Here is a 56,598-nt window from a genome sequence, read left to right as displayed (position 1 = left end):
CCTCCCGTCCGGCCTCGGGGACCCCTGCCACGAACCGGTCCCACGCCTCGGGGAAGAACCGCGCCACGCCACGGTAGAGCCAGTCGATCTCCGAACGCCGGGTCGTCGTCACCCCGTTGACGACGATCTCCGACACCCGCTCCGGATGACGCTGGGCGTACGCGAGCAGCAGCGTCGACCCCCAGGACCCCCCGTACAGCAGCCAGCGGTCGACGCCCAGCAGTTCCCGCAGTCGCTCCATGTCGGTCAGCAGATGCTCGGTCGTGTTGGCCGTCAGGTCGGCGCCGGGGTCGCTCGCGTGCGGGGTGCTGCGGCCGCAGCCGCGCTGGTCGAACAGGACGACCCGGTAGCGGTCCGGATCGAACCGGCGTCGGGAGCCCGGCCCGCAACCCGACCCCGGTCCGCCGTGCACCACGAGGGCGGGCTTGCCGTCGGGATTGCCGCAGACCTCCCAGTACACATGGTGGCCGTCACCGGTGTCGAGCACGCCCTGCTCGTACGGTTCGATCGGCGGATAGAGCAGGGGCATGACGGCTCCTCAGGCGGTGTGGGACGGCGGGGCCCCGACCGGTCGCGCGGGCGGGCCGGGGCGCGAACGGCGCCGGCGGGCGGCGGAACGGATGCGCTCCCGGACGAACCGGTCACGGTAGCGCCTCGGTACGGCCGCGTCCCACCGTGTTTCAGCCGCGGCCCGGGGTCGGAGTGGGGAGCGCCGAGCGGGTCGCGCCGTGTCGATCGGCCGCGGTGCCCTCGGTGCCGAGGAGGACGACCGTGGTGCCGGGACCCGCCGCCAGCACCGCGCGGCGCCCCGCCGCACCGACTCCTCCGCCTTCTCGGGCTCGTTCGCCTCGGGGGCGCTTGGGTGTGCGTCGGCGGTCGGTCGTGCTCCGTCCCTCGTGCCTCGGGGCCTCCGCGCGTTCTCCCTTTCGACGCCCATGCGCCCCGCAGGGACCAGCGGACACCCCGTGGGCGGCCAGGTCGCGCGCGGCACGGGCCGCGTCCTCGGCCCCGATGGCCGCCACGGCGCCGGGGTGCACCCCCTCAGCGGCGAAGACCCGTGCCCGTACACCGCGCCGGCGGGCGGTACGCGCCACCGCCCGTCCGTGGTTGCCGTCGGTCGCCGTGACGAGCCACGACGGCGCCCCGGCCGCGGGCGGTTCGCGGTAGGGGCCGGGTGGTTCGCGGTGGGCCCGCGGCCGGTCACGATCTCCGCCGCCGCGCTCGGGGAGCAGCAGGTGGACTGCCCAGGAGACGCCGAGAGCCTTGAAGGCGGCCAGCCCGAACCGTGCCGACTCGTCCTTGACGAACACCCGCCGAGCCCCAATTCCTCTACCGACGAGTGGAGTTCCACCAGCGGCGTAGGCCGGTAGCCGACAGCCCGGCGTGGAATGCGGGAATGCCGTCGGGAGCCGGGTGCAGCGCCAGGCCCGGGCCGCGGGGCCGGGCGTACCAGGCCGGCGAGCAGGTGGTGGTCTCGGTCACCCGACCGCAGTGATCCCGCCCGTCCCCTTTCGTTCAGGGGTAGTAGCGGGCCATGCAACGGGGACGGGACCCCGACGGGGGTCGGGAACCCGACCGGGATGGGGGACGCGACCGTGAAGGGGGACGCGAACGCGACCGGGGAACCGCGGGGCCGCCTGCCGGTGTTCCGCCTCCCGGATCGGCCCTTGCCATCCCGCCCGGGGGCCGTGCGAGTGGCGCCCGAAGGAGTGCTTGTGGCGGCCGGGTCTACCGTATGTGACCTGCGAGAACGTTCAGCGGGCGATTTTCGGCCCCACTGCGTGGCGGAGCGGGCTGGGCGAGAGTGTGACCTTCTGTGAGGGACAACTGCGCGCCTCACTCAGGAGACAGCCGAGCCATGTTCGAGCTCCGTCCGTTCGACGACGACCGGCCGACGACACCTCCGAACGGGAGCCCCGCCCGGCGGGGCGCCAGTGCGCGGTCACTGCCCGCGATCGTCGTCCTCGTCATCGTGGGGCTGTTCGTCTGGTCCACCTCCACAACGGCCGCCGCGCCGGGACCACTGGGTCGGGCCGTGGAAGCGACGAACTCGACGAACTCGACGACGTCACACACCTGGGACGACTCGACGTGTGAGGACGCCCGGCCTACCAAAGTGGGCACCGAGAAGAACGACGTCATCGTCGGAACCCCCGGCAACGACGTGATCTTCGCACGCGGGGGCAACGACACGGTCTACGGACTCGGGGGCAACGACCTCCTCTGCGGCGGACCGGGCAACGACACCCTCAACGGTGACAGGGACAACGACCAGCTTTCCGGGGGACCGGGCGACGACCAGCTCTTCGGTGGTTTCGGCAACGACGACCTCCGAGGGGACTCGGGGAACGACGAGCTTCGCGGTGAGACTGGCAACGACGAGCTTTCCGGGGGCTCGGGCAACGACAGGCTCTCCGGTTTCCTGGGCAACGACGCCCTCTACGGCGGCGAGGGCAACGATCTGCTCCGCGGCGGGAGGGACAACGACGACCTCTACGGCGGCAGGGACAACGACCAGCTCTTCGGGGAGGCGGGCGACGACTCACTGGACGGCGGACCGGGCCGCAACACCAACAACGGCGGATCCGGACTCAACACGTGCGTCGACCCGAGTGACGGCCCCGGCTGCAACGACTGAACCCGGGCGTGCCCGGGCCGGGTCCGCCGGCGGCCACTGCGGCCCGGAGGCGCCGGCAACGTGCGCCACGGCGACGCCGTCGCGATGCTTCGGAGCCTCCGGGACCGGCAGGCGAAGCGCCCGCGCGCCCCGTGCATCAGCCGTCCGTGGTCTCCGCTCGCATCGGTGGCGCCGAGGGCGTCCCGGCCACGGGCCCGAACAGCACCGCCCGTGCCACTCTCGGAGCGAACAGCGCGGTCAGGGGCCTGGTGAGCGTCAGCACGGAGCGGAACACCGGGCCCACGAGCACCGGATCGCCCACGTACCGCTGCTGGACCCGGTCCAGGTACCAGCCGACCGGGCGGTCCACGGCCCGGGAGGCGACGGCGTTCCCCACCGCGCCGGGCATGGCCCGGTCGGCACCCGCGGAGATGTCCCAGGCCTGGCGCGAGGCGTCGAAGAGCGCACGCTGGACCCGTAGGGTCGTCGGCCTCCGACGCGGGTCGGCGAGCGCGTCGCGCAGCGCCACGGCGCTCATCGCGGCGACCGACATGCCCTGACCGTAGATCGGGTTGAAGGTGCACAGCGCGTCCCCGGTGGCGAGGAACCCCGCGGGGCGCCGGCCCCGACGGTCGTACCTGCGGCGCAGGTTGGCCGTCGACCGGAAGCCGTACGCCGGCGTCTGCGGCTCGGCGGTGAGCAGCCACTCGTGGAGGAACGGGTGGGGGAGACGCGCCGCGAAAGCGGTGAACCCGGCGTCGTCCGTGGGCGGTTCCTGACCGCGGAGGCCCGCGAGCGCCACGAGGTGATTGCCGTCCTCCAGGGGCAGCACCCCGCCCGCGTACGTCTGCGACGGGTTCGGGTAGAACCAGTACGCCAGCGCCTCCGTGCCCAGATGGGCGCTGGTGTTGCGGTAGATGCGCGAGGCGTACGCCTGCCCGGTGTCGATGGTCTCCTCCTGCGGCGGCTCGGCCCCGATGGCCGCCAGCCACCGCGAGGCGCGCGAGCTCCGTCCGGAGGCGTCCACCACCAGGTCGGCCGCGAGCGTGCGCGGCTGCCGCGGTGGCGCGCCGTCCGCGGTCCCGTCGGTGCCGCCTCGCTCCCGCAACAGCACGCCCCGGACCCGGGAGGCATCGCCGGCCAGCCCGACGGCCTCCGCGGACTCGACGGTCGTGATCACCGGATTGGCCAGCACACGCCTGCGCACCAGCTGCTCGACCTGGGCGCGGGAGCCGGTGTGGATGTGGGACGTCGGGGCCGTCCGCCGGAACCAGGTGCCGCTCCACGCCACCATGTCCTCGGGCATGCCCACGCGGGGCGCCCCGGCCGCCCGCAACTCGGCGGTGAAGCCCGGCAGCAGGGAGTCCAGTGCCAGCTGCCCGCTCTCCAGGAGCACATGGGCGTGCCTGCTCTGCGGCACACCGGAGCGCGGTTCCGGGCCCTCCGGGAGGCGGTCGCGCTCCACGACGGTGACCCGGTCGGCGTGACCGGCGAGCACGTGCGCCGCGAGCAGCCCCGCGAGGCTCCCCCCGATGACGACGGCGTGGCGCCCCTTCGAGTGCCGGCCCCAACTGGTCTCTTCGCGCCCGTGGTTCACCCTGTCCGCCCCTCGTGGTCAGCGAGTCCGCCTACGTTTGACCAGTATCCCCGGCGGCGACGGGGAGATCACGGGCGCCGAGCCGCAGATGCTCGATGTGGTACACGGCCTCGTCCAGGAGCTGGGCGACATGGTTGTCGTAGAGGCTGTACTCGATCCGGCGACCCTGTCGCGTGCCGGTGACGAGCCCCAGCGCGCGGAGCAGCCGCAGTTGGTGGGAGACGGCGGACTGCTCCATCGCGACCGCCTCGGCCAGCTCCGTCACACCGCAGGGGCCCTGCCTCAGCCGGGTGAGGATCATCAGGCGGGAGGGGGTGGCCAGCGCCTGGAGTGTGGCGGCGATGGTGGCGGCGGAGTCCGCGTCCAGATTGGCCGCCGGGGTGGCCCGGCCGTCGGCTCCATGTCCCATGGGCCACATCGTAACCGGATGGTCCAAACGTATGAATGAAGACCTCTTCATGTGTTCCGCTATGGTGGCGTGGTCCGCCGGTGCGGGCGGTCCGTGCGGCCCTGCCCGGCCGGGACGACACGGGCCCATCCGCACGGCGCGGCCCGAGACGGCCCCAGGCGATCACGAGACGAAGAGGTGTGCGCCCCGATGCCTTCCCCGGCGCTCGACAGGCGGTCCTCCACCGCGCCCTCCACGGCACCCCCGCGCCCGGCGAGACGCGCCACGCGTCTGCCGGAACTGCCCGAGGTGCGCTGGGCGGCCCTCTCCGCCGTCGCGTTCCTGTGCGCCTTCCCCCTCGATCTGGCCGGTGGCCCCGTGTGGATCTGGGGCCCGCTGTACGCCCTCTGCTACGCGGCAGGCGGATGGGAGCCCGGGTGGGCGGGACTGCGCGCGCTGCGCGAGAGGACCCTCGACGTGGACCTGCTGATGGTGATCGCCGCGATCGGCGCCGCCGCCATCGGGCACTACCTCGACGGCGGGCTCCTCGTCGTGATCTTCGCGGTGTCCGGCGCGCTGGAGGCCCTGGCGACGCGGCGCACCGCGGACTCCGTGCGCGGACTCCTCGATCTGGCGCCCGCCCGGGCCGTACGGGTCACGGGCGCCGGCGAGGAGACGGTGGACGTCAGCCGGCTGGCCGTCGGCGACACCGTTCTCGTGCGGCCCGGGGAGCGGCTCCCCGCAGACGGCACCGTGCTGCAGGGCGCGAGCGACGTCGACCAGGCCACCATCACGGGCGAACCCCTGCCCGTCGCCAAGTCGCCGGGGGACCAGGTCTTCGCCGGCACGCTCAACGGCAGGGGCGCGCTGCGCGTCCGGGTCGAGGCCGACGCCGCCGGCTCCGTCATCGCGCGGATCGTCGCCATGGTCGAGGAGGCGGGAGGGACGAAGGCGCCCACGCAGCGGTTCATCGAGAAGATCGAGCAGCGCTACTCGGCCGGCGTCGTGGCCGCCACGCTCGCACTGCTCGCCGTGCCGCTCGCGTTCGGCGCGGACTTCACCCAGACGCTGCTGCGCGCCATGACCTTCATGATCGTCGCTTCGCCGTGCGCGGTGGTCCTGGCGACGATGCCCCCGCTGCTCTCCGCGATCGCCAACGCCGGACGCCACGGTGTCCTCGTCAAGTCGGCCGTGGTCATGGAGCGCCTCGGGGAGGTGAACCGGGTCGCGCTCGACAAGACCGGCACCCTCACGGAGGGCGCGCCCCGGGTGACGGGCGTGCACGGACTGGCGCTGGAAGGGACCGAGGTGCTCGCGCTGGCCGCCGCGGCCGAGCACCCCAGCGAGCATCCGCTCGCCCGCGCCGTGGTCGCCGCGGCCCGGGAGAGAGGCCTGGAGCCCGGCCCTGCCGAGGCGTTCGTGTCGGAGCCGGGTCGTGGAGTGCGCGCGATGGTGCGGGGCCGGGAGGTCCGCGTCGGGAGCCCGGCGTCGCTGCTGACCGCCGCGTGCCCGGCGGTCGACGAGGCCGAGCGCAGCGGTCACACGGCCGTGGTCGTCCTCGTCGACGGCGAAACCGCCGGAGTCCTCGCCGTCACCGACCGGCTGCGGGCCGGTGCCCCCGCGGCCGTCGCCGCCCTTCGGGGGCTCACCGGCACCGCGCCGGTGCTGCTGACCGGAGACAACGAGCCGGCTGCGCGGCAGATCGCGGCGGAGAGCGGCATCTCCGAGGTGCTGGCCGGACTCCTGCCCGAGGACAAGGCGGCGGCGGTACGGGCCTGGGAACAGGCGGGAGAGCGCGTCCTCGTCGTGGGCGACGGTGTCAACGACGCGCCGGCGCTGGCCGCGGCGCACTCCTCGATGGCCATGGGCCGGGCGGGGTCCGACCTGGCGCTGGAGACGGCCGACGCCGTGGTCGTACGTGACGAACTCACCACCGTGCCCGCCGTGGTGGCCCTGTCCCGCCGCGCCCGCCGCATCGTCGTGCAGAACCTCGTCATCGCCGGCGCCTGCATCGCGGTGCTGGTCGTCTGGGACCTCGCCGGCCGGCTCCCACTGCCCCTGGGCGTGGCGGGGCACGAGGGCTCCACCGTCCTGGTCGGCCTCAACGGCCTTCGTCTGCTGCGGGAGTCGGCGTGGCGCAGGGCCGCCGCGCCGCCCGCGCCGGACCGGTCCTCCCGGGGATCGGTCCCCGGCGCCCCGGACGAGTGCGCCGGCCCGGATCGGCACTCGGGCAGGTCGGCCCCGGGCGCTCCGGACGGGTCCGCCGGCCCGGCGGCCCCGAGCACGCCGGAACAGCCCGCCGGCCTGGCAAACCCGGACCCCCCGGCGGCGTCCTCACGGTCGTGATCGACGACTTCGGCCCCGCCCCGTACGACGGCGCCGACGAGGAGGTCAGGCCCGGGCCGCTCCGGCGCCACGCCGTGTGGGTGCCGGCCGTCACCGCCGCCGGTGTGGCACTCGGCTGGTGGTCCGGCCTCTTCCGCATCGGCCCCGAGGAGTACGGCCTGCCCGGTGTCGTCCCGGCCCGGTGCTGCCCTACCTCGCCGCCTGGACGGCGATCGGTCTGGTGGCGGCCGCCGTGCCGCGGGCCGCGGCAGCCCGCGTGCCCGTGCGGGCCACGCTCCGTCCGGGTACGGCTCGCGCCGACCCGGCGGTCAGGCCGCGGGGCCGCCGAGCAGGTCGGACATCTGTCGGAAAGGCCCGCCGAGGTCGGCGGGGGCTGCCGACGGGCCCGGCCGGCAGACGAATCCGAGCACGGTGAGGGCCCGGATGACTTCGCCCGGAGTGAAATCACGGCGGTCCTGACGGGTGATGACCGCGCCCGCCTGCATGACGGGGTACCGGCGGCGCCCGATCACCACCGACGCTCCGGTGACGGGTTCGGGGCGCACCCCCTTCATCCTTTCCAGCACGACGCCCTTCGTCAGTTCGAACGGGAAGCGGGCGATGACACAGCGCATGTGGCCTCACAGGGGGAGCGGAGCAGCGGGTGGCGCGGAGAGGTGGAGTGGCGAGAGCGGCGCTTCAGTGCAGCGGGACCGCGGAGGTGCCCGGCTCGCCGGGCGTGTACGGCGCTGCGAACAGAACGGTGCGGTGCGCCTGCTCGGCCGACGGGGCCACGGCCGGGGAGAACGCTCCGTGGTCGCCGAGGACGTCGCCCAGGCGCACCCGATCGGTGTACGCGGCGCTGCCGCGGACGGTGGCGAGCTGCGCCGAGGTGATGAGGGTGGTGCACCGGCCGTCGTCGTCGCAGAGGAGCAGGTGGCCGACGCGAGCGCTGGCCATGACCGAGAGGGCCACCTCGACCGTCATCTCGCCCCAGACCTGCGGTGCGGCCTCGTCCGCCGCCCCGGCCACTGCCGTGCTCGCCGATGTGGTCCCCGTGGGGCGGGCCTGCGCGTGAATCGGTGTCACAAATGCCTCCTGCAGTGATGGGGGAACAACGGCCTTGCGAACGATGGGCCTACGCGGCCGCGTCGGCGGTGGACCGCCGACGGGTGGTACGGCGCGTCGCGCGCATGGGCCGGTTGCGCCGGCCGCGGGAGGCGGTGTCGCGCTCGGGGCGCTCGGACGCCGGGGCGGTGATCACGACGGGGGTGCCCGAGGGAGTCTGCGCGCCGGTGATGCGGTGCAGTTCGGCCTCGCCGGAGCGGACTTCCGTGATGCGCGGGCTGATGCCCGCATGCGACATGAGGCGCAGCATGCCACCGCGCTGGTTCGGCGTGACGAGGGTGACGACGCTGCCGGACCGCCCCGCACGGGCGGTACGGCCACCGCGGTGCAGGTAGTCCTTGGGGTCGGTCGGCGGGTCGACGTTGACGACGAGATCGAGGTCGTCGACGTGGATGCCGCGAGCGGCGACATTCGTGGCGACCAGGACGGTGACGTGCCCGGTCCTGAAACGCGCCAGTGTACGGGTCCGCTGGGGCTGCGACTTGCCGCCGTGCAGCGCGGCGGCCCGCACGCCACTGCCCAGCAGGTCCCGGGTGAGCCGGTCGACGGCGTGCTTGGTGTCCAGGAACATGATCACACGGCCGTCCCGCGCGGCGATCTCCGTGGTGGCGGCGTGCTTGTCGGTGCCGCGGACCTGGAGTACGTGGTGTTCCATCGTGGTGACCGCGCCGGCCGAGGGGTCCACCGAGTGCACCACGGGGTCGTTGAGATAGCGGCGGACGAGCAGGTCGACGTTGCGGTCCAGGGTGGCCGAGAACAGCATGCGTTGCCCCCCGGGACGCACCTGGTCGAGCAGCGCGGTGACCTGGGGCAGGAAACCCATGTCCGCCATCTGGTCGGCCTCGTCCAGCACGGTGACGGCCACCTGGTCCAGCCTGCAGTCGCCGCGGTCGATGAGGTCCTTCAGCCTGCCCGGCGTCGCGACGACGACCTCGGCACCGCTTCGCAGCGCGCGTGCCTGCCTGCCGATCGACACACCGCCCACGACCGTGGTCAGCCGTAGGCTCAGCGACCGTGCGTACGGCGCGAGCGCGTCGGTCACCTGCTGCGCCAACTCGCGAGTGGGGACGAGGACCAGGGCGAGCGGCTGCAGGGGCTCGGCGCGCCGGCCGGCGGTACGGGCCAGCAGCGCGAGCCCGAAGGCGAGTGTCTTGCCGGAGCCCGTGCGACCGCGGCCGAGGGCGTCGCGGCCGGCGAGAGTGTTCGGCAGGGTCGCGCCCTGGATCGGGAAGGGTACGGTCACACCCTCCGCCACGAGAGCCGCGAGCAGTTGCCTGGGCATCCCGAGATCGGCGAACGACTCGGCGGGGGGCAGCGCGGGGGTGATCGTTCCCGGGAGTGCGAACTCGCCCTGGACCGCGGCAGGACGGCGGGTGTGGCCGCCCGAGCGGCGCGGCGAGCCGGTGCGGCTGCCGCCGGCGGAGCCGGCGGCGCGGTCACGCTTGCGGGAGGAGCGGTGGTCGGTTCGTGAAAGTCGGGTCATACGGAGCCTTTCGGTGCGGCGCGCGGCAGGAAATTCCCACAGCGGATGAGCGGCGCGTGGAATCACCGGAAACAGATCGAACCCAATGGAATGCGGAATGGGCTTGGCCTGCGGAAAATCGCGCAGGAGTACGGGCGCCCGAACGGATGACGCGATGGTGAATCGTGACAGTCCGGGGCGGCTTCCGCGCCGCAGTCCCGAGGGCGTCCGAGCGGCGGAGGTGCACGCGGCGCTGAAATGTGGCACGCGGCGCGAAACCGCCGCGTGCAATGCGTGCAGCTGGGGCCCGCACCCCGGAGGATGCGGGCCCCAGCTACGTTCTACGCGTCAGTCTCAGGCGGGAACGATGTTCTCTGCCGTCGGGCCCTTCTGACCCTGCGCGATGTCGAAGCTGACCTTCTGGCCTTCGAGCAGCTCACGGAATCCCTGAGCGGCGATGTTCGAGTAGTGGGCGAACACGTCGGCGCCGCCGCCGTCCTGCTCGATGAAGCCGAAGCCCTTTTCCGCGTTGAACCACTTCACGGTTCCAGTAGCCATGTCATTCTCCTTTGGGGCACACCGGGATCCGCACCGTGCGGACACCATGTCGCCGCGATGATTACCCCGCCGGAAATGACCGGAAATGCAAAGGCGCTTCCAGCGGCAAGGTGCCGGCCGAAGCGCACTTGAAGTCTGGGAACCACAACTGCAACTGATATCGACAGTAGCACGTCGGGGCGTCCGGTGCGTGCGGTCGGAATTTTCGCCCGCTGTGCTGGGAAAAAACTGGCCGCGCGGCCTCTCACATTCTCACTTCGCGGGAACAGATATTCCCCGGCGGGTGACGTTTCCCGGCGGAAGCGGGTCCGGGACACGTACCGGGGTCCGCGACGGCCTCTTCCGCCCCCGCGCGTACCCGGCCGGCCCCACGCGCACACCCGCCCCGGCCCTGCCGCACCAAGCCGTCCCGGTGCGCTCGCATCCGTCCCCCTCGCGCACCGTCCCGCCCTCGCGCCGGCTATCGAGGCGCCGGGGGAAGCCTCTCCAGCTCCCCCAGCGCCTCGGTGAGCCAGCCGATCCAGAACCGCTCCAGCTCGATCCCGCCACGCAGCACCACGTGCCGGAGCCGGTCCTCGGCCGCGTCCCGCTCCGGCGGAAAGTGGCGCTTCTCGATGTCCTCGTACTCCGCCAACTGCCGCCGGTGCAGGTCGAGGTGGCGGCGCAGCTCCGCGTCCAGACCTTCCGTGCCCACCACCGCCGCCGCCCGCATGCGCAGCAGCAGGGCGTCCCGGATGGGTTTGGGGTCCTCCGTCCTGCCCACCCAGCCGGCGAGCTCCGAGCGCCCCGCGGGCAGCACCTCGTACTCCTTGCGCCTGCCCCTGGCCGGCTGGGACGAGGGCAGGGCGCGGATCAGCCTCGCCTCCTCCAGCTTTCCCAGCTCGCGGTAGATCTGCTGGTGCGTCGCCGACCAGAAGTAGCCGATGGACCGGTCGAAGCGACGGGTCAGCTCCAGGCCCGAGGACGGCTTTTCCAGCAGGGCGGTGAGGATCGCGTGCGGGAGTGACATGACCCGCATCCTAAGGAGGCGGCGTCAGATGGCCGCCGCCAGCCGGGTTCCCTGGTCGATGGCGCGCTTGGCGTCCAGCTCGGCGGCCACGTCGGCGCCGCCGATGAGGTGCACGGTACGCCCCGCCGCGGCCAGCTCCTCGTACAGGTCGCGCCTGGGCTCCTGGCCCGTGCAGAGCACCACGGTGTCCACGGGGATGGTCCTCGCCGTGCCGTCGACGGTGATGTGCAGGCCCTCGTCGTCGATCCGGTCGTAGGCCGCCCCCGCGACCATCGTGACGCCGCGGTGCTTGAGCTCGGTGCGGTGGATCCAGCCCGTCGTCTTGCCGAGGCCCGCGCCGACCTTGGAGGTCTTGCGCTGGAGCAGATGCACCGTGCGCGGGGGCCGCGGCCGCTCCGGGGCCCGCAGCCCACCCGGCTCCGCGTACCCGGTGTCCACACCCCACTGCCGGAAGTACGTCTCCGGGTCCAGGCTCGCGCCCTCGCCGCCGTCCGTGAGGAACTCGGCGACGTCGAAGCCGATCCCTCCCGCGCCGACGACGGCCACGCGCTCACCGACCTCCGCGCCGTCGCGCAGCACGTCGAGGTAGCTCACGACGCTGGGGTGGTCGACGCCCTCGATCACCGGTGTACGAGGTGTGACCCCGGTCGCGACCACGATCTCGTCGTACCCGGTGAGCAGGTCCGGCGTGACGAAGGTCCCGAGCCGGACCTCCACCCCGCGCAGCTCCAGCTGGGTGCGGAAGTAGCGCAGCGTCTCCTCGAACTCCTCCTTGCCGGGGATGCGCTTGGCGATGTTCAGTTGCCCGCCGATCTCGTCGGCGGCGTCGAAGAGCGTGACCTCGTGGCCGCGTTCGGCCGCCGAGACCGCGAACGCCAGGCCCGCCGGGCCGGCGCCGACGACCGCCAGACGCTTGCGCAGCCGGGTGGGGGAGAGGACCAGCTCGGTCTCGTGGCACGCCCGCGGGTTGACCAGGCAGGAGGTGATCCTGCCGCTGAAGGTGTGGTCCAGGCATGCCTGGTTGCAGCCGATGCAGGTGTTGATCGTCTCGGCCCGGTCCGCGCGGGCCTTGGCGACGAACTCCGGGTCGGCCAGGAAGGGTCGTGCCATGGACACCATGTCCGCGCGGCCCTCGGCGAGCAACTGCTCCGCGACCTCGGGCGTGTTGATGCGGTTGCTGGTGACCAGCGGCACCGACACCGAGCCCATGAGCTTCCGCGTCACCCAGGTGTACGCGCCGCGCGGCACCGAGGTCGCGATGGTCGGGATCCGGGCCTCGTGCCAGCCGATGCCGGTGTTGATGATGGTCGCACCGGCCGCCTCGATCTCCTTGGCGAGCGCGACGACCTCCTCGAGCGAGGAGCCGCCGGGCACGAGGTCGAGCATCGAGAGCCGGTAGACGATGATGAAGTCGTCGCCGACCCGCTCGCGGGTGCGGCGGACGATCTCGCGGGGGAAGCGGGTGCGGTTCTCGTACGAGCCGCCCCAGCGGTCGTCCCGGTGGTTGGTGGCGCTCGCGATGAACTCGTTGATGAGGTAGCCCTCGGAGCCCATGATCTCGACGCCGTCGTACCCCGCCGACTTCGCCAGTTCGGCGGCGCGGACGTAGTCCTCGACGGTCTGCTCGACCTCCTCGTCGGTGAGGGCGTGGGGGACGAACGGGCTGATGGGGGCCTGCAGGGCGCTCGGCGCGACGAGCTGCGGGTGGTACGCGTAGCGGCCGAAGTGCAGGATCTGCATGGCGATCCGGCCACCCGCCGCGTGAACCGCGTCGGTGACCGTGCGGTGCTGCGCGGCCTCCTCCTCGGTGGTGAGCCTGGCGCCGCCGTCGTACGGGCGTCCCGCGTCGTTCGGGGAGATGCCGCCGGTCACGATCAGCCCGATACCCCCGCGCGCACGCTCGGCGTAGAAGGCGGCCATGCGCTGGAAGCCGTTCTCCGCCTCCTCCAGGCCGATGTGCATCGAGCCCATGAGCACCCGGTTGGGGAGCGTGGTGAACCCGAGGTCGAGCGGGCTGAGCAGATGCGGGTACGGGGTGGGGGTCATCGGGGCGCCTCCTCGCGCAATGAGCGTCGCCCCCTTTTGTAGACGCCGGAGCCCCCGTTATGCAACAAGTTGCACAACGGGGGACGGGTGAGATGCGCTACGCCGGCACGGCCCAGCGGTCCAGTTCCTCCGGGGTCCGCGGACCGGGACTGTCCGCCTCCAGCAGTCCGTGGGCGCGCAGCACCTCGGCCGCGGCCATCGCCCAGGGCCGGCGCAGCCTGGCCGCGTCCAGCAGCTCGCGGTCCGCCAGCAGCTCCGCGACCGGTCCCGTTCGCAGCCCGGCCGGCGACAGCACCGCCGCGTCGTCCGCCCAGCGCAGCGCCAGGTCCACGTCGTGCGTGGCCATCACCACGGTCGTACCGCTCTCCCGGAGCCGCCCCAGCACCGCCAGCAGCCGCTCCTGCCCGTGCGGATCGAGGCCCGCCGTCGGCTCGTCCAGGACCAGCACCCGCGGGCGCATCGCCACCGCGCCCGCGATCGCGGCGCGCTTGCGCTGCCCGTACGACAGCAGATGCGTCGGCCGGTCCTCCAGCGCCGTGATGTCCAGGGCGTCGAGCGCCTCGGCGACCCGCGCCCGGACCTCCGGCTCCGGCAGGCCCAGGTTCATCGGTCCGAACGAAACGTCCTGGCCCACGGACGCGGCGAACAGCTGGTCGTCGGGATCCTGCACGACCAGCTGCACGGTCGTCCGCAGACGGGTCAGTCCCGCGCGGTCGTACGCGATCGGCTCGCCGTCCAGCAGCAGCCGGCCCTCGCCGCACCGCAGCCCGCCGCTGAGCAGCCGCATCAGGGTCGTCTTGCCGCTCCCGTTGCGGCCCAGCAGCGCCAGCGACCGGCCCCCGGCCACGGTGAAGTCGACACCGCGCAGCACCGGCGGGCCGTCCGGGTAGGAGAATCCCGCGCCGGCCAGTTCCACCACGGGAGCCCGTCCCCCGCGTGTGGTCGAGTCCTCGGACGTGCTCACAGCAGGGACCTTTCCAGTACGAAGGTGAGGGCGACGATCCCCGCGAGCAGCCCCGCGGTCGCCGCCAGAAAGCGCGCGGACACCGTCGCGGGCGGCACCAGAACGCGCAGCGTCCCGTCGTAGCCGCGCCCGGCGAGCCCGATCTGCAGTCGCTGGGCCCGGTCGAAGGCGCGCACGAAAGCGGTCGCGGCGAGCCCGGCGAGGGACCGCCAGGTCGCCGCGCGGGTGGTGAGACCGAGCCGGGCAGCCTGTGCCTGACGGATCCGGTGCACCGCGTCGAGCAGCAGAAAGCCGATCCGGTACATCACGAGGGCGACGTCCACGACGGGCCCCGGCACCCCGGCCCGGACCAGCCGCGGCAGCACGTCCGACACCGGTGTGGTGAACGCGAACAGCAGCACCCCGAGCGAGGCGGCGGACGTCCGCAGCAGCAGCCGGACCGCGTGCAGCGGGCCGTCGGGCGCGAGCGCCACGAATCCGTCCGGGCCGCCCACCGCGAACAGCAGCGGTATCGCACCCGTGACGCAGAACCCCAGCGGAATGCGCCACGCCCGCCACAGCTGCCGCGGCGCCACCCCGGCGGGTCCGAGCAGTACGGCGACGGCCGCCGCGGCGACCAGGACGGCACCCGGCCACGGCGGCAGCGAGACCGCGCAGACCGTCAGCCCGAACCCGAGCGCCGCCTTCTCGCACGGATGACGGCGGCGCCAGCGACTGCCGTGCGCCGCCGCATCGATCGGCAGCATCGGGGACTACGCGCCCGAGCCGACGGAATCCGCGGCCGGCGCTTCCGCGTCCCCGGCGCCCGCCGCCCGCGCCTCACCCTGCCGGCGGCCCTTGCGCAGCCCGAAGTAGTACGCCAGGACACCGGCACCCAGCGCCGCCTGGAGGGCGAACAGGGCCGACTCGACCTCCCCGGACGGAGGCTCGTACAGCGGAGCGAACCAGGGCTCGTAGTCCGGTGCGATCTCCGTGATCGCGGTCTCCGCCTGTGCGTCGGCGCCCGTGAAGGGCTCCTCCTTGTGGTCGCCGAGGCCCAGGGCGAGCGGCAGGACCGCCAGCGCCGCCACGATCGCCAGCAGCAGTGTGTTGATCTTCGCGTTACGGCTCATCGGACCGCGGCCTCCTTCTTGTTCCCGCCCTGGAGGAGCACTCCGAGACGGGTCAGCTCACCCTTGCTGGACTGCAGGAGCAGCCGCATCACCAGCACGGTGAGCAGGCCCTCGCTGACCGCCAGCGGGATCTGGGTGACCGCGAAGATGCCGCCGAACTTGGCGAGGGCGCCGGCGATGCCGCTGCCCGGGTCGGGGAAGGCCAGCGCCAGCTGCACGCTGGTGACGCAGTACGTGGACAGGTCCGCCACGAACGCCCCGAAGAACACGCTCACCATCAGCGGCGCCCCGGACCGCCGCAGCAGGGCGTACACCGCGAACCCGGCCCACGGGCCGACGATCGCCAGCGAGAAGACGTTCGCGCCGAGCGTGGTCAGACCGCCGTGCGCCAGCAGCAGCGACTGGAACAGCAGGGTGATCGTGCCGAGGACCGCCATGATCGGCGGTCTGAACAGGATCGCGCCCAGACCCGTGCCGGTCGGGTGCGAGCAACTTCCGGTCACGGAAGGGATCTTGAGCGCCGACAGGACGAACGTGAACGCCCCGGAGGCACCGAGCAGCAGTGTCGACTCCGGATTCGCCCTGACCTCACGGGTGAGCGCCCGTACGCCGTGGATCACGAAGGGGGCGGACGCGACGCCCCAGGCGGCCGCGTGCACAGGGGGCAGAAACCCCTCGGCTATATGCATGGTTGGGAGACCCTCTCCAGCACCTCGTGGATGGACAACGCGCCCTGGCCGGTCTCCTGGCTGACGGGTCCTGCCGCCCGGGCTCCGCCTTCCCGGACACCGCGGTCTCCCGAGGTGGTCCAGTGGCTTCCTTGCGGAGAGAGCCGGACTTCCCGATCACAGTGGCGAGGGCCGCACCGGTACTCCACCGGTTTCCCGTTCACCAAGGCCCTGCGACATTAGTGCGTTGACCAGGTGCATCACAAGCCGCGCACGGATGCGTACGGTCACACCTTCCGGTAGTCGTACGCCTCCGCGGCCGCCGCCTCCACCGCGTCCAGATCGGCCCCGGCGGCCGCGGTGACCACCGCGGCGACGGCGCCCTCCACGAACGGCGCGTCCACGAGCCTGGTCCCGTCCGGGAGTTCGTCGCCCTCGGCCAGCAGCGTCTTCACCGTCAGCACGGCGCTGCCGATGTCGACCAGCACGGCGACCCCGGCGCCCCGGTCGACTTCGTGCGCGGCGCGGGCGACCAACTCGGAACTGGTGCCGAGGTCGCCGTCCGCGGTGCCGCCCGCCGCAGCGACCGGCACGGCGTCGCCCGCGCCCGCCAGCCCCCGGGCGAGGTCGGTGACCGACGCGGCGACCTGCGCGCTGTGCGACACGAGGACGATCCCCACCACACCGGTCATCGCGCGGCCTCCTCGAGGGCCCCGATCAGCAGGGCGGAGGACGTCGCCCCCGGATCCTGGTGCCCGATGCTCCGCTCGCCGAGATAGCTTGCCCGGCCCTTGCGTGCCAGCATCGGCACGGTCGCCGCCGCGCCCTCCTCGGCCGCCTCCCTCGCGGCAGTGAAGGACTCGTCCAGCGCCGCGGCGGCAGGCTCCAGCGCGTCGAGCATCGTCTTGTCCCCGGGCTTCGCGCCGCCGAGCTGCGCCACCGCCGCGATTCCCGCCCGCAGCGCCTCGGCGAGCTGCTCCCGCGACACCTCCGCCTCGTCGCCGAGCGCCTTGCCGGCCCGCCGCAGCAGCGTCCCGTAGAGCGGTCCCGACGCTCCGCCGACCGTCGAGATCAACTGCCGTCCGGTCAGCATCAGTACGGCACCGGGGGTGTCCGGCGCGTCCTTCTCCAGCGCGGCCTTCGCCGCCGTGAAACCCCGCTGCAGATTGGTCCCGTGGTCGGCGTCGCCGATCGCGGCGTCGAGCTCGGTGAGCCGGCCGGCCTCACGGTTCACCGCCTCGGTGAGGGCGTTCATCCAGCGGAGGAAGAAATCCGCGTCCAGCACAGCGTCTCCTTCTCGTGGCACGTCGGCTTGGCTGCGGGCGTCGTCGCGGCCCGCGGGCGCGGCTCCGTCGTCGGCCGGGCCGGGCATGGCTCAGCGGCCCCAGCGCAGCGCGGGCGTCTCCACGGGCGCGTCCCACAGCCGCAGGATCTCCTCGTCCGCCTCGCACAGCGTCACCGAGCAGCCGGCCATGTCGAGCGAGGTGACGTAGTTCCCGACCAGGGTCCTGGCCACCGGCACGCCCCGCTCGGCCAGCACCCGGTGGACCTCCGCGTTGAACCCGTACAGCTCCAGCAGCGGTGTCGCGCCCATGCCGTTGACCAGTGCCAGCACCGGACTGGACGGCTGCAGGTCCTCCAGCACCGCGTCCACCGCGAAGTCCGCGATCTCCCGCGACGTCATCATCGGCCGCCGCTCACGGCCCGGCTCGCCGTGGATGCCGATCCCCAACTCCAGCTCGCCGGAGGGCAGATCGAAGGTCGGACTGCCCTTGGCCGGGGTCGTGACCGCGCTGAGCGCGACACCGAAGCTGCGGGACCGCTCGTTCACCCGCCGGGCGATGGCCTCGACCCGCTCCAGCGGCGCACCCTCCTCCGCAGCCGCGCCGGCGATCTTCTCCACGAACAGCGTCGCGCCCGTACCACGCCGGCCCGCCGTGTACAGGCTGTCCTGGACGGCCACGTCGTCGTTGACGAGCACCTTCGCCACCTGGACGCCCTCGTCCTGGGCGAGCTCCTGCGCCATGTCGAAGTTGAGCACGTCGCCGGTGTAGTTCTTCACCACGAAGAGCACGCCCGCCCCGCTGTCCACCGCCGCGGCGGCCCGCGCCATCTGGTCGGGCACCGGGGACGTGAAGACCTCGCCGGGGCACGCCGCCGAGAGCATCCCGAACCCCACGAACCCGCCGTGCAGGGGCTCGTGTCCCGACCCGCCGCCGGACACCACGCCCACCTTGCCGGCGACCGGGGCGTCCCCGCGCACCACGACCCTGTTCTCCACGTCGACGTTCAGGTCGGGATGCGCGGCGGCCAGACCGCGCAGGCCGTCCGCGACGACCGTCTCGGGGACGTTGATGAGCATCCTCATGGGAACCTCCTGTGACTGGCGACGATCACTGCGGACGGTGTCCTCTCAGGCGGGGCCGTGGCGGTACGCGCCGCACACCCTCTGCCAGTATCGGCGCAAACGGCCCGCGGGGCACCGCGCCCCCGCGAACCCGCCGGCACCGTCCGCCGGAGCGGCGTGAGGTTCCCTGACGGCGGCGGTGGCGGCCGTCCGTCGGCGGCCCGTCAGTAGCGCAGCGCGCTCGCGATGCCGCCCATGCCCGCGAGGGTCCCGTCCGGGACGAATCGCACCTGTGCCCCCGTGTCCAGGGACTTCTCGACGATCTCGTCCACGATGTCGACCAGTGCGTCCAGGTCTCCGCTCTCCGCGGGCAGGAGGTGTCCGCCGGTGTCGCGCACGGTCTCCCGGTAGTTCTCCTCCACGGCGAGCAGCGCGACCCGGCCCGTCTCGACGTTCTGGCGGATCTCGTCGACCCCGGCGGCGAAGGCACGTCTGCCCTTGGCCCGGTCCAGCTCCTCGAGGACGCCGGAGACCTCCTGCTCGGCGTGGGCCTCGACGAACGGGCGCACCGCCTGCCAGACCGCGTCGGCGGAGCCACCCGCCACGCCGCCCCGCGGAGCGTGGACCGCCTGGCCCTTGGCGGCCGTGCCCACGTCGTCGAGGAGGGCGAGCGCCGCGGGCTCACCGGTGACGTACAGCGGCCGCGGGTCGGCCTTCAGCACCGAGGCGAGCGCCGTGTCCGCCTCCCGCAGGAAGTGCCGGGTGTCCTCGTCCCGGAAGGTGCTCGGCACGTCGCCGATCCGCTCCTGGCGCTCGGCGTCGAAGTTCTCCCCGGCGCGGGACATCGGGAAGGGCCCGACGCGCTCCTCGGAGAGCCGGTCCGCCGTGCCGCTCCAGAGGGAGGCGCGGTCGGACGCGACGGCCAGGACCCAGAAGGGCCGCTCGGCGGCCTGTGCCGACACGAGGTTGCGGGTCAGAAACGTGTCGGAGAGCACCACGCGCTCCGGCACGGGACGGCCCAGCGTCCACACCTCGTGCTCGCCCGGCGCCGCGTAGACCACGAGCCCGTCCTCCGCGTGCACCAGGTCGATCTCCGCCAGCGCCCGGTCGAGCTGGTCGGAGACGTCGATCCGGGTGTCACGGGTGACGGCTGGATCGGCCTTGAGCTGCTCCTTGGCCTCGGCCATCAGATTGCGCAGCCGGACCGGGTCCTGCGCGTTGTCCGGCTCGCGGCGGTGCGTCGGCATGAGCACCGAGACCGCGGGATAGGGGCGCTGCCGGCGGAGCCGGACCAGGTCGTCGGAGTTGAGGGCTGGGTGCATCGGGACCACCCTTTCCGAGCACGTGTGCACTGGAGGGCCGGGCTGGTCTACACCGAAGTGCGACGAGCTGAAACCGACTCTATGCACCATAAGTCGGATTGCCTGCGCGGGCACCAGGACCGGTGCGGGGCACGGCGGGCGGCCCGCCGTGCCGGCGTGCGGGCGCCCCGTGTCACACCATGCCCACGAGCCGGTCGGCGACGGTCTTCGCCCGCGGGCCCATGAGGATCGTGTAGTGGTTGCAGTCCGCGACCGCCTCGGCCGTCAGCCGCGGCGCCCGCGCCGTCCACTCTGCGATCAGCGCGTCGGACAGCATGCCCGGCTCCGCCCCCGTCAGCCCGCGGGGCGCGTGCAGCAGCCTGGCGGGCACCGCGAGCCCCACGAGATCCTCGCCGAAGACGCGTCCCGAGGTGATCAGCTCACGGCCGTCCCGGCGGACCGGACCCTCCTGGGCGCGGGAGCGACGGGCGCTGGCGGGCCCCGTGATGTCGTAGCGGACGTACGCCTCGATGTCGTCGTTCCACTCGGGACCGAGGGCGGGGTGCGCGCGGAACACGTCCACGTACGCCTCGTCGTCCTCGAACGTCCGGGTCAGCCGGGCCAGGATCGGCCCCATCGACGCGTCGAGCAGGGCGTCGGGATCGGCGCCCTCCTCCAGCGGCATCGGCAGACCGCCGTCGATCAGCAGCAGCCGGTCGAAGAGCTCCGGGCGGCGCGCCGCCGCCCGCAGTGCCGCGCACGCCCCCATCGACTGGCCGGTCACCGCGACGGGCGCGCCGCCGCCCCAGCGCTCGGCCGCCGCGCAGAGATCGGCGGCATGGGCGTCGAAGCCGTACGGTCCCGGGGTGTCCGCGCTGCCGCCCCGGCCCCGGAGGTCGAGGGCGAACAGCGACCAGTCCGGGGGCAGATGGCGGGCGAGCGCGCGGAACGACATCCCGGACGCGGTGATGCCGTGCGCCGCGACCGCCGTGCGCGGCCCCCCGCCGAACCGCAGCACGCGCAGCGTCCCGCCGTCGACGGGGAGTTCGAGCTCGATCGGGTCGGTCATGCGATGCCCTTCTGATAGGTCGTCATATCGCTGCGGCGGAAGCCGTGTCGTTCCTCCGGGCGCAGCGGCCGGACCGGGGCGGCGAACCGGGTCGGCGCGGGTGCGGCCGACGCCGCCGCGAACGGCTCAGGCCCCCGGTCCGGCGCGTTCACGCAGCGGGGGGCAGGGATCCGTGCGCCCTTGCGGAGACCGGCGGCAGAGACCGGCACACGTCCGCGGCGAAGCGGTCGAACGTCTGTCGGGCGGCTTCATCCGTCACCGCGCCATCCTCCACGCCCCGGCTGTCAGCCGCCCGGCGGTGTGGATCAACGGCCGGTTCGCGCAGCCCCATTGACTTCAGTGGTGAGACATTGGTTCAGTGGCTCATCCACTGAGCCACTGGGAGGAACGGCGTGGAGGCACTGCCCCGCGAGACGATCGTCGACGTCCTGGAGGGCCGGCTGAGAGAGGACATCCTCACCGGCCGCCATCCGGCGGGCAGTTATCTGCCGCCGGAACGCAGACTGGCCGACGGGTACGGCGTCACCCGTACGACCCTCAAGCACGCCTTCGGCCGCCTCGTCCAGGCCGGACTGCTGGAGACCCGGCACGGAGTGGGCACCCGGGTCCGCGACTTCGCCCGGTTCGGCGGAGCGGACCTGCTGCCGATGCTCGTGCGCCACGACGCGGCGTGGATCCGCGAGATCTTCGAAGTCCGGCGCAGCATCGGCGCGTTGATCGCCGAGCGGGCGGCCGTGCGGGCCACCGCCGAGCAGCGGGCCGACCTGGCCGCGCTGCTGGCGGCCGTGCGGGCCGCCGAGGGCGGCGACGCCGTGCAGCTCGCGGACATCGAGGTCCACCGGGCGCTCGCCCGCGCCACCGGCAACCGCGTCTACGGCCTGCTGACCAACACGCTCTTCAACGCCTATCTGCCCGTACGCGCCGCGCTCGTCGGCCCGTTCACCGACGCGGCGGCCGCGCACGCGCGGCTGGAAGCCGTGGTGGCCGCGGTGGACGCCGGCGACGCGGGCGCCGCGCGCCGGGCGGCGGAGGCCTATCTGACCGAGACCGAACGGATCATGCTGGAGGGCCTCGTATGAGCACGAGCGGGAGCGACGCGGGCACCGGCCCGGGCGCGAACCGGGGGGTGAGCAGCTCCGGCCCGGCCGGGAGCGCGGCCACGGACCGGTTCGCGGGCTCGGGCACGCATCCGGACGCCGACACCGTGGAGGCGGACACGACGGGGGCTGCCGCCGTCGGCGCCGCACCCTCGGCCACCGCCCGGAGCGCGCCCGGTGGCGCGGGCCGGCGCGGCACCGTGTTCGACGAGACCATGCTCGGCACCGTCCGGCTCGACGGTGAGGACCACGCCCGCCGGGTCCGCCTCGACCTGCGGGTGACGACGGACCGCGTCCTGCGTCCGCTCGGTACCACCGCGGCCCGGGCGAGCGGCCGGATCCGCGTCGCCGGATGGGCCGACGACGCGGACGCCGCAGGCGAGTTGGAGATATCGCCGCTCGCCCGGCGCCGCATCCGCTACCGGATCTCGTTCACCGCCGACGGCCGCCGGTTCACGCTCGACGGCTGGAAGTCCGTCACTCCGCGCAGGCCGGTCGCCTCCATGACGGTCCTGCCCTTCACCCTCTACGAGAACGGCGAGCGGGCCGGGCGGGGCACGTTGCGATTCCCGGTGGCCACGGGACTCGCGCCCTTCCTCGCGAGCTTCCGCTTCCCCCGCGCCGCCGAGGGCGCCGAGACGCTGATGACGCCCCGGTGGAAGGGCGAGCCGGGACGCACCGAGGTCTGGTACACGACGCTCACCGACCCGGAGAGCGGCACCGGACTGTGGCTGCACCACGAACTCACCGCGCCCGCCGACGGATCCGAGCCGTACGCCCACGGCTGGGCCGCGGTGTTCCCCAAGGACGGACCGGTGCGCCACGCCCGCTTCGGCCCGGCCGAGTGGACGCCCGGCAGGACGGGCTTCACGGCCGAAGGCGTCGAGGCCGTCCCCGGCCGCCTGACCGGTTCGGCCGGCGCACTGCGCTGGGACCTCACCGAACAGGGCGTGGACGCACCGCTGTTCACCTTCCCCCGATGGTCCTGGCGCAGGCCCCTGCTCCCCGCCGCACAGATCCTCCCCGCCGCGCGTGCCTCGTACGGCGGGACGTTCTCGTACGACGACACCACCCTCACGCCGACCGCCGCACCCGGCGCCTCCGCCCGGATCTACGGGCACGGCAACGCCCGCCGATGGGCCTGGCTGCACGCGGACCTGGGCGACGGGGACGTACTGGAGATCGTCGCCGCGGTCTCCATGCGGCCCGGGCTGCGCGGACTTCCACCCCTGGTCTTCCTGCGGCTGCGCCGGGGGACGCGCGACTGGCCCCGGCGCGCGGAGCGATCGGCCGTCGGCTGGGCCGGGCTGGGGCGGTTCCGCGCCGCCGTCGGGCTGCCCGTCTGGACCGTCAGCGGGCGGGCGGGGCTGCACCGGATCCGGGTCGAGGTCACCCAGCCCGAGGACCGCACCCTCGCGCTCGACTACACCGATCCGGACGGCTCTCCCGCCGTCTGCCGCAACAGCGAACGCGCCGACGCCCACGTCCTGCTGGAGCGCTGGTGGTTCGGCGGCTGGCGCACCGAGGCCGAGTGGACCCTGGACGGCACCGCCCACGCGGAAGTGGGCACCCGATGAACCTCACCGGCTTCGTCGCCTCCCTCATCGCCGACGACGGCACCGCCGGCTGGCCGTCCCGGGTCCCCGCACGGCTGGACGCCGTGCTCGACTCGATGCCCCTGCCCGCGCGCGCCGGAGTGCGCTCCGCCGCCCGGGCCCTCGACGCCTACGCGGTCGTGCGCACCGGCCGCGGCCTCGCCGCCCTCACCACCGGTGAACGGGAGTCCGTCCTGGCCTCGCTCGCCGCTCGCCCCGCGCTCCTGCCCCTGCTCGACGTGCTCAAGGTGCCCGTCCTGCTCGCCGCCGGCACGGAACACATGCTCCAGCGGCCGCGGCGGGCCCCGCGGCCCGTACGGACGGACCCGCCGCTCGACTGCACCCCCGCCGGGGAGTGGCCCGACCGCTCCACCGCCGACGCCGTGGTCGTGGGCTCCGGCGCCGGTGGTGCGATGGCCGGGCGGACGCTCGCCCGCGCCGGGCTCGACGTCGTCGTCCTGGAGGAGGGCCGGCACCACTCCACCGCCTCCTTCGCCGGGCGCGCCCCGCTCGAACGGTTCGCCGAGCTCTACCGCGACGGGGGCGCCACCGTGGCCCTCGGCCGGCCGCCGCTGCTGCTGCCGGTCGGCCGGGCCGTCGGCGGCACCACGGTCGTCAACTCGGGAACCTGCTACCGCACCCCGGACCACGTCGTCGAACGCTGGACCAAGGACTTCGGCTTCGTCCTCGCCGAACGCCTCGGCCCGTACCTCGACGAGACCGAGCGCACCCTGAACGTCGCGGCCCAGCCGCTCGACGTCCTCGGCCGCAACGGCCGGATCGCCCTCGCGGGTGCCGAGCACCTCGGCTGGCGGGCCGCGCCGCTGCGGCGCAACGCGCCCGGCTGCCTGGGTTCCTGCCAGTGCGTCGTCGGCTGCCCGACCGGGGCCAAGCAGAGCGTGCAGCTCGCGGTACTGCCCGACGCCTGCGCCGCCGGGGCGCGCATCGTCACCGGGGCGCGGGTGCGGCGCATCCTCGTGGACCCGGACCGCCCCGGCGGGCCCGTCGCCGCCGGAGTCCGGGTGCGCCGCGAGGGCGGCGGCGAGTTCGAGATCCTCGCCCCGCTGGTCGTCGTCGCCGCCGGCGCCCTCCAGTCGCCGCCCCTGCTGCGGCGGTCCGGCCTCGGCGGACATCCTCGGCTCGGCCGCAACCTCAGCGTCCATCCCGCCACCAGCGTCGCCGGGCGCTTCGACGAGCCCGTGACGGCATGGGAGGGCGTGCTGCAGAGCGTCGGCGTGGAGGAACACCACGACGGCGGGGTGCTCATCGAGGCGACCGCGACCCCGCCCGGCATGGGGTCCTTCGTACTGCCGGGACTCGGCGCCGAGCTGCGCCGCGAACTGGAGGACGCCGACCGGCTCGCCACCCTGGGCGCGATGATCGCCGACCGGCCCTCGGGCCGGGTGCAGGGCCGTGACCGCACCCTGCTGCGCTACGACCTGGACCGCAGGGACGGCGACCGGCTGATGCGCGCGGCAAGAGCCATGGGGGAGATCCTGTTCGCGGCGGGTGCCCGTGAGGTACTCACCGGCATCCCCACCGCGCCGCGCGCCCGCGACCTCGGCGAACTGGACGCCGTCCTCGCCGCCGCGGGGCCCCGGAAGCTGCACCTGTCCGCTTACCACCCCACCGGCACGGTCGCGGCGGGATCCGATCCGGAACGCTCCCCGGCCGACGCCACCGGACGGCTGCGGGGCGTCGCGGGCGTGCTCGTGGCCGACGCATCCGTGCTGCCCGGCTGCCCCGAGGTGAACCCGCAGCTGAGCATCATGGCCGCCGCGCTGGCCGTCACCGAGGCGCATCTGGAGCGGTGAGCCCGCGCCCGCCGGGTGAGAATGGGCCGGTGAGGTGAGTGTCATGGCTCCATGGCGGGTCAGGGACCTGGAGGACGGCGATCTCGACCAGGTGGTGCGCATCTGGGAGGAAGCACGGGACACGCCCTCCGACCCTGCCGTGACGCTGGCCGAGGTGGTGAGCGCCATACGGACGGACGCCCCCGCCGTGGTCGCCGCGGTGGGGGACCGGATCGTGGGCGCTGCGGTGTCCTCGACGGCCCAGGAGCGGGCCTGGGTCCTCCGGCTGGCCATCGCCCGCGAGTGGCGACGGCACGGCATCGGCTCAGCGCTGCTCGCCGGCCTGGAGGAGCGCCTCTCCCAGGCGGGTGTGCGGCGCATCGGGGCCCTGCTGCCCGAGGGGGAGGTCGGCGAGCGTGCCTTCCTCAACTCCGGCTACACCCAGCGGCCCGACCTGAGCTACTTCGAGAAGGTGCTGTCCGCCGACTCGGCCGAGGCGACCATCCTCGATCAGCTGGGCGGTTCCGTCCCGGAGTCGGGGCTGTGGCACCACATCGCGGGCATGGACGCGGAGAAGACGCTGATCGAGCGGAGACTGGTGCTGCCGCTGGAGCACCCGGACGCCGCGGAGCGCTTCCAGCTGGTGCCGCCGCGCGCCGTCGTCCTGTTCGGCCCGCCGGGCACGGGCAAGACCACCTTCGCGCGCGCGGTGGCCTCGCGGCTGCGGTGGGCCTTCATCGAGGTGTTCCCGTACCAGCTCGCCACCGATCCGCACGGCGTGGCGGCCGGCCTGCGCCAGCTGTTCTCCCGGGTGGCCCATCTCGACCGGGTGGTCCTGTTCTTCGACGAGGCGGAGGAGATCGCCTCCGAGCGCCGCGACCCCGCCACGCTCGCCCACCGGGTGACCAACGAGCTCCTCAAGCTCATCCCGCAGTTCCGGCGCGGCGAGCGCAGGCTCCTCATCTGCGCCACCAACGCGGTCCGCAGCCTGGACCCCGCCTTCCTGCGGCCCGGACGGTTCGACTACCTGATTCCGGTCGGACCGCCCGACGCCGACGCCCGGCGGGCCATATGGACGCGCTACATCGGCCCCGACAGGCTGCCCGGCGTCGACATCGAGGCGCTGGTCGCCGTGAGCGACCGGTTCACCCCGGCCGACATCGAGTACGCGGCGCGCACCGCCGCCCAGAGCGCCTTCGAGCGGCATCTCGCCGACGGCTCGCCGTCCGGCGGGGCGCGGGGCGGGCTCACCGACGACTACCTGCGGGCGGTGGCGCAGACCCGCACCACGCTCACGGAGGACGACATCCGGGCCTTCGACCACGATCTGAGGGCGGCGGCCCGGGTGTGAGCCGCCCCCCGGTCGCGCGCACCACCCGCCCGGGCGCCCGGCTGTTCGACACCTGCCCGGCCCAAACCCTTCCGTACGGCACGACTATTCGGCCGCGAGCGGGAAGGTGTTCCGAGTGGCCGCTCGACGCGGGGCGCGAGGGCGCCCCTCCGGAGGCCGGTCCCCGACCGACAAGCGACGACGTTTCGGAGGTTTCCATGCTCAAGGGCAAGCGTCACGGCCGGACGGCGCTGAGCCGGGAGGAACTCGCCGACCTGGACGCGCACTGGCGGGCGGCGAACTACCTCTCGGCGGGCCAGATCTACCTGATGAGCAACGCGATGCTGCGGGAGCCCCTGCGCCCGGAACACATCAAGCCCCGGCTGCTGGGCCACTGGGGCACCTGTCCGGGACTCAACCTCGTCCACACCCACCTCAACCGGGTGATCAAGGCCCGCGACCTGTCGGCCCTGGCGATCTGGGGCCCCGGTCACGGCGGGCCCGCCGTGCTCGCCAACTCCTGGCTCGAGGGCAGCTACAGCGAGACCTATCCGGACGTGAGCCGCGACGAGGAGGGCATGGACCGGTTCTTCCGCCAGTTCTCCTTCCCCGGCGGCGTCCCCAGCCATGTCGCCCCCGAGACACCAGGGTCCATCCACGAGGGCGGCGAGCTGGGCTACTCCCTCAGCCACGCTTACGGAGCCGCCCTCGACAACCCCGGTCTCGTCGTCGCCTGCGTCATCGGCGACGGCGAGGCGGAGACCGGCCCCCTCGCCGCCTCCTGGCACTCCAACAAGCTCCTCGACCCGGTCCACGACGGCGCCGTGCTGCCCATCCTCCACCTCAACGGCTACAAGATCGCCAATCCGACGATCCCGGCCCGGCTCCCGGAAGAGGAACTCGACGCGCTGCTGCGCGGCTACGGACACGAACCCCTCCACGTGACCGGCGACAAGCCCATGGAGGTGCACCGGGCCATGGCCGCCGCCATGGACGAGGCCCTGGACCGGATCGCCGCCTTCCAGCACGAGGCCCGGGACGCCGGCAGGACCGACCGGCCCCGCTGGCCCGTGATCGTCCTGCGTACCCCCAAGGGCTGGACGGGCCCCGCCGAAGTCGACGGCCACCCCGTCGAAGGCACATGGCGCGCCCATCAGGTGCCACTCCCCGGCGTCCGTGACGACCCCCGCCACCTGCGGCAACTGGAAAAGTGGCTGCGCTCGTACCGTCCCGGCGAGCTCTTCGACGAGCAGGGCAGGCCGCGCGCCCGGGTCCTCGCCTGCGTCCCCGAGGGCGACCGCAGGCTGGGCGCCACCCCGCACGCGAACGGCGGGCTCCTGCTGCGCGAACTGCCCATCGCCCCGCTCGAGCGCTTCGCGGTCCCCGTCGACAAGCCGGGCTCGACCATGCACGAGCCCACCCGGGTACTCGGGCAACTGCTCGCGCAGATCATGAAGGACACCGGGAACCGCCGAGACTTCCGTCTGGTCGGCCCGGACGAGACCGCGTCCAACCGGCTCGACGCGGTGTTCGACGCCAGCGGCAAGGCATGGCAGGCCGAAATCCTGCCCACCGACGAACACCTGGCGCGCGACGGCCGCGTCATGGAGATCCTCTCCGAGCACTGTTGCCAGGGCTGGCTGGAGGGCTATCTCCTCACCGGCCGCCACGGGCTGTTCTCCTGCTACGAGGCCTTCGTCCACATCGTCGACTCGATGGTCAACCAGCACATCAAATGGCTCAGGACCTCCCGGCGACTGCACTGGCGCGCCCCGGTCGCCTCCCTCAACTACCTGCTGACCTCGCACGTCTGGCGCCAGGACCACAACGGCTTCTCGCACCAGGACCCGGGATTCGTCGACCACGTACTCAACAAGAGCCCCGAGGTCGTCCGCGTCTACCTGCCGCCGGACACGAACACCCTCCTCGCCGTCGCCGACCACGCGCTGCGCAGCCGTGACTACGTGAACGTCGTCGTCGCCGGCAAGCAGCCCTGCTTCGACTGGCTCGGCATCGACGAGGCGCGCGCCCACTGCGCCCGCGGTGTCGGGGTGTGGGAGTGGGCCGGTACGGAGACGGGGGAATGCGAGCCGCACGCGGTGCTGGCCTGCGCCGGGGACGTCCCCACCCAGGAGGCCCTCGCCGCCGCCGAGCTGCTGCGCAGCAACCTGCCCGAGCTCGTCCTCAGGGTCGTCAACGTCGTCGACATGACGCGCCTGATGCCGAAGGAGGAGCACCCCCACGGAATGCCCGACTTCGAGTACGACGCCGTCTTCACCCGGGACAAGCCCGTGATCTTCGCCTACCACGGCTATCCGTGGCTGGTGCACCGGCTCGCCTACCGCCGGGCCGGCCACGCGAACCTGCACGTCCGCGGATACAAGGAGTTCGGCACCACCACGACACCGTTCGACATGGTCGTCAGCAACGACCTCGACCGCTATCGGCTGGTCATGGACGTCATCGACCGGGTGCCCGGGCTCGGGGCCCGTGCGGTCGCCGTACGCCAGTCCATGGCCGACGCCCGCACCCGCCACCACGCCTGGATCCGGGGACACGGCGTCGACATGCCGGAGGTCGCCGAGTGGGCCTGGAGCGGCTGAGCGCCGGGGAACCCTCGTGCGGCGGCGCTCGCGTGGCGGAACCCCGCGGGGTCGCGCAGCGTGGATGACGGGGTCTGCGAGAAAGGTGGAACGGCATGAGCACGAGCGATCCGGCTCCCCGAGTGGTCGTGGGCGTCGACGGCTCGCCCTCGTCGTACGCCGCGCTGCGCTGGGCCGTCCGGCATGCCGGCCTGATCGGGGCGACGGTGGACGCGGTGGCCGCGTACGAACTGCCGGGCGCGCACGGCTGGTCGGCCCCCGCGGTCGACACGGAGTTCGACGCCGAGGAGGCCAAGCGCGGCCTCGTGGAGGAAGTGCGGAAGGTCCTCGGCGAGACCGGTGAGACCCAGGTCCACGAGCGCCTGGTGCACGGCAATCCGGCCGAGGCCCTGCTGATCGCCGCCGAGGGGGCCGAACTCCTGGTGGTGGGCTCCCGGGGCCGCGGCGGGTTCGCCCGTATGCTCCTCGGCTCGGTGAGCCAGCAGGTCAGCCAGCACGCGCCGTGCCCCGTGGTGATCGTCCGTCCGGACGTGAAGGTGGGCGGCACCGGGTCCGGTACGACCTGACGGCACGGAGGCCGGCGTCCGCGGCGACCGCTCGCCGGCCTCCCAGCGAGCGACGGGCGCGGTCGTGGCCGGCGGACCGCCGGGCAGCCCGCCCGCCCCGGCACCCGGGTTCTCCTCCCGGTGTCCCGTCGCCGCACACCGGCCGGGCGCGCGGTGGCTCTACGCCGAGGTCGGGACACCGCCGCGGTTGCCTCCCTCCGCCTCTCCCCCCTGGTCGCCGTCTCCGTCCCCGCCGTTCCGCTGCCGGCCCGGCCGGCCGCCCGGCAGTCGGCGGGTGAACGGGTACGCCGCGAGCGTCACCCCGGCCGCGGTCAGGATCGCCGCCTTGAGGCTGCCGAGCTGCGCGTCGGCGTAGGAGGACACGAGGGCCTCCACCTCGGCGGGCGGCAGCCCGGCCTGCAGGGCCGCGGCCCGCACCTGCTCGGTTCCGACGAAGCTCACGCCTGCTTCGATGGCGATGCCGGTCTGCTCCCGGGCGGCGCCCGAGACGCGCGGGTCGTCCTCGATCTGCGTCGTGAACACGCCCACCAGCGCGCCGATCAGGATGGAACCCATGAGCGCGGTCCCCAGGGAGGACCCGAGATTCTGGGCCGTGTACTGCAGACCGCCGGCCTCGCTCCGGTCCGCCTCCCCGACTCCGGACTGCACCACGTTGCCGAGCTGTGAGGCGAGCAGCCCCATGGCCAGTCCCAGCAGGGCCATCGACGCCGCGAACTGCACGTCGTCGATCTGCGGCTCGATCCCGGCGAGCAGCCACAGCACCGCCGCGAACAGCACGAGCAGGCCGATCCGCACCACCGTTCTCGGGCCGGCGATCCGGCCGAGGAACGGCCCGCTCAGCGAGGCGACGAGCATGGTGACCGACACGGGCAGCAGCCTCAGGCCCGTCTGGAAGGCGTCGAAGCCGAGGACGACCTGCAGGTAGAGCGGAATGACGAAGAACAGGCCGAGCAGCACGAGGTTCTGGCACAGCAGCAGGGCCAGCCCCGCGCGCAGCGGGGGGATGCCGAAGAGGGAGAACCGCACGAGCGGGTCCCGGTCCCGGGCCTCCCGCCGGCGCTCCCAGGCCCGGAACAGCGCGAGCACCACCGCGCCCGCGGCGATCACGGCGAGTGTCGGCGAGAAGCCGAACACCGTGAACGGGGCGTTGCGCGGCTGCACCCACCCCCAGGAACTGCTCTGCAGCACTCCCAGGACCACCAGCCCGAGGCCGACGGCCGACAGCGCGGCGCCGAGCCCGTCGATCCGTACGCGGGGACCTGTGGCGGGGCGGTCGTCGATCCAGCGGATGCAGCACAGCAGCGCCAGGACCACGAGGACCTCACCGGCGAAGACCACCCGCCACGTCAGATAGGTCGTCACCCACCCTCCGAGGAGCGGTCCCACCGCGATGCCGGCACCCGCGAGCCCGCCGATGACGCCGTACGCGATGGCACGGTCGCGACCGCTGTAGGCGCCCGCCACGAGAGCGGCGAGCGCGGGCAGGACCAGCGCGGCGCCGAGCCCCTCGACGACCGACCAGCCGGCCGCCAGCACCCACAGCGCCGGGGCCACCGCCGTGATCGCGGAGCCCGCCCCGTAGACGGCCAGGCCCACGGCGAACGTCCGGCGCCGCCCGAACGCGTCCCCCAGCCGCCCTCCCGTGATCATGAAGGCTGCCATGACCAGGGTGTAGAGAGTGATCACGGCCTGGATCGCCGTGACCTCCGTGTCGAAGTCCTCGACCAGACGGCTGATCGACACGTTCATCACCGAGGTGTCCAGCACCATGAGGAACTGGGCCGTCCCGAGGACGAAAAGAGCCCGCCACCGCCGCATGGCCACACCTCCGGCAGTGATCGACGACATGGAGCGTCCGGTCTCAGCGTCCCAGCCGCGGTGACGGCGGGCGACCCAGGTGCCGTCGGCCGCCACGAAGTCCACCCCGGTGCCGCCCCGTCCGCCCCTCCTGCACGGTCGCGCGGGCACACGTGCACGGGGGATCCTGGAGCCAGGGCGGTACCGCGGCGCGGAGGTGCCGGTGCCGGCGGTGCGGCCCGTACGCGGGCGAGGAGGTACGCCATGGCACGGACGCTGGAATGGAAGGTCCGCATGTACCTGTCCGAGGAGGACGGCACGACCAGGGCCAGGATGGACCTGGACACCGGCACGGCGACGCTCACCGGCCGCGGGACCGCGCGGTGCAATCCGCAGGACCTGGACATCCCCGAGATCGGCGACGAACTGGCGGCGAGCCGCGCCATGAGCGACCTCGCCCGGCAGCTGATGCGGGTGGCGGACCAGGACCTGGAGGCGGTGGGCGCCGGGCCCGGGAACACGGTCCCGGCCCCCTACGGCTGGCCTTCGGCCTGACGGCCCCGGGCTCTCGGCGGCACCGCCGCCGGTCGGACCGCGCCGGCGGCGGGGACCCGGGACCTGTGGGCCCTGGCGGTACCCGTCGGGCGGTGATTCCATGGAAGTGACGGAAAGGGCTCCTACAGAGGACGCGGAGAAGCGGTCGGAACGCTCACCGCGCAATCAGGATCCACGAGAAGTGGATGGGCCCTTTCCGCCTTCCGTGCGCGCTGGGCCGGCAGGCAGTTGCCAGGCGGTGCCGCGCTCCCGCCCGCACACCCTCCCGCCGGCCGCGCACCTCCATCGCCGCCGGGCTACCGTGAGAACTGCGCGTAGCGCGCCATGACCGTTCGACACCGGCGGAGGTGTCATGGGCGGGGACGTCCGGAGCGAAGAGGGCCGGAGCGAGGGCCGGATCCCGCGGCTGAGGTTCGACGATCTGCTCGAAGAACTCCAGGTGCGCATCGACGAGGTGCGCGGCACCAGGGACAGGCTCAACGGCCTGCTGGAGGCCGTCCTCTCGGTGGGCCGGGGCCTGGACCTGCCGCAGGTGCTCCGCGAGATCGTCGAGGCGGCCGTCGTCCTCGTCGACGCCGAGTACGGGGCCCTCGGCGTGATCGGGGGCGACAAGCGCCTGTCGCAGTTCCTGCCCGTCGGCATCAGCGACCGGCTGCGTCGCCGGATCGGGGACCTGCCCTCCGGACACGGCCTCCTCGGCGAGCTCATCCGGCATCCCGCGCCACTCCGGCTCGCCGAGCTCGCGGACCACGAGGCGTCCTCCGGCTTCCCCGAGCACCACCCCCCGATGCACTCGTTCCTCGGTGTGCCCATCAGGGTGCGCGACGAGGTGTTCGGCAACCTCTACCTGACCGAGAAGCGCGGCGGGGCGGCCTTCGACGACGAGGACGAAGCGGTCCTGTCGACGCTCGCCGTCGCGGCCGGGATAGCCATCGAGAACGCCCGGCTGTTCGAGGAGACCCGCTCCCGTGAGCAGTGGCTCTCCGCGAGCGCCGAATGCACCAGCGCCCTGCTGTCCGGTGCCTCGGAGTCCGAGGTGCTGGAGATGATGCTCGACCGGGCCCGCCGGATATCCTCCGCCGACCTCGGGCTCGTCTACCTCACCGAACGTGACGGGAACCTGCGCTGCGCCCTCGCGCACGGCGAGGGCGCCGAGCGCCACCTCGGCGTGGTGCTGCCGCGCGGCGAGGGCACGCTCGCCAGGGCGGCCCTGCTCAGCGAGGACGGCATGATCACCACGCCCGACGCGCCCGGCGACCTCCGTGTCACGTTCCGGCCGGAACGCTGGCGGGACTTCGGGGCGGCGATGGCGGTGCTGGTGGGCGACCCGAAGAGGCTGCGCGGCGTGCTGATGCTGGCCCGAAGCAGGGGCCGCGCCGCGTTCGGCGAGACGGAGACCGCCCCGCTGTCCGGGTTCGCCGGCCAGGCGGCCCTCGCCATGGAACTGGCCGACCGCCGCCGGGACGCCGAACAGGTGAGCCTGCTGGCCGACCGCGACCGGATCGCCAGGGACCTGCACGATCTCGCCATCCAGCGGCTCTTCGCGACCGGGATGACGCTCCAGAGCGCCCAGCGCTTCGTGGACCATCCGGTGGCGGCGGAGCGGCTGGAGCGCGCCATCGACGACCTCGACTCCACGATCAAGATCATTCGTTCGACCATCTTCGGACTGCGCGAGCACGAGGCCGCCGGTGTGCTGCCGGGCCTCAGAGCGCGCGCCGTACGGGCCGTTGAGGAAGCCACCCCGGCCCTCGGTTTCGCGCCCGCACTGCGCATGGAGGGCCTCATCGACACCGAGGTGCCGCGCCGGGTCGCCGACGAGGCCGTCGCCGTGCTCGCCGAGGCCCTGGCGAACGTCGCCCGCCACGCCCGGGCGTCCAGGGCCGAGGTCACCATCGCCGCGCGCGCGGACCGGATGTCCGTCACCGTGACGGACGACGGCGTCGGCATCACCCCGCACGGCCGCCGCAGCGGACTGCGCAACATGGCCGAGCGCGCCGAGAAGTTGTCCGGTGAACTCGTCGTGACCCGCGGCATCGCCGGTGGCACCCGGCTGGTGTGGGCCGTACCCCTGCGCGAGAACGGCTGAGGGACACGGGCCGCGCCGCCCCGGGGCGCGGCCCGACGGCCGGGCCCGAGCTCAGGTACGGGGTTCGTCGTGTTCGTGGGCCTGTGCCGCGATGACGGCGGCCTGGACGCGGCGCTCCACGCCGAGCTTCGACAGCAGCCGCGAGATGTGGTTCTTGACGGTCTTCTCCGAGAGGTAGAGCCGCTTTCCGATCTGGCGGTTCGTCAGCCCCTCGCCGATCAGGTCGAGCACGTCGCGTTCCCGCTCCGACAGCGCCCCGAGGCGTTCGTCCTCGGCAGGCTGCGCGGTCTCCGGCGCCCGCAGCGAGTGCATCAGCCGCGCCGTCGTGGAGGGGTCGAGCATCGACTTCCCCGTGGCCACCGTCCGCACGGCGGAGATCAGGTCGGACCCCTTGATCTGCTTGAGCACATAACCCGCGGCGCCCGCCATGATCGCGTCGAGCAGCGCGTCCTCGTCGTCGAAAGACGTCAGCATCAGACACGCGAGCCCCGGCATGCGGGAGCGCAGTTCGCGGCACACGGTGACGCCGTCGCCGTCGGGCAGCCGGACGTCCAGGACCGCGACATGAGGGCGCAGCGCGGGCCCGCGGGCCAGGGCCTGCTCGGCGCTCGCCGCCTCGCCGACCACGTCCATGTCGGGTTCGGCGTCGAGCATGTCGTGCAGGCCGCGACGGACGACCTCGTGGTCGTCCAGGAGGAACACCCTGATGGGCGACTCCTCGGAGAAGACCGGTGCCTCGGACATCTGAGCCCTCCAGGTGTGTCGTCCCACCTGATCACGCGGGCACGCGGGAACGCGGCAACGGCGCCGGACCGTTCACCGGCGGCCTCCCTTCCCCCGCGTACACCGTCTCGTCCGCCGGCGCCCCGGCCCGCCGTCCCGGCAGCCGGGCCCTCGGCTCCTCGGTTGCCCGGCTCACGAGTGGCACGGCCGAACGGCCGCCACCGGTGTCCACTCGCGGACGAGTTCCTGCTCCACACAGTCGGCGAGGCGGTCCACCATGGCCGCGAGCGTCGGCGACAGCCCGGTGCCGAGCGACGAATCGGCTCCCTGCACCGCGTACACCACCAGCCGGTGCGGCAGCCGCCCGAGCAGCCGGGAGAGCTCCACGGCCTCGCTCAGCACACGGCTGTGCGGCTCTCCGCGCATGGGCAGGGCGAAATCTTCCGCGTCGAACTCCCGGCGGACGACCCTGCCGGGCTCGCAGGGATACGCGTGCGCACACGTCACGACCACCGCCAGGTCCGCGTCGTGCCACAGACCCACCAGCCGCGCGGGCTCCCCGTTGCAGGTCTCGAGGCCGACCTCCGGGGGGAGGCGCCGCTCGAAGGCGCGGGCGCGGAGTGCTTCCACGACGGCCCGGCCCACACCGTCGTCACGCCGGGAGTCGCTTCCCAGCCCGATGAGCGCGATACGTGTACGGAGGTCCATGGCGTGGCTCCTGTCGTGCTTCCACCACGCTGGCCCGCCGGCCGTCGGCGCGCATGGGCCGAACGGCCCCATTGACGGGACCACCCCGCCCGGGCCGGGGCGGGGACCCACCGGCACGGGGCGGCTGCCCCGCGCCACTGCGCGCGGGGCCGCCGGAGCGACGCCTATCCCGGAGGCGGCGCCGCTGGTCTCCCTGCCTGCCCGGCGCCCGCGGGCGCCGTCGGCTCGTGCACTCGGCACGTCCGGCCGTGTCCGTCTCAGTTGGCCAGCAGCGACTCCAGGATCGCTTCGTCCGGCGGCTTGATCCCCGCCCGGTTCATGGAGACGCAGTCCGGGTCGAGCCGGAGCCGCGCCAGCTCCCGCCCGGAGACTCCCCAGGCGTGCCACGACCAGCGCTCCCAGGCCAGCTGCGGCGGGTTGTACCAGCCGTCGCCGAGACCGGAGAGAACCGGCTGGGCCTCGTCGACGTCGGGCCCGATCCGGTACACCAGCCCGCCGAACACCGAGGCGAACACCTCTCCGCGCTGCACGGTCAGCTCCCCGTAGCTCGGCAGCCTGCCCGACCGCAGCACCGTACGCGTCTCCAGGTCCATGGCGAACCAGGTGCCCGCCAGCCGTTTGTAGACCCCGTACAGCACTCCGTCCAGCACCTCGATGTGCTGCAGGCTCGCGTACCCCTCGAAGGGCGCGATCTCCCACAGCACCTTGCGGCGCCACAGGTCGAAGGCGACGATCGTCGCGCTCGGCCGGGCCGGGGTCACGCTCCCGCCACCCCAGGTGTCACCGGCGAGATACGCGATCCGGCTGCCCAGCCTGTCGTCCAGGGCCAGGGACATCACGCTCTGGTCCGTGATCACGTCGTGGTACACCGTCAGCCGCCGTCTCACCCGGTCCGCCAGCGTCAGCGCGCCCTTGAGCCGGCCGGCCGGCGGGGCGGACGCGATCAGGAACTGGTCGATCGCCCGCGCGTAGACCATGTCCGTCGGCCGCTGCTGGTCGTTGTCGATGAACCCGAGCGACCGGATCCTGCCGCGGTCCGGGTCGAGTTCCAGCACCTCCGTACTCGGATAGAGCGCCGCGTACACGCGGTCGCCGGCCGTGCGCAGCTGCTTCGGCTCGCCGGACACCGGGATCCGCCGGCTCGTGCCCTGCGCCGGCCGGTGGGTCGTGATGGAGAAGTGCCCTCCGACGTGCACCGCTCCGCGCGTGCCCATGGTCATGGACTGCACGGGATCCGGGCCGGCCATGGCCGTGTCGATCAGTTCCACCGTGGTCGACCCGCCGCCCTTCAGGTCCAGCCACCACAGCCGGCCGCTGCCCGCACCGCCCAGGAGTCTCCCGTCCGGGAGCGGGAAGAGGGCGCGGTGCTCGTCCAGCGGTGTGGGCGCGGCGACCGGCACGAGGGCGTCGCCGTCGCGGCGGTAGACCGTGCCCGTCGGCCGTCCGACGCAGTACACCGTGCCGTCGGCGGTGGACGTGATCGCGTCGACGAGACGCTCCGCGGCCGGTATCGGGATGACCCGCGCGTCGCTCCCGTCGGGCGCCAGGTCCACGACGGACCTGCCGAACCCGCCGATCACCCGTCCACCCCGGGCGAGCAGGCACGCGGCCCCACCGTACGGCGTCGGCGTGATGGACCTCTTCGCGCCGGTGGCGCGGTCGTACGCGACGATGTGGCCGAGCGGGAGCGTGCCCGCGTAGACGTGGCGGTCGTCGGCGGCGATCGCCCGCACGTACTGTTCGCCGGGCATCGCGACGCCCAGGTTGCGCAGCACACCGGTCGCCGGCGAGTACTCCCAGACCTCGCCGCGCGGATAGGTGCCCGCGTACACCGTCCCGTCCGGCGCCGTCGTCAGGCACCAGACGAATCCGCCCGACGGCCCTATCGTGCCGAGCTGGGTGACCGACCCGGTCGCCGGGTCGAAGCGGTAGAGGTCCGGGACCGGGTACGTGCCCACGTACACCTGCCCGCCGGAGACCGTCGCCGCCCAGCCCCCCTCGCCGCGCGAGAGCCGCACCGTCCTCGTGAGCTTCCGCGACGCCAGGTCGATCTCGCCCAGCAGCGGTGGGTTCTGGCCACGCGCCACCACGTAGGCGTGACCGCCCAGGACGGTCATGCCGACGATCGCGGCCGTGTACGTCGCTATGCCGTACGTCGAGACCGCCGGACCCGAACAGTGCCCGGCCGTGCCGGCCGAAGCCGCTCTGCTCTCTGGGCCCGGGGCGCCCGGCGCACCCGTGCCGTCGGCCGTGCGGGCGTGAGCCGCGGCCGGGGCGAGCACGGGCCCCACCACGGACGCCGCGACGAGCCCGGCTCCGGCATGCAGTAACCGCCTGCGTTCCATGCGAGCCTCCCAGGGGATGCGGACCGTTCCCTAGAGGATGACCAGCGGCTTCTGCGGAAACACCTTGCCACGAGAGGTTTTTGATGCAGTTTCAGCCACTCGCCGGAAAGCGGGGCGGATGGGGCGTGCTGTCGGTAATGGGCCGGGGGGTGGACGAGGGGCGAGAACGAGCCCCGCCCGGCGCTCCCCGCATGGCCTGTTCGTCGCCGTACGCCATGAGTCGTCACCCTGTGTGAGGATCCGGGCGGGGCGCCCGGGGAGGTGACGGCCGAGGAGGCGTGCTGCGGCCACTCGGACCAACCGGCCGGCCGCGGGCGGCACGGTTCGCTGACGGCGGTTCGGCCCGGCGGCCGGCCCGGCTGAACCGCGCCGGTGCACCCGGCCGGAGCGCACCGCGCCGGGGCGGTCGGGCTTCGGGGCTCCTCCGGCGGCGGAACCCGTCACACCGGCCCGCCGGGTGTCCGCGGCGCGTGCACGGTGCATCCGGCCCGCGCGCGTGTCTTCCGGATTCCTGCAACGCGTTCTAGTCTGTGCCGCCGCAGGGAGCACGCCGGCACGAGACGCCTGGAGGGACCCGTGCACCTGGAATACACGCCGGGACAGCAGCGGCTGCGCGCCGAGCTGCGTGACTACTTCGACGGACTCGTCCCCGACAACGCCTACGCCCGCTACGGGGACCCCGCCGCGCAGAAGCGCTTCTACCGGGAGACGATCCGCCGCCTCGGCGCCGACGGCCGGCTCGGCGTCGGCTGGCCGGAGGAGTACGGCGGGCGCGGGATGACGCCGATGGAGCAGTTCATCTTCTTCGACGAGGCGGCGCAGGCGGGTGTGCCGCTCCCGCTCATGGCCCTGAACACCGTCGGCCCGACGATCATGCAGTACGGCACCGACGAGCAGAAGGCGTACTTCCTGCCCCGGATCCTCTCCGGTGAGATCGACTTCGCGATCGGCTACAGCGAGCCGGCCGCCGGCACCGACCTCGCCGCGCTCAGGACGCGTGCCGTACGCGAGGGCGACACGTACGTCGTCAACGGCCAGAAGATCTGGACCACCAACGGCGACACGGCCGACTGGGTGTGGCTCGCCGTCCGCACCGACCCGGACGCCCCGCCGCACAAGGGCATCACCATGCTGCTCGTGCCGACCTCCGACCCGGGGTACTCCTGCACCGTCATCAACACCCTCGCCTCGCACGACACCACCGCCAGCTACTACGAGGACGTCCGTGTGCCCGTCTCCCGCCGCGTGGGCGAGGAGAACAAGGGCTGGCGGCTGATCACCAACCAGCTCAACCACGAACGCGTCACCCTCGCCGCCCACGGCACCATGGCCATCCGCGCCCTCCACGACGTCCAGCGCTGGGCGGCGGAGACCAAGCTGGCCGACGGCCGGCGCGTCATCGACCTCGGTTGGGTACGGGGGCGGCTGGCCCGCACGCACACCCGGCTGGATGCGATGAAGCTGCTCAACTGGCAGATGGTCGGCGCGGTCCAGAACGGCACGCTCACCCCGCAGGACGCCTCGGCCGTGAAGGTGTACGGATCCGAGGCCCGCCGTGACGCGTACGCCTGGCTGATGGAGGTCGTCGGGGCCGCGGGCCCGCTCAAAGAGGGCTCGGCCGGGGCAGTCCTCCACGGCGAGCTGGAGCGCGGCTACCGGTCCGCCGTGATCTTCACCTTCGGCGGCGGCAACAACGAGATCCAGCGCGAGATCATCTCCTGGATCGGACTCGGCATGCCGCGCGTGCGGCGCTGACACCCCGCAGCGGAGGCGGCGGCCGGTCCGAAGGGCCGACCGCCGTCTCCGGGGCCACCCGTGGCGGCGGTCGTCGTGGTCGCCGCGAGTCGGTGCCCGGCGGTGACGGGAGCCGATGGCCCCGGCGCTCACTGCCCCCTGCGGATCTCGTCGAGCTTCTTCCCGAGCGCCTCCGTCTCCGCGATCAGCCGGTCGCGTGACCTCTGCTGCGCACGGTCTCCCTCTTCCCTGTACGCCTTGCTGAAATGCGGTTCGAGCTGGGTCCACCAGCCGTGGTCCAGCATCGCCCACGCCTGGGGGCACAGCGGGGCGCGGGACTTCGGGAGGTATCCCGCGCCGACCAGGGGTGCGTCGAACTTCTTCGGGTCGCTCCCCTCGAGGTGGCAGAGGAAGTTGAAGACGCGCTGCTGGGTGACGGGGTGATCGCTCGAGAGCCCCTCCAGCGTCAGTTCTCCTTCCTCGCGGGCGAGTTCGTCGAAAAGAACCGCGGTGGCCAACGACGGGCCCGGACCGACCTCGTTGACGGTGTAGAAGGACGCGAAGCCGTCGGCGGCGTCCTCCTCGAGGCCGAGGTTCGCGAGCAGCAGCTGACGCTGCAGGGCGTGGCCCATCTCGTGGCCGAAGACGAACTGGGTCGACAGTGCGGTCAGGTCGTCGGCGTTCCATTCGGTGCCGGGGATCACGGCGGGGCGCTCGACCGTCTTCACCACCTTGGCGAGAACCCCTTCGATCCGGGTCAGAAAGGCGGGCGGTACGTAGACGGTCCTGCCGTCGGGCTGGGTGACCGCGTCCGTGACCCCCGGCGGGACCCTGTCGGTGACTTTCACGACCATGTCGTGGGGGAGGGCGAGCGACTCGCCGACCCAGTCGGCGACCTCCTCGAGCACGCGGGACTCCCGGACCACCGTCACGGCGTGCCGGTCCTTCGCCTTGATCGCGCCGTCCTCGTAGAGGATCGTGACCTTGCCGCTCGCGTCGGCCTTGGCACCGTCGCCGCCGCACGAGGCGACGGCGAAGCCGGCGACGAGCAGCACGCCCGCGACGACCGTCCGGGACACGGCCGGGTAGCTGCCGCCGGCCGGACGCCCGGCAGGCTCCCCCGCACGGCCGGTGCGCCGGAGCGGCCCTTTGGGCCGTCGTGTTCTCCGGATCAGGTCCCGATGCCGCAGCAGCGATGCGAACACGGCGAGAGGGAACGGCGAGCGGTGACGCCGGTCCGCCCGTGACGACGGTCGGGTGCCGGAGGCGGAACTGGAAGCTGACATGCGCAACATGATCGACGGCCCCGAGGGGGCAATCGGCTATTTGCAGCGGGTTTCGCCGCTTTGCTGAGAGTGGCAGTGCCTGCGCCACGCCGTGTGCCGCCTCCCGCCCCCGTCTACCGCTCCGACTTCCCCTGGTCACGCGCCCAGGACCGGTACGCCTCCACGGCGGTCGGCAGCGTGGGGAAGATCCGGTCCTCGCCGACCGACGCGGTCAGGCCGTAGGCGTCCAGTTCCGCGCGCAGGTCCTGCTTGACGCGTGCCAGGGCGAAGACGATGCCGCGACCGGTCAGTTCCTCGCGCACGGCGTCGACGGAGTCGAGCGCGGTGATGTCGACCTCCACGTTCGCCTCGGTGTTCAGCACGAACCACCGCACCGGGCTCTCCTGTTCGTCCACGGCCGCCAGGACGCGGCGGCGGAAGTCCTCCGCGTTGGCGAAGAACAGGGGTGAGTCGTAGCGGTAGACCAGCAGCCCGGGGACGACCCGCGCCTCGGGGTAGTCGTCCACGTCGTGCATCCCCGCCATGCCCGGTACCAGGCCCTGGACGGCGTCGTGCGGGCGCGCGACCCGGGTCAGCAGCTCTGCCACCGACAGGGCCACGGCCAGCAACACTCCGTACAGGATGTCCACGACGAGCACCCCGAACAGGCAGCCGAGGGCGAGCAGCAGCTCCCGGCGGCGGAAGGACGCCAGACGCCGGTACCCGGCCAGGTCGATCATCCGTACCGCCGCGTAGACGACCAGTGCCCCCAGCACGGCCGTCGGTGTGCTGCGCAGCAGCGGACCGAGGAACAGCAGCACCGCGACCACGAGGGCGCCGGCGACGAGCCCGTAGACCTGCGTGTGCGCGCCCGCCGACCGGGCGAGCGCCGTCCGACTCGCGCTGCTGCTCACCGGGAAGCCCCGCAGCACACCTGCGCCGAGGTTCGCCGCGCCCAGGGCCAGCAGCTCCCGGTTGGGGTCCAGCCGCGGTCCGCCGTCCTCCGCGACGAAGGCGCGCGCCGTGAGAATGAAGTCGGTGTAACCGACCAGCAGAACCCCGACGGCCGGCAGCAGCAGCCCGGGGATTTCGGCGAGGTCCGGCAGGGCGAAGCCGGGCAGACCGGCCGGGACCTCTCCCACCACCGCGATGCCGCGGGCCTGGAGATCGAACACCGCCACGGCGGCCGTCCCGAGCGCCACCACCAGCAGCGGACCGGGAAACGCGCGGGGGAGACCCAGCGCCCCGAAGAGCAGGACCAGGGACAGGGCGCTGAGGACGACCGTTCCCGCATGCGCCTCCGACAGATGCGACAGGAAGGACGCGAGCTGAGGGAGGAAGCCCGAACCCTCCGTCGGTACGCCCGTCAGTTCGGTCAGCTGATCGACCATCATGATCAGCGCCACGCCGGTGAGATAACCCACCAGCACGGGCCGCGACAGCAGATCGGCGACGAACCCGAGCCGGGCCGCCCACGCCACGAGGCACATGAGGCCGACGGCGACGGCCAGAGCGGAGGCCAGGACGGCGTAGCGCACGGGGTCGCCCCCGGCGAGAGGCGCGACGACGGCCGCGGTCATCAGCGCGGTCGTCGACTCGGGACCGACCGACAGCAGCCGTGACGTGCCAAGCAGCGCATACATGGCGAGGCCAGGCAGGATCGCCCACAGGCCCACCACCGGCGGCAGTCCGGCGACCGTCGCGTACGCCATGACCTGCGGCACGAGGTAGGCGGCGACGGCGAAACCGGCCGGCAGGTCACCGCGCAGCCAGTCCCGCCGGTACGCACCGAGCACCGCGAGGCCGGGAACGGCCCGGTGGAGGCCGCCCCCCGGTACCGGGGTCCGGTCAGTCATCGATCCGCTTCTCGCGTTCCCTCTTCGCCCCGGTCCCCGCCCCGCGCTTCGCCCCTGGACCCGACGCGGACCCGGGCCCCGGCGCCGGAAGCGGCCCGGGCGCCGATACCGGCCCCGGCTCGGGCACGGCCCTCGCCCCCGGCCGTGAGCTGCGGGCCGGGAACTTGCCGAGCTCCCACAGGAGCAGGAGCGCGACGGCGGACAGCGGCGCCCGACCGAACTGGCGCGGATCGAACTCGGTGGTGCCGAGGATGCCGCGGAAACCGTCCGTCTGGGTCACCAGCACCACGAGGGCGAGCTGCGCCGGCGCCACCCGGTTCATCCGCCTGCCGTCGAACGTGCTCGTCAGTGCGCCCGCCCGGGCCGAGGAGAGGCCTGCCGCCGGCTCCACGCCGAGTGCGGACGCGCCGTCGTGCGGGGAGCGGGCGTACCAGGGGACGGGCGTCCCGGGATCCCCCGCCGGCCGGTTCGGCTGCGTTGTCATCTTCGGCCTCCGGTCCGGACCGATCCGCCCGGCCCCGGGCGCCCCGCCAGACCCGCCCGGTGGTGTCCACGGGACACCCTCAGGTCCGCTTGCGCCGTTTCGCCGGAGGCGCCCCGGCCGGCGAGTCCTTCGCCCCGGCACCACGGTCGCCTCGGCTCCGCCCGCCGCGGCCACGGGCCCCGGGGTGCGCTGCCGCATAGGGATCGGCGGGGGCGCCTTCGGGAGCCTCGGCCTCCAGTTCGCGCCGGGCCGCGCGGAGGTCCAGCCGGGCCGCCTTGCCGACGACCGGGTACCGGGGATCGATGTCCATCAGCGTGTGGGCGAGCACCGCCGCGGTGCAGATGCGCGCGAACCACTTCCGGTCCGCGGGCACGACGTACCACGGTGCCCACTCGGTGCTGGTCGCCGACAGCATCTCGGAGAACGCCCGCTGGTAGTCGTCCCACCGCCGGCGCTCCAGGGCGTCCGAGGCGGAGAACTTCCAGTTCTTCTCCGGCAGATCGATCCGCTTCAGGAAACGGACCCGCTGCTCCTCCTTGGACAGGTTCAGGAAGACCTTCACCACCTTGAACCCGTTGTCCGTCAGATACCGCTCCCAGCCGTTGATCTCCCGGTACCGGCGGTCCCAGATCTCCGGGCCCCGTGCGTCCCGCGGCAGCCGCTGCCGGTCCAGGTTCTCCGGATGCACCCGTACGACCAGGACCTCCTCGTAGTGCGAGCGGTTGAAGATGGCGATGTCGCCGCGAGCGGGCAGCCTGCGCGCATAGCGCCACAGGTAGTCGTGGTCGAGCTCCTCGGCGGACGGCACCTTGAAGCTGCTGACCTTCACGCCCTGCGGGTTCACCCCGCTCATCACGTGCCGGATCGTGCCGTCCTTGCCCCCGGCGTCCAGCGCCTGGAGGCAGAGCAGCACACCGAACGTGTCCTGGGCCGCCAGCCGGTCCTGGTACTCGGCGAGCAGCGAGACACCCGCCCTCAGCAGCTCGACGCCGGTCTCCTTCTTGAGGCCGGCCTGGTAACGGGGGTCGAAGTCCTTGCGCAGGTTCACCCGCGAACCCGGCTTCACCCGCAGTGGTTCGATCAGCCGCGCGATGCGCTCGGCCCTCTTGTCCACCATCGACGGCCCGCCTCCTCACTGTCGTCGGACTCCGAGGAGCGACGGGGCGCACGAGAGGCACGGGGAGGAGTGCACCCCCTCCAGAATCGCCCCGGGCACCATGCCGCGCCAGCGCGTCCCGCCCGCCGCGGCGGCACCGGCCGGGGGGAGGGAACATCGGTGCCCACCGTCGGGGTGCTCTTCGGCGGTGGACCGCAGGGCCGTTCCCGGCCGCCCCGCGGTGACCGCGCGACGGCCTCACGGCGGGGGAACGACGATGACCGGGCAGCTCGCACGGTGCAGCAACCCGTGCACCACCCGGCCCAGTCCGATGCCGGTGCCGAGATGGCGGTGCGACCGGCCGACGACGACCGCGAGCGCCGTCGAGGAAGCCCCCACAAGTTCCTCCACCGGGTCGCCGACGAGCACCTCTTGGGCCACTGCCACGCCGGGGTGCCTGCCCGACCAGCCGGCGACGGCCTCCGCGAGCAGCCCGCGCTGCCGCTCCCTCGCGCGCTCCCGGTGCGTGAACGGCAGTAAGGGCGGCTCCCTCACGGAGACCGCGCTCAGCGCGACGCCACGCACGGCCGCCTCGGCAAAGGCGAACCCGATGGCGGCGGTGGAGGGGGAGTCCGCGTCGACACCCACGACCAGGTGCGGCGGGCCGGCACGCGCGGACAGCGGTTCGCGCACCACGACGACCGGGCAGCGGGCCCGGGCGGTGAGGGGCGCGACGACCGAACCGGCGCTGAGCAGCTCCTTGAGGCGGTTGAGGCCGTGTGAGCCGACCACGACCGACTGCGCGTGCCGGGAACCGGCGGTCAGACCGGCGACGGGGCTTCCGTCGTACACCTCCATGATCAGTTCCGGCGGCGGGTTGTCGCCCCCGGCCCATCCAGCGGCCGACTCCAGCACCTGCGTGGCCTGCGCGCGCAATGACGGGCGCTGCGGTTCGTCGTCGCGGTGCCGGGTGCCCCCGAGCCACGGCACGGCAACCACCAGTCTCAGGGGCAGGCGCCTGAGCCGGGCCTCCTCGGCCGCCCACGAGACCGCCGCACGCGATGGGTACCGAGGGTCCAGACCGACGATCACCTCGCGTTCCGCGGTGACGCCGTCGATGGCAGGGCCCCCCATGGCCGTCTCGTCCGCGGCTCCCTCGTCCATGGATTCGTTGTTCACGGCTGCCTCGGCTTCGTCGTTCACGGCTGCCTCGTCCATGACTCCCTCCCCGCCCCAGGGGCGACGCTCCACCGGCGATGGCACGGTTCGGGCCGGTGATGGCGCGGCCGGGGACCGCCTTCGGGGTCCGGCACCGTCGCGGCCCGTGGGGGCCGGCTCGCGCCGGGAGCCGCTGCCCGCCCGGCGGCTCAGGCCGGGACGGAAGGGGCCGCGCCGCTCGTCAGGCTCCCGGGCGGCCGGACCACCGCGGTTCGACGACGGCCCATTCCGTTTCCCATGTCTCCAGTGTCCGCCGCTCCAGCCGGCGCGCACGGAGGTGGAAGAGGCCCAGGGACGCGGCCGAGAGGACGGCGAACACCGACACGCCGGCGAGCGCCGATGCCATGATCACATCCGAGTCGGTACGGGGACTCGTCGTGACCCCTCCGTCCTCGTCGACCCAGATCCGGACCGGGCTTCCGGCCGGAGTGCCGACCGGTACCTCCACGAGGCCCTTGTGCCGGAGTATCCCGGGGCCCTTCCACGTCGCTTCGGCGAGAGCCTCGTTGGAGAAGCCGGACCCGCTGTCGCCCGCCCTCCCCTCCGCTGGCGCCAGGGTCGTGGCGACGACCTGCTGCCTCTGCCGTTGGTCGTTCAGGGCGCGCCGGTGCTCGGCGCTCCACGTCCCCCAGGCGGCTGCTACGGCCAGCGCGAGTGCCACCACCACGGCGAGCGCGCATGCCGTCACCAGCCGGCTGTGCACGCGGTCGGCCGGGCGGACGAGCGGCCCCGTGTCCCGGCCGGCGGCGCGGAGCAGATGCCGCCACAAGGTGTTCCGCGCCGTTCCCTGCTGCTGGGGCTCGGAGAGATCATGCGGCATGACGGGCCTCCCTGCTGAAACCGCCCGTGGCTCGCGAGTCCGGCGTGATGGTCGCGCTCACCCCGCGTGCTCACCCCACTCTGCGTCCTTCGCCGGGGCGGCTCGTAGGGGCGACCGTCCCCCGCCGTGGGCCGGTCGGCCCTTCCGGGGGCCGTTCGGACTCTGCCTCCGCCGCTCCCGCGCGGGGAGGCTGAAGTCCGGGCAGGCCGTCGGCGCCCGCCGCCGCGTCGACCCGAGCCCCGCCGTCCCCGTCGCTCCCCCTGCGGGCCCCTCGAGTCCCGCCGTCACCGCCACCGCCGGTCCCGTGGTCGCGTGGTCGCGTGGTCGCGTGGTCGCGTGGTCCCGTGGTCCCGTGGTCCCGTGGTCCCGTGGTCCCGTGGTCCCGTGGTCCCGTGGTCCCGCCGTTCGTTCCCCAGGAGGTCGTCGTCATGCCGCATGTGACCGTCGGTGTGGACGGATCAGCCGAGAGTGCCGCCGCGGCCGAGTGGGCGGCCCGCGAAGCCGTACTGCGGAAGGTCGCCCTGCGCCTCGTACTCGTGGCGGACTCGCCGGATCCGCCCCGTGGCGGCGCGGACGAGGGGGGCTCGGGCGACGACGTGCTGTCCGGCACCGCGCAAGCCCTGCGCGCCGGGTGCCCCGGACTCGAGGTCCGCGTGGACCGGCTGTCCGGCAGGCCCCCGCCCGTCCTGGCCCGCGAAGCGGCCGAGGCCGAGCTCGTGGTGCTCGGCTCCCGCGGCCTGGGGAGCGTCAGGGGATTCCTCCTCGGGTCCGTGGCGATGGCGACGATCATCGAGACCGACCGGCCGGTCGTCCTCGTGCGGCCCGACCGCCGGCCGCGTCCGGAGGGCGAGGCGTACGCGGAGCCGCTCTCGGCGGACCGGCCGCGTTCCGGTCGGAGCCGGGAGGCCGCCGACGATTCCGGCCCGGTGGTCGTCGGTGTGGACGTCCGCGAGGCATGCGAACCGGTCCTGGACTTCGCGTTCGGCGAGGCGGCCCTGCGCGGTTGCCGCCTCGGCGCGGTGCACAGCTGGTCGCTTCCGCCCTTCGGACGGGACGCGCTGGCACTCGAAATGGCCCTGCGGGAGATGCGGCCGGATGTGGTCGCAGAGCTCGGGAAGGTCCTCGCGCCCTGGCGGCAGCGGTACCCTTCGGTCGGCGTCGACGAACTCGTGCCGGTCGGCGGCGCATCCGAGCGGTTGGTGCACGCAGCCGAGGGTGCCGCTCTCGTGGTCGTGGGCCGGCGGGTCCGCACCTCGCGCGTCGGTGCACACGTCGGGCCCGTGACCCATGCGGTGATCCACCACTGCGAATCTCCGGTGGCCGTCGTGGCCCACGACTGAGCGCATGACCCGGCCCGGCGCCGTACGCCCGGTGCGTGCGTCCCGGGTGGGCCCAGAGGGACCACCGCGGGGCCGTCCGGCCCAAGCGGCCCGGACGCGGTGCCGGACACGCTGAACGGGTCTCCGCTGCCGACCGGATGTGACGAGAGGTGAACGACGATGCCGAGCGCATCCCCCGACGCACCGGGTACCCCGAACGGACCGGGTACCCCGAACGGACCGGGCGCCGGATCTCCCGAGGGACCGGGTACCGGGACCTCGTGGCGACCGGGCAGCGACATCGGCCGCAGGCTGGCGGCCCGTCGCCGGCAACTCGGGCTCACCCGGGAGGACGTGGCGGCGCGCAGCGGCGCGGCCACCACCTACATCCAGTACCTGGAGGAGTGGCCGGCCGCACCGGAGGCGGCCACGTTGCAGCAGATCGCCGCCGCCCTGGAGACGACGGTGGCCGAACTGTCCGGCGGGACGGCGGACGAGCCGCCGGGGCTGGGCGTCGCCCTGCGAACCGCCCGGCTGGCCGAACTCGACGAGACGGAGTGCCGGGCCCTGATGGCGGCGCACGGAGTCGGACGGATCGGGGTGCTGACACCCGAGGGACCGGCCGTCGTGCCGGTGAACTACCTCGTCGACGGGACCGACATCGCCTTCCGCACCGCGCTCGGCAAGGTGCCCGCCTTCGCCGCCGGCAGCGAGGTCGCCTTCGAGGTGGACCGCGTGGACGAGGCCTTCAGCAGCGGGTGGAGCGTGCTGGCGGTGGGAACGGCGCGCGCCGTCACCGATGAGGACGCGGTCCGGCGCCTCGCGGAACTGGCCCCGACGACACCCTGGGCGGGAGGGCCGCGCGACCTGTGGATCGTGCTCTCGCCCACCCGCCTCACCGGGCGCAGGATCGTCGCCGCGGCGCACTGAGGCACGGTCTCCTGCGGTCTCCGGCACGAACTCCGGCACGTCCTACGCGAACTCCAGCACGTCCTCCACCGGGCGGCGAGGGGTCTCCGGGCCCTCGGGGCCGTACCCGAGGCGGATCACCATCTGCACATGCCCCATCGGAGAGCTGGGATCCCTCAGTGCCCAGCGGAGTTCCGGCCATTCCAGGGCCTGGGACGTCAGGGACGTGACGAGACCGTCCGAGGTGGCCTGGAGGAGGACGCGTTCCAGCGCCTGCCCGGCCGTGAGCCAGTCGAGGACGTTGTCGTGGGGGGTTCCCAGCAGGGCGAGTTGGGGCCGCTTCTCGAACGTGGCGCTGCCGCGGCCGGCCACCGCCCGTCCGGCGGCGAAGTCCCGTACCGGGGCTGTGACATCGTGCTGCCGGGGTCCGAAGGCGTGTGCCGGGATACCGTCCCCGGACGATGTCGCGCCGCCCGGTGCGCCGGTCCAGCGCAGCAGTTCCTCCCGTGCCTCCGGGTCGAGCGACTCGCGGCTCTCGGCGTCGTGCAGCAGGTCCAGCACCTCCTGTACGTGCCAGGCACCGGGCATGTGGAGCCGCGCACCCTCCATCCGTGCGGCGGCGCGCAGCCCGTCCAGAATGCCGCTGGGGACGTCCTCGTCGGTGAACGGGAAGCGACTGGTGTGACGCCGGTGAATCGCGGGGTGGAGGGCGGCCAGGTCGTCGTCGGGCCGTACCGGACGGTCCGTGTCGACCTCCGCCAGGAGCCACGGCTCGGCCGGATCGGGGAGCAGTGCGGTGTCCGGCTCCCTCCCCGCGTGGGCGACCGCGACCCTCAGGTTGAACAGTGCCGCGCCGCAGCCGAGATGCAGGGCGCGCTGCTCGGGGTCGGCCCTCGTCATGGCCCGCCCGGGATCCCCGAAGAGCCGGATCGCACCGCGGTCGGCGAGGTACCGGAACCGCCACGGCTGGGCGTTGTGCATGGACGGGGCCGCCGTGGCGTCCCGTACGAGGGTGGTGACGACGGTCGCGTCGAGGGGCTCTGCGGTCATGTCGCGCTCCTGGGCCGGTGGGTCAGTCGTGGGCTATGACGGCCACCGGAGCGGTGGCGTGGTGCAGCACGGCGTGGGCGACGTGCCCGAGGTGCCCGCCGACCGGAGCCCGCCGGATCCGGCGGCCGACGACGACGAGTTCCGCGTCGGCGGCCTCGTACAGCACCTGCTCGGCGGGCGCGCCGACGGGCACCCGCTCCTCCGCCTTGACCGAGGGGTACAGTCCCCGCCACGGCCGCAGCCGCTCGCCGAGAGCAGCGGCGATGCCGTCGGCCACTTCTTGACGTACACCGGGATCGAGCCGGGGCGCGTAGCTGAACGCGAACGGCAGCGACCACCCGTGCACGGCGCGCACGCCGCAGCCCCGCCGCGCCGCCTCGTCGAAGGCGAAGGCGAGCACCGCGTCGGCGTTCTCGTGGATGTCCACTCCCACCACGACGTCCCTGCCCACCACGGCGTCCCCGGGCGCACGGGTCGGTGGGGCCTCGGGCGGGGAAGCGCCCGGAGGACGTACGAGCACGACCGGTGTGTCCGTGAGCCCGACGGTGGCCGTGCCGACCGAGCCGACGAGGAAGCCCTCGACGGCGCCCCGACCGCGCGACCCGAGGACCAGCATCTGGGAGTCGGCGGCCTCGACGGCCAGGACGGCGGCCGCACGGCCGGTCACCCGTCGTGCGGAGACCGCCAGTTCCGGGTACCGCCTGCGCAGTTCGCCCGAGGCCTCTTCGAGTACGGTGTCGGCGGCCCGCTGGTGCTCCTCCCGGTCGACCGGAGGCATGGCGGGGATGCGCGGCCACTCGTCCGCGTGCACCACGCGCAGGGGGGATTCCCGCAGCAGGGCCTCTCTCGCGGCCCAGTCCGCGGCCGCCCGGCTCTCCGGGAACCCGTCCACTCCGACGGTCACAGGGCGAGTCATGTGCGTGTGCCTCCTTCTGGGCAGGTCCGGCGGCTATGACCCAGCATGGCCGCGACGGCGACCGGGAGGGCAGGGCCGGGGAGCCCGTTCACCGGGGCCGAAGGACCCCGTCGGTCCTGAGTGCCGGGGCTGAAGGGCCTCGTCCGTCCGGCGGACCGGCCGCGGGGACGTGGACCTCACGCCACCGTGCCGTGGCCGGAGCCACGGCCGCCGTGGTCAGCCCTGCTGGGCGGGACGGCCGAAACGGCGGAGGGTCTCCGCGCGCCTCCGGTATTCCTCGTCGTCGATATCGCCGTGGGCGAATCTCTCGGCAAGGATCTCCTCGGCCCTGGTGGGAGAGCGCGTCTCGTCCGCCCGGGGCCGCTCGGCGCCTGCGGGCGGCGTCCCGACCGCGCCGGTCCGGCGCGCCAGGAGGAAGACCGCGAACAGCAGAATGATCCAGGCCGTCGCTCCGACGGCCATGAGTGCGATGAACCAGCCTCCCGGGCCATGGCCGTACCAGTACATGACCGGTCCTCCTCGCCCTGTCGTGGACGCCCTCCTCGTACCTCCACGATCCTTCGACCACGACGGCGGAGGCGAGGGCCGAACGGTCCCGCTCGGCAAGCCGGCCGTCCCCCGCGAGCGGACCGCGGGGACCACTGGGCCCCACCGAGCGGTCTGTTCGGCCCCTGTGAGCTCCGGACCGCCGCGGTTGAACGGCCGTGGGCGCACGCGGGGACGGCGCGGCGGCCACCCGGTGCTGTGGCCCTCGGTCGTCCGGGCCCTGTGGGCGCCGGCTCGACAGGAGTGGCGAACATGAAGCACAGCGAGGTCGGAAGCGTGAGGTGGGGGCGGTCGTCTCGGTCGTGCCGTCGACCCCGTTCCAGGAGGTCGCCGAACAGCTCGCCGAGCACGACATCAGCGGGCTCCCGGTCCTCGACGAGGACGACCGGGTGGTCGGCGTCGTCTCCGCCGACCGATCTTCCGGTGCGCCGCGCCCAAGGCGCGGGCGGCCACGGACCGGGCCCTTGGTGAGGGGGGTCCATGAGCCGGACGCACCGTGCCCGTGGGGCGAGCGGGGGAACAGCCGGGGCAGCGTCGGCGGAGCGGCCGCCAGCCGAATGAGGCGCTCTCTTTCTGCGACGACCGCCGACGACGGGGCCTCGTCCTGTGTCCCCCCAGCCAGGCGGCCAAGGGCGGAGGTTGGGCCCTCGGATCGCCAACTCGCCCTGAGCTGGGCTTGTTCGAACGCGTGCGGCGCGCGGGCCGGAAACGCCAAGGGTGTCCTAGGGCGCTCTCAGCACCGCTGGAGCACCGGCACCGGCCTCCAAGCCCGTGTCCAGCCGTTCCCGTGCCGAGGCCTCGGTGCCCGGTCGCGCGGGCGCGTGCGTGCCGGCCGGAGGCACGGGGCACAGTCGACATATGAGTGACGAAGCCGACGACCGGGACCCGGGCCTGTTCGGCCCCGCGTCGGTCACCTGGCAGATGCACGGCGACCCCATGATGTGGATCGCCGGTGTCCGTGCGCTCTACCTCCAGGCACTGCATCCCCGTGCCGTCCGCGGAGTCATGATCAACAGTGACTTTCGCAAGGACGCCTGGGGCCGGCTGCTCCGCACGGCGAACTTCGTCGGCACCATCTCCTACGGCACCGCCGAGGCCGCCGAACGGGCCGGTGCGCGCGTCCGCAGGATCCACCGCCTCCTCGGCGTGGACGACCCCGCACTGCTGCTCTGGGTGCACTGCGCCGAAGTGGACTCGTATCTGGAGGTTCTGCGTCGTTCCGGGTTCCCCCTCACCGACGCCCAGGCCGACCGGTACATCGACGAGCACCGTACAAGCGCCCGCCTCGTCGGACTCGACCCGGCCGCCGTCCCCGCCACGAGAGCGGCCCTCGCCGGCTACTTCGCCGCCGTGCGTCCCGAGCTGGAAGCCGGCGCGGACGCGCGCGTCGTCGACGACTTCCTTCGCCGCCCGCCCGTCCACCCCGTGCTCGTCCCGGCGCGTGAACTGGTCTGGCGGCGCGTGGCGGCGCTCGCGTACGACGCGCTGCCCCCGTACGCCCACGAGCTCTACGGCCGGCCCGCGCCGCCGCCGGCCCGCGTCACCCGGCGCCTCGCCGCCACGGGGACCGCCCTGCGCTGCGTCCCCTCACGCCTGCGCTGGCAGCTGCCGCCAGGTCACATCTTGAAGGCGATGGCGCGACTCGGGCCCGCGAGCAGGCCCGCACCGTACAAACTGCGCAGACAGGCGGCCATACTGGACGGGCCGGGGAGGGCGTAGCGAAGCGACGGGGGCGACAGCACGCGATGGCGGACACCAGGCTGATCCAAGGCCGGTACCGGCTGCTTGAACTGATCGGTCGGGGCGGTATGGGCGAGGTGTGGCAGGCCCGCGACGAGTCACTGGGCAGGCGGGTCGCGGTCAAATGCCTCAAACCGCTCGGGCCGCAGCACGACCAGACGTTCATACGGGTACTGCGGGAGCGCTTCCGCCGGGAGGCCCGGGTCGCCGCCGCGCTCCAGCACCGCGGGGTGACGGTCGTCCACGACTTCGGCGAGCACGAGGGCGTCCTTTACCTGGTCATGGAACTGCTCGAGGGCCGCAACCTGAGCCAGCTGATGGAGGACAACAAGCAGCATCCGCTGCCGGTGTCCGACATCGTCGACATCGCGGACCAGGTCGCCGACGCCCTCGCCTACACCCACGAGCAGAACATCGTCCACCGGGACCTGAAGCCCGCCAACATCATGCGGCTCACCGACGGCACGGTGAAGATCTGCGACTTCGGCATCGCCCGGCTCGGCCACGACATCGGATTCACCTCCCGGCTCACCGGGACGGGTGTCGCCATGGGCACCCCCCACTACATGTCCCCCGAGCAGATCGGCGGAGGCCATGTCGACCACCGCAGCGATCTCTACTCCCTGGGGTGCGTGCTGTACGAGATCGCCACCGGCGCGCCGCCCTTCGACCTGGGCGACTCCTGGTCCATCCTCGTCGGCCACCGGGACACGGCGCCCCGGCCGCTGCGCGGACACCGGCCGGAACTCCCCGACTTCATCGAGGAGATCGTCCTCGACCTGCTCGCCAAGACCCCCGAGGAGCGGCCCTCCGACGCCAAGGACCTGCGCCGCAGGATCGGCGCCGGGCGCGCGACGGCGACGCCCGTCGCCGGTACCGCGCCGCCGCCCCCGCATCCGCCGGGCGGAGGGGAACCGGGGCTGCCGTCCTGGACCCGCGGCATGACGACCGGCCACAAGGCGGTCACCGTCTCCACCCTGCGGACCCTGCCGCCCGACTTCACGGTGGGCCTGACCGGCGACTGGACCACCGCCGTTGATCTGCGCGGTCCCGCGCCCGTGCGGCTGCCCCGGCCCGAGCGGCCGACCCCGTCGCCCGAACTGCTGGCCGTGCTGACCAGCCGGCACAACGCCGGTCTCAGCCTCGGCCGGCTCGGACGCTGGGAGGAGGCGGGCGAGGTGCACCGCGCGGTCGCCACCGAGCGCGAGCACGCCCTCGGCCCCGACCACCCTGACACCCTCGCCAGCCGCTACGAGGTCGGCTTCACCCTGAGCAGGACCGGGCGGGCGGCCGACGCGCTCCGGGAGTTCGGCCGTGTCGCCGAGGGCCGTGAACGCGCCCTGGGACCGGACCACCCGGAGACCCTGGCCGCCCGTCAGGAGATGGCGTACGTCCTCGGCCGGCTCGGCCGGCACTTCGAGGCGCACCAGGCCTACACGTCGGTGCTCGCCTCCCGGGAGCGGACCGTCGGGCCGGACCACCCAGACACCCTCCGCTGCCGCCACAACCTCGCCTTCAACCTGAGCCGCCTCGGCAGGCTCGAGGACTCCTACCGCATGGCGGAAGAGGTCGCCGAGGCGCGCACCAGGGTGCTGGGAGCCGGGCATCCGGACACGCTCGTGACCCGTTACGAGGTCGCCTACGCCCTCGGCCAGCTGGGGCGCTGGACCGAAGCCCTGCAGACCTACCGGGACGTGGCGGCGGCCCGTGCGCAGGCGCTCGGCCCCGACCACCCGGACACCCTCGCCGCACGCTACGAGATCGGGATCAGCCTCGGCCGGCTCGGGCGGAGCGCCGAGGCGCTGGAGCAGTACCGGGAGCTGGTGGCGGACCGCACCCGGGTGCACGGCGCCGCCGACCCGGAGACCCTGCGCGCGCGCCACGGGCTCGGAGTGAACCTGGGCCGGCTCGCCCGCTGGGAGGAGGCCATGGCCGAGGCCCGTGACGTGTGCGCCATCCGCGAGCAGGTTCTGGGGGCCGACCATCCGGACACGCTCGTCAGCCGCCGGGAGGTCGCGGTCGGCCTGGGCTGGCTCGGCCGCTGGAGCGAGGCGCTCGCCGTCTACCAGCAGGTCGCCGAGTCCCGCGAACGCGTTCTCGGCGCCGATCACCCGGACGCCCTGGCCAGCCGCAACGACCAGGCCCACTGCCTGGAGCAACTGGGCCGCGGCGCGGAGGCGGTCGAGCTCTACCGCCGGGTCGCGGCGCTCCGCCGCCAGGGCGGAGGAGGCTGATCCGGGCCCACGCGGGTCACCGGGGGTGCCGGCCACGGGGCCCCGGCGTCCGGTCCGGGCCGGACGGGCCGGCAGAGCCGGGCACCCGGGTTCACCGGAGTCCGGGCCGACGGGCCCTCGGGGAGCCGGCCACACGATCCTCGGGGATGCGGCGTCCGCGTCGGCACCCCGCGTCGCGTCGGACCGGCCGCGACCGCACACTGTGACCATGACGGACCTGGCCGAGGAGCGGGAGCGCGGCCGCGCCGTGCGCAAGGAGGTGCCGCGGTCCTCACACGGGCGCTGGATACCGGCCGCCGACCGGCCGGATCCGCTCGCGGTGCTGGCCGACCAGGCGAGGACCCGTGAGCCGGACCTGGTGCCCGTGCGGTACGGGCGGATGGCCGTCTCCCCGTTCACCTACCTGCGCGGTGCCCCGGCCGTCATGGCGGCCGACCTCGCCGTCCAGCGGAACACCGGACTCCGTGTCCAGCTCTGCGGGGACGCCCACCTCCTCAACTTCGGCGTCTTCGCCTCGCCGGAACGCACCCTGCTCTTCGATCTCAACGACTTCGACGAGACCCTGCCCGGCCCCTTCGAATGGGACGTGAAACGGCTCGTCGCCAGCGTCGCGGTCGCCGCCAGGGACAACGGCCTGCCGGACGCCAGGGCCCGCCTGGCAGCGCGGGCGGCGGCCGAGTCGTACCGGCTGTCCGTGCGGCGTCTCGCCGGGCTCGGTGAGCTCGACGTCTGGTACGAGCGGATCGCCGCCGCGGACCTGGTGCCCCTCGTGCGCGACCTGGAGCGGGCTCGCGTCGAGGCCCAGCTCGCCAAGGCGCGGCGCCGGACGAGTCTCCAGGCCCTGGAGAGGCTGACCGAGGTCGTCGGGGGACGGCGCAGGATCGTGCAGGATCCCCCGCTGCTCGAGGCCGTTGCGGGGCTGGACGCCGCGTCGGTGCGGAAGATCCTCAGCGACTACCGCAGCACTCTGCCGGAGGACCGCAGGGTTCTGCTTGACCGGTACCGGTTCGTCGAGGCGGCCCGCAAGGTCGTCGGCGTCGGCAGTGTCGGAACGCGCTGCTTCGTCGCGCTGATGACGGGCCGCGACACGCAGGACCCGCTGTTCCTGCAGATCAAGGAGGCCCAGCGGTCCGTGCTGGAGCCCTACCTGGCGAAGTCCGCCTATCGGCACCAGGGCCAGCGGGTCGTCGCCGGCCAGCGGCTGCTTCAGGCAGCGAGCGACATCTTCCTGGGCTGGGTCAGCGGTCCGGGCGGCCGCCACTTCTACTGGCGCCAGCTGCGCGACATGAAGGGGTCGGCGGACGTCGCCTCGATGTCGCCGACGCTGCTGCGCGACTACGCCGCGCTCTGCGGCAGGGCGCTGGCCCGGGCCCACGCCCGGTCCGGGGAGCGCATCGCGATCGCCGCGTACCTGGGCGCGTCCGACACCTTCGACCGGGCCATGGGCGACTTCGCCCTGGCCTACGCGGAACGGACCGTCGAGGACCACCGCACCCTGCTGGCCGCGATCGAGTCCGGGGCGATCGAGGCCACACCCGGAGTCTGAAGCCCGCCCGTGCCGCAGGCGGGCTCCTCCGGGGCCCGAATGCCGTCTGCCCCCGGCACGCGTGTGACGGGGT

Annotated in this window: 49 protein-coding genes and 1 riboswitch (1 of these 50 running past the window's edge); of the genes, 17 read left to right on the top strand and 32 right to left on the bottom strand. The window is 73.5% G+C overall.

Annotation, left to right across the window (positions count from 1 at the left end):
* Together pip and BLT82_RS06230 are read right to left on the bottom strand one after the other, a co-directional pair.
* On the bottom strand, positions 1-529 hold the 5' portion of the coding sequence (pip, locus tag BLT82_RS06235; protein ID WP_093652823.1) for a prolyl aminopeptidase. The gene continues 434 nt to the left of window position 1, outside the view; 529 of the gene's 963 nt are visible here — the first part of the coding sequence; the start codon lies at positions 527-529; its stop codon lies off the left edge, out of view.
* A gap of 151 nt (positions 530-680) precedes the next feature.
* Complete coding sequence (locus BLT82_RS06230) at positions 681-1,310, bottom strand: pyridoxal-phosphate dependent enzyme (protein WP_167745973.1); 630 nt, start codon at positions 1,308-1,310, stop codon at positions 681-683.
* Between the two features lie 548 nt (positions 1,311-1,858).
* On the opposite strand from BLT82_RS06230, the gene BLT82_RS38540 reads away from it, so the two are divergent.
* Positions 1,859-2,638 carry a calcium-binding protein gene (locus BLT82_RS38540; protein ID WP_093652821.1) on the top strand — a complete coding sequence of 260 codons (780 nt, stop codon included), beginning with the start codon at positions 1,859-1,861 and terminating at the stop codon, positions 2,636-2,638.
* 136 nt (positions 2,639-2,774) lie between these two features.
* Here the strand turns inward: BLT82_RS38540 and BLT82_RS06220 are convergent, their stop codons facing one another.
* Both BLT82_RS06220 and BLT82_RS06215 read right to left on the bottom strand, forming a co-directional pair.
* Positions 2,775-4,214, bottom strand: a complete 1,440-nt coding sequence (locus tag BLT82_RS06220) for an FAD-dependent oxidoreductase (protein ID WP_093652820.1) — start codon at positions 4,212-4,214, stop codon at positions 2,775-2,777.
* 31 nt (positions 4,215-4,245) lie between these two features.
* Positions 4,246-4,623: an ArsR/SmtB family transcription factor gene (locus tag BLT82_RS06215; protein WP_093652819.1), complete on the bottom strand. Its 378-nt coding sequence runs from the start codon at positions 4,621-4,623 to the stop codon at positions 4,246-4,248.
* 189 nt (positions 4,624-4,812) lie between these two features.
* Between BLT82_RS06215 and BLT82_RS06210 the strand changes: the two genes are divergently transcribed.
* Entirely contained in the window at positions 4,813-6,948 is a 2,136-nt protein-coding gene (locus tag BLT82_RS06210) for a heavy metal translocating P-type ATPase (RefSeq protein ID WP_143041474.1), read from the top strand.
* Between the two features lie 308 nt (positions 6,949-7,256).
* Here the strand turns inward: BLT82_RS06210 and BLT82_RS06200 are convergent, their stop codons facing one another.
* The 15 genes from BLT82_RS06200 to BLT82_RS06130 form a co-directional block, all read right to left on the bottom strand.
* Positions 7,257-7,562, bottom strand: a complete 306-nt coding sequence (locus BLT82_RS06200) for an SCO5918 family protein (RefSeq protein ID WP_093652818.1) — start codon at positions 7,560-7,562, stop codon at positions 7,257-7,259.
* A gap of 64 nt (positions 7,563-7,626) precedes the next feature.
* On the bottom strand, positions 7,627-8,016 hold the full coding sequence (locus BLT82_RS37785; RefSeq protein WP_404203109.1) for a CBS domain-containing protein: 390 nt from the start codon (positions 8,014-8,016) through the stop codon (positions 7,627-7,629).
* A 49-nt stretch (positions 8,017-8,065) separates the two neighbouring features.
* Positions 8,066-9,538, bottom strand: a complete 1,473-nt coding sequence (locus BLT82_RS06190) for a DEAD/DEAH box helicase (protein ID WP_093652817.1) — start codon at positions 9,536-9,538, stop codon at positions 8,066-8,068.
* A gap of 333 nt (positions 9,539-9,871) precedes the next feature.
* Positions 9,872-10,075 (bottom strand): cold-shock protein, encoded by a 204-nt coding sequence (locus BLT82_RS06185; protein WP_004986771.1) that lies wholly within the window; start codon positions 10,073-10,075, stop codon positions 9,872-9,874.
* A 460-nt stretch (positions 10,076-10,535) separates the two neighbouring features.
* Positions 10,536-11,084: a PadR family transcriptional regulator gene (locus BLT82_RS06180; RefSeq protein WP_093652816.1), complete on the bottom strand. Its 549-nt coding sequence runs from the start codon at positions 11,082-11,084 to the stop codon at positions 10,536-10,538.
* Between the two features lie 24 nt (positions 11,085-11,108).
* Positions 11,109-13,130 (bottom strand): NADPH-dependent 2,4-dienoyl-CoA reductase, encoded by a 2,022-nt coding sequence (locus BLT82_RS06175; RefSeq protein WP_093652815.1) that lies wholly within the window; start codon positions 13,128-13,130, stop codon positions 11,109-11,111.
* Positions 13,131-13,227: 97 nt separating this feature from the next.
* The gene (locus BLT82_RS06170; protein ID WP_093652814.1) at positions 13,228-14,094 is read right to left on the bottom strand and encodes an energy-coupling factor ABC transporter ATP-binding protein; all 867 of its coding nucleotides are present in this window, start codon (positions 14,092-14,094) and stop codon (positions 13,228-13,230) included.
* Positions 14,091-14,840, bottom strand: coding sequence for a cobalt ECF transporter T component CbiQ (cbiQ, locus tag BLT82_RS06165; RefSeq protein ID WP_093652813.1), 750 nt, complete (start codon positions 14,838-14,840; stop codon positions 14,091-14,093). Before cbiQ ends, BLT82_RS06170 begins: the two co-directional genes overlap by 4 nt.
* 6 nt (positions 14,841-14,846) lie before the next feature.
* Positions 14,847-15,206, bottom strand: coding sequence for an energy-coupling factor ABC transporter substrate-binding protein (locus BLT82_RS06160; RefSeq protein ID WP_093652812.1), 360 nt, complete (start codon positions 15,204-15,206; stop codon positions 14,847-14,849).
* Positions 15,203-15,895: an energy-coupling factor ABC transporter permease gene (locus BLT82_RS06155; RefSeq protein ID WP_093652811.1), complete on the bottom strand. Its 693-nt coding sequence runs from the start codon at positions 15,893-15,895 to the stop codon at positions 15,203-15,205. The genes BLT82_RS06160 and BLT82_RS06155 overlap by 4 nt, the downstream gene beginning before the upstream one ends.
* Before the next feature lie 29 nt (positions 15,896-15,924).
* Positions 15,925-16,117: riboswitch (cobalamin riboswitch) on the bottom strand.
* A gap of 44 nt (positions 16,118-16,161) precedes the next feature.
* Positions 16,162-16,566: a PTS-dependent dihydroxyacetone kinase phosphotransferase subunit DhaM gene (locus BLT82_RS06150; protein ID WP_093652810.1), complete on the bottom strand. Its 405-nt coding sequence runs from the start codon at positions 16,564-16,566 to the stop codon at positions 16,162-16,164.
* Positions 16,563-17,159, bottom strand: coding sequence for a dihydroxyacetone kinase subunit DhaL (gene dhaL / locus BLT82_RS06145; protein WP_093652809.1), 597 nt, complete (start codon positions 17,157-17,159; stop codon positions 16,563-16,565). The genes BLT82_RS06150 and dhaL overlap by 4 nt, the downstream gene beginning before the upstream one ends.
* A 90-nt stretch (positions 17,160-17,249) precedes the next feature.
* Positions 17,250-18,242, bottom strand: a complete 993-nt coding sequence (gene dhaK / locus BLT82_RS06140) for a dihydroxyacetone kinase subunit DhaK (protein ID WP_093652808.1) — start codon at positions 18,240-18,242, stop codon at positions 17,250-17,252.
* Positions 18,243-18,445: 203 nt separating this feature from the next.
* Positions 18,446-19,543, bottom strand: coding sequence for a baeRF3 domain-containing protein (locus BLT82_RS06135; protein ID WP_093652807.1), 1,098 nt, complete (start codon positions 19,541-19,543; stop codon positions 18,446-18,448).
* A 172-nt stretch (positions 19,544-19,715) separates the two neighbouring features.
* Complete coding sequence (locus tag BLT82_RS06130; RefSeq protein WP_093652806.1) at positions 19,716-20,591, bottom strand: alpha/beta fold hydrolase; 876 nt, start codon at positions 20,589-20,591, stop codon at positions 19,716-19,718.
* A 392-nt stretch (positions 20,592-20,983) separates the two neighbouring features.
* Here BLT82_RS06130 and BLT82_RS06125 point away from each other — a divergent pair, with 392 nt between their 5' ends.
* The 6 genes from BLT82_RS06125 to BLT82_RS06100 all read left to right on the top strand — a co-directional run bounded on the left by BLT82_RS06125 (position 20,984) and on the right by BLT82_RS06100 (position 29,575).
* Positions 20,984-21,670 carry a FadR/GntR family transcriptional regulator gene (locus BLT82_RS06125; RefSeq protein WP_093652805.1) on the top strand — a complete coding sequence of 229 codons (687 nt, stop codon included), beginning with the start codon at positions 20,984-20,986 and terminating at the stop codon, positions 21,668-21,670.
* Positions 21,667-23,265, top strand: coding sequence for a hypothetical protein (locus tag BLT82_RS06120; RefSeq protein WP_244291858.1), 1,599 nt, complete (start codon positions 21,667-21,669; stop codon positions 23,263-23,265). Before BLT82_RS06125 ends, BLT82_RS06120 begins: the two co-directional genes overlap by 4 nt.
* Complete coding sequence (locus BLT82_RS06115; protein ID WP_093652804.1) at positions 23,262-25,097, top strand: GMC family oxidoreductase; 1,836 nt, start codon at positions 23,262-23,264, stop codon at positions 25,095-25,097. Before BLT82_RS06120 ends, BLT82_RS06115 begins: the two co-directional genes overlap by 4 nt.
* 43 nt (positions 25,098-25,140) lie before the next feature.
* Entirely contained in the window at positions 25,141-26,427 is a 1,287-nt protein-coding gene (locus tag BLT82_RS06110; RefSeq protein WP_093652803.1) for an ATP-binding protein, read from the top strand.
* Positions 26,428-26,624: 197 nt separating this feature from the next.
* Positions 26,625-29,009: a phosphoketolase family protein gene (locus BLT82_RS06105; RefSeq protein WP_093652802.1), complete on the top strand. Its 2,385-nt coding sequence runs from the start codon at positions 26,625-26,627 to the stop codon at positions 29,007-29,009.
* A 95-nt stretch (positions 29,010-29,104) separates the two neighbouring features.
* The gene (locus tag BLT82_RS06100) at positions 29,105-29,575 is read left to right on the top strand and encodes a universal stress protein (RefSeq protein ID WP_244291857.1); all 471 of its coding nucleotides are present in this window, start codon (positions 29,105-29,107) and stop codon (positions 29,573-29,575) included.
* A 159-nt stretch (positions 29,576-29,734) separates the two neighbouring features.
* Here BLT82_RS06100 and BLT82_RS06095 read toward each other — a convergent pair whose 3' ends face one another.
* On the bottom strand, positions 29,735-31,393 hold the full coding sequence (locus BLT82_RS06095) for an MFS transporter (protein ID WP_244291874.1): 1,659 nt from the start codon (positions 31,391-31,393) through the stop codon (positions 29,735-29,737).
* A gap of 243 nt (positions 31,394-31,636) precedes the next feature.
* Here BLT82_RS06095 and BLT82_RS06090 point away from each other — a divergent pair, with 243 nt between their 5' ends.
* Together BLT82_RS06090 and BLT82_RS06085 are read left to right on the top strand one after the other, a co-directional pair.
* The gene (locus BLT82_RS06090; RefSeq protein WP_093652800.1) at positions 31,637-31,927 is read left to right on the top strand and encodes a DUF1876 domain-containing protein; all 291 of its coding nucleotides are present in this window, start codon (positions 31,637-31,639) and stop codon (positions 31,925-31,927) included.
* 352 nt (positions 31,928-32,279) lie between these two features.
* Positions 32,280-34,016: a sensor histidine kinase gene (locus BLT82_RS06085; protein ID WP_093652799.1), complete on the top strand. Its 1,737-nt coding sequence runs from the start codon at positions 32,280-32,282 to the stop codon at positions 34,014-34,016.
* A 51-nt stretch (positions 34,017-34,067) separates the two neighbouring features.
* Here the strand turns inward: BLT82_RS06085 and BLT82_RS06080 are convergent, their stop codons facing one another.
* The 3 genes from BLT82_RS06080 to BLT82_RS06070 form a co-directional block, all read right to left on the bottom strand.
* Positions 34,068-34,760 carry a response regulator gene (locus BLT82_RS06080; protein WP_093652798.1) on the bottom strand — a complete coding sequence of 231 codons (693 nt, stop codon included), beginning with the start codon at positions 34,758-34,760 and terminating at the stop codon, positions 34,068-34,070.
* Between the two features lie 171 nt (positions 34,761-34,931).
* Positions 34,932-35,447: a hydrogenase maturation protease gene (locus tag BLT82_RS06075; protein ID WP_093652797.1), complete on the bottom strand. Its 516-nt coding sequence runs from the start codon at positions 35,445-35,447 to the stop codon at positions 34,932-34,934.
* A 257-nt stretch (positions 35,448-35,704) separates the two neighbouring features.
* Complete coding sequence (locus BLT82_RS06070; protein WP_093652796.1) at positions 35,705-37,792, bottom strand: YncE family protein; 2,088 nt, start codon at positions 37,790-37,792, stop codon at positions 35,705-35,707.
* Between the two features lie 576 nt (positions 37,793-38,368).
* On the opposite strand from BLT82_RS06070, the gene BLT82_RS06065 reads away from it, so the two are divergent.
* Positions 38,369-39,547, top strand: a complete 1,179-nt coding sequence (locus BLT82_RS06065) for an acyl-CoA dehydrogenase family protein (protein ID WP_093652795.1) — start codon at positions 38,369-38,371, stop codon at positions 39,545-39,547.
* A gap of 128 nt (positions 39,548-39,675) precedes the next feature.
* On the opposite strand, the gene BLT82_RS06060 is transcribed toward BLT82_RS06065, so the two are convergent.
* The 6 genes from BLT82_RS06060 to BLT82_RS06035 form a co-directional block, all read right to left on the bottom strand.
* Positions 39,676-40,605, bottom strand: a complete 930-nt coding sequence (locus BLT82_RS06060) for a DUF4344 domain-containing metallopeptidase (RefSeq protein ID WP_244291856.1) — start codon at positions 40,603-40,605, stop codon at positions 39,676-39,678.
* Positions 40,606-40,925: 320 nt separating this feature from the next.
* Positions 40,926-42,647 carry a SulP family inorganic anion transporter gene (locus BLT82_RS06055; RefSeq protein WP_093652793.1) on the bottom strand — a complete coding sequence of 574 codons (1,722 nt, stop codon included), beginning with the start codon at positions 42,645-42,647 and terminating at the stop codon, positions 40,926-40,928.
* Positions 42,640-43,131, bottom strand: coding sequence for a hypothetical protein (locus tag BLT82_RS06050; protein WP_093652792.1), 492 nt, complete (start codon positions 43,129-43,131; stop codon positions 42,640-42,642). Before BLT82_RS06050 ends, BLT82_RS06055 begins: the two co-directional genes overlap by 8 nt.
* A gap of 79 nt (positions 43,132-43,210) precedes the next feature.
* Positions 43,211-44,248, bottom strand: coding sequence for a polyphosphate kinase 2 family protein (locus BLT82_RS06045; RefSeq protein WP_093652791.1), 1,038 nt, complete (start codon positions 44,246-44,248; stop codon positions 43,211-43,213).
* A 237-nt stretch (positions 44,249-44,485) separates the two neighbouring features.
* The gene (locus tag BLT82_RS06040; RefSeq protein ID WP_244291855.1) at positions 44,486-45,445 is read right to left on the bottom strand and encodes a universal stress protein; all 960 of its coding nucleotides are present in this window, start codon (positions 45,443-45,445) and stop codon (positions 44,486-44,488) included.
* 181 nt (positions 45,446-45,626) lie between these two features.
* Positions 45,627-46,265: an Rv1733c family protein gene (locus tag BLT82_RS06035; RefSeq protein ID WP_093652790.1), complete on the bottom strand. Its 639-nt coding sequence runs from the start codon at positions 46,263-46,265 to the stop codon at positions 45,627-45,629.
* Positions 46,266-46,693: 428 nt separating this feature from the next.
* On the opposite strand from BLT82_RS06035, the gene BLT82_RS06030 reads away from it, so the two are divergent.
* The gene (locus tag BLT82_RS06030; RefSeq protein WP_093653001.1) at positions 46,694-47,605 is read left to right on the top strand and encodes a universal stress protein; all 912 of its coding nucleotides are present in this window, start codon (positions 46,694-46,696) and stop codon (positions 47,603-47,605) included.
* A 159-nt stretch (positions 47,606-47,764) separates the two neighbouring features.
* Positions 47,765-48,514: a helix-turn-helix domain-containing protein gene (locus BLT82_RS06025; protein WP_093652789.1), complete on the top strand. Its 750-nt coding sequence runs from the start codon at positions 47,765-47,767 to the stop codon at positions 48,512-48,514.
* Between the two features lie 42 nt (positions 48,515-48,556).
* Here the strand turns inward: BLT82_RS06025 and BLT82_RS06020 are convergent, their stop codons facing one another.
* The 3 genes from BLT82_RS06020 to BLT82_RS06010 all read right to left on the bottom strand — a co-directional run bounded on the left by BLT82_RS06020 (position 48,557) and on the right by BLT82_RS06010 (position 50,966).
* Positions 48,557-49,543 (bottom strand): Acg family FMN-binding oxidoreductase, encoded by a 987-nt coding sequence (locus tag BLT82_RS06020; protein WP_093652788.1) that lies wholly within the window; start codon positions 49,541-49,543, stop codon positions 48,557-48,559.
* Between the two features lie 22 nt (positions 49,544-49,565).
* Positions 49,566-50,459: a universal stress protein gene (locus BLT82_RS06015; protein ID WP_208867739.1), complete on the bottom strand. Its 894-nt coding sequence runs from the start codon at positions 50,457-50,459 to the stop codon at positions 49,566-49,568.
* Positions 50,460-50,675: 216 nt separating this feature from the next.
* Positions 50,676-50,966: an SHOCT domain-containing protein gene (locus BLT82_RS06010; protein WP_093652786.1), complete on the bottom strand. Its 291-nt coding sequence runs from the start codon at positions 50,964-50,966 to the stop codon at positions 50,676-50,678.
* Between the two features lie 197 nt (positions 50,967-51,163).
* Between BLT82_RS06010 and BLT82_RS38780 the strand changes: the two genes are divergently transcribed.
* The 4 genes from BLT82_RS38780 to BLT82_RS05990 all read left to right on the top strand — a co-directional run bounded on the left by BLT82_RS38780 (position 51,164) and on the right by BLT82_RS05990 (position 56,525).
* Positions 51,164-51,871 carry a CBS domain-containing protein gene (locus tag BLT82_RS38780; protein ID WP_404203083.1) on the top strand — a complete coding sequence of 236 codons (708 nt, stop codon included), beginning with the start codon at positions 51,164-51,166 and terminating at the stop codon, positions 51,869-51,871.
* Positions 51,864-52,724: an oxygenase MpaB family protein gene (locus BLT82_RS06000; RefSeq protein WP_093652785.1), complete on the top strand. Its 861-nt coding sequence runs from the start codon at positions 51,864-51,866 to the stop codon at positions 52,722-52,724. Before BLT82_RS38780 ends, BLT82_RS06000 begins: the two co-directional genes overlap by 8 nt.
* 26 nt (positions 52,725-52,750) lie before the next feature.
* Positions 52,751-54,979, top strand: coding sequence for a serine/threonine-protein kinase (locus tag BLT82_RS05995; RefSeq protein ID WP_093652784.1), 2,229 nt, complete (start codon positions 52,751-52,753; stop codon positions 54,977-54,979).
* Between the two features lie 208 nt (positions 54,980-55,187).
* On the top strand, positions 55,188-56,525 hold the full coding sequence (locus BLT82_RS05990) for a DUF2252 domain-containing protein (RefSeq protein ID WP_093652783.1): 1,338 nt from the start codon (positions 55,188-55,190) through the stop codon (positions 56,523-56,525).
* Positions 56,526-56,598: the final 73 nt, after the last annotated feature.

This window comes from Streptomyces wuyuanensis, from assembly GCF_900103455.1.
Taxonomy (GTDB): Bacteria; Actinomycetota; Actinomycetes; order Streptomycetales; family Streptomycetaceae; genus Streptomyces; species Streptomyces wuyuanensis.
This window is presented reverse-complemented; position numbering and strand designations above follow the sequence as displayed.

Bases quoted from the DNA above. Each gene is read 5' to 3' on its own strand.
- BLT82_RS06100 (WP_244291857.1), top strand. From the start codon at position 29,105: ATGAGCACGAGCGATCCGGCTCCCCGAGTGGTCGTGGGCGTCGACGGC.
- BLT82_RS06110 (WP_093652803.1), top strand. From the start codon at position 25,141: ATGGCTCCATGGCGGGTCAGGGACCTGGAGGACGGCGATCTCGACCAG.
- BLT82_RS06120 (WP_244291858.1), top strand. From the start codon at position 21,667: ATGAGCACGAGCGGGAGCGACGCGGGCACCGGCCCGGGCGCGAACCGG.
- BLT82_RS06160 (WP_093652812.1), bottom strand. From the start codon at position 15,206: ATGAGCCGTAACGCGAAGATCAACACACTGCTGCTGGCGATCGTGGCG.
- BLT82_RS38540 (WP_093652821.1), top strand. From the start codon at position 1,859: ATGTTCGAGCTCCGTCCGTTCGACGACGACCGGCCGACGACACCTCCG.
- BLT82_RS06030 (WP_093653001.1), top strand. From the start codon at position 46,694: ATGCCGCATGTGACCGTCGGTGTGGACGGATCAGCCGAGAGTGCCGCC.
- BLT82_RS06040 (WP_244291855.1), bottom strand. From the start codon at position 45,445: ATGGACGAGGCAGCCGTGAACGACGAAGCCGAGGCAGCCGTGAACAAC.
- BLT82_RS06135 (WP_093652807.1), bottom strand. From the start codon at position 19,543: ATGCACCCAGCCCTCAACTCCGACGACCTGGTCCGGCTCCGCCGGCAG.
- BLT82_RS06095 (WP_244291874.1), bottom strand. From the start codon at position 31,393: ATGCGGCGGTGGCGGGCTCTTTTCGTCCTCGGGACGGCCCAGTTCCTC.
- BLT82_RS06150 (WP_093652810.1), bottom strand. From the start codon at position 16,566: ATGACCGGTGTGGTGGGGATCGTCCTCGTGTCGCACAGCGCGCAGGTC.
- BLT82_RS06025 (WP_093652789.1), top strand. From the start codon at position 47,765: ATGCCGAGCGCATCCCCCGACGCACCGGGTACCCCGAACGGACCGGGT.
- BLT82_RS05995 (WP_093652784.1), top strand. From the start codon at position 52,751: ATGGCGGACACCAGGCTGATCCAAGGCCGGTACCGGCTGCTTGAACTG.
- BLT82_RS06130 (WP_093652806.1), bottom strand. From the start codon at position 20,591: ATGACCGACCCGATCGAGCTCGAACTCCCCGTCGACGGCGGGACGCTG.
- BLT82_RS06075 (WP_093652797.1), bottom strand. From the start codon at position 35,447: ATGGACCTCCGTACACGTATCGCGCTCATCGGGCTGGGAAGCGACTCC.
- BLT82_RS06010 (WP_093652786.1), bottom strand. From the start codon at position 50,966: ATGTACTGGTACGGCCATGGCCCGGGAGGCTGGTTCATCGCACTCATG.
- BLT82_RS06210 (WP_143041474.1), top strand. From the start codon at position 4,813: ATGCCTTCCCCGGCGCTCGACAGGCGGTCCTCCACCGCGCCCTCCACG.
- BLT82_RS06155 (WP_093652811.1), bottom strand. From the start codon at position 15,895: ATGCATATAGCCGAGGGGTTTCTGCCCCCTGTGCACGCGGCCGCCTGG.
- BLT82_RS06115 (WP_093652804.1), top strand. From the start codon at position 23,262: ATGAACCTCACCGGCTTCGTCGCCTCCCTCATCGCCGACGACGGCACC.
- cbiQ (WP_093652813.1), bottom strand. From the start codon at position 14,840: ATGCTGCCGATCGATGCGGCGGCGCACGGCAGTCGCTGGCGCCGCCGT.
- BLT82_RS06215 (WP_093652819.1), bottom strand. From the start codon at position 4,623: ATGGGACATGGAGCCGACGGCCGGGCCACCCCGGCGGCCAATCTGGAC.
- BLT82_RS06185 (WP_004986771.1), bottom strand. From the start codon at position 10,075: ATGGCTACTGGAACCGTGAAGTGGTTCAACGCGGAAAAGGGCTTCGGC.
- BLT82_RS06105 (WP_093652802.1), top strand. From the start codon at position 26,625: ATGCTCAAGGGCAAGCGTCACGGCCGGACGGCGCTGAGCCGGGAGGAA.
- BLT82_RS06090 (WP_093652800.1), top strand. From the start codon at position 31,637: ATGGCACGGACGCTGGAATGGAAGGTCCGCATGTACCTGTCCGAGGAG.
- BLT82_RS06000 (WP_093652785.1), top strand. From the start codon at position 51,864: ATGAGTGACGAAGCCGACGACCGGGACCCGGGCCTGTTCGGCCCCGCG.
- BLT82_RS06180 (WP_093652816.1), bottom strand. From the start codon at position 11,084: ATGTCACTCCCGCACGCGATCCTCACCGCCCTGCTGGAAAAGCCGTCC.
- BLT82_RS06050 (WP_093652792.1), bottom strand. From the start codon at position 43,131: ATGACAACGCAGCCGAACCGGCCGGCGGGGGATCCCGGGACGCCCGTC.
- dhaK (WP_093652808.1), bottom strand. From the start codon at position 18,242: ATGAGGATGCTCATCAACGTCCCCGAGACGGTCGTCGCGGACGGCCTG.
- BLT82_RS06190 (WP_093652817.1), bottom strand. From the start codon at position 9,538: ATGACCCGACTTTCACGAACCGACCACCGCTCCTCCCGCAAGCGTGAC.
- BLT82_RS06175 (WP_093652815.1), bottom strand. From the start codon at position 13,130: ATGACCCCCACCCCGTACCCGCATCTGCTCAGCCCGCTCGACCTCGGG.
- BLT82_RS06200 (WP_093652818.1), bottom strand. From the start codon at position 7,562: ATGCGCTGTGTCATCGCCCGCTTCCCGTTCGAACTGACGAAGGGCGTC.
- BLT82_RS06045 (WP_093652791.1), bottom strand. From the start codon at position 44,248: ATGGTGGACAAGAGGGCCGAGCGCATCGCGCGGCTGATCGAACCACTG.
- BLT82_RS06055 (WP_093652793.1), bottom strand. From the start codon at position 42,647: ATGACTGACCGGACCCCGGTACCGGGGGGCGGCCTCCACCGGGCCGTT.
- BLT82_RS05990 (WP_093652783.1), top strand. From the start codon at position 55,188: ATGACGGACCTGGCCGAGGAGCGGGAGCGCGGCCGCGCCGTGCGCAAG.
- BLT82_RS06085 (WP_093652799.1), top strand. From the start codon at position 32,280: ATGGGCGGGGACGTCCGGAGCGAAGAGGGCCGGAGCGAGGGCCGGATC.
- BLT82_RS06070 (WP_093652796.1), bottom strand. From the start codon at position 37,792: ATGGAACGCAGGCGGTTACTGCATGCCGGAGCCGGGCTCGTCGCGGCG.
- BLT82_RS06020 (WP_093652788.1), bottom strand. From the start codon at position 49,543: ATGACCGCAGAGCCCCTCGACGCGACCGTCGTCACCACCCTCGTACGG.
- BLT82_RS06080 (WP_093652798.1), bottom strand. From the start codon at position 34,760: ATGTCCGAGGCACCGGTCTTCTCCGAGGAGTCGCCCATCAGGGTGTTC.
- BLT82_RS06015 (WP_208867739.1), bottom strand. From the start codon at position 50,459: ATGACTCGCCCTGTGACCGTCGGAGTGGACGGGTTCCCGGAGAGCCGG.
- BLT82_RS06035 (WP_093652790.1), bottom strand. From the start codon at position 46,265: ATGCCGCATGATCTCTCCGAGCCCCAGCAGCAGGGAACGGCGCGGAAC.